Here is a 47516-nt window from a genome sequence, read left to right as displayed (position 1 = left end):
CTCCGCCACCAGTACCCGGCCCCCGCCGATCGCCATCACCTCCAGCCCGATCGCCAGCGGGGGCCGGGTACTGGTGGCGGAGCTCGCATAGACGATCCGCAGCGGCGCGATCCGCCAGTCGAACGCCTCCCACGCGCCCTGCCACCAGACGAACCACGCCGCGTCGCCCTGCGCCGACAGCCAGGCGAGGTCGCTTGCCGACGCATTGCGCACCGTCACCCGATTGCTGCTGGCGTCGCCCTTGTGGACGCGCAGGAAGTCGCCCTCGCGCACCGCGCTCGCCGGCAGGGTGATCGCGAAGGCGCCATCGCTCGCATCGGCGCGGATCGAGCTGCCGCAATCGTCGGTCGACGCCGTATAGGCGGCGGTCTTCTCGATCTTGGGCAGCCGCGCGGCGCCGTCATAGAGTTCGTCGAAATTGGCGTTCGCCTTGATCCAGGCGGCACGCTCGGTATCGCCGGTGCCGTCATTGGCGACGGCCCCGACATTGATGCTCTGCTTGGCCATGCTCAGCTCCTGTCGGTGCTGCGCAGCGTGGAATCCACGGTGCTGGTGGTGCGGTCGACCCGCGTCGAGAGCCCAGCCCCAGCCGGCGGCGGCGCACGCCGGCGCGCCGCCGCCGGGAGGGACAGCGAAAGCCCGTCCATCAGTAGAGCGCCAGCAGGTCGGCGGCGGTGGTGCCGGTCGCCCGCACATAGCGCGCGCGGAACGGCAGAATCGTGCCGTTCGCCACGTTCTTCCACACCGTGTCGACGCTGCCGTTGACCCCGCGCATCGTCACCGTGCCGCCGGTGCCGACATAAAGCGCCTTGGGGATGTCGGTCAGCGCCGTGGTGTCGCTCGGCACCACCGGGATCGCAGAGGTCGCCGGGGCCGCGACATGGTCGGCCCGGTTTGCGAAACTGTCTGCCATTGGTTCCTCCTCCGGCTCAGTTCGCGGCGAACTTGAGGAGCTTGATCGCCTCCGAATTGCTCACCATGCCGCCCAGCCGCTTGGTCGCGTAGAAATGGACGAAGGGCTTGTTCGAATAGGGATCGCGCAGCAGCTGGGTGTCGCCGCGCTCGGCGATCAGATAGCCCGCCTGGAAATTGCCGAAGGCGACCGAGAAGGCGTTGGCGGCGATGTCCGGCATGTCCTCGGCCTCGACCACCGGATACCCCAGCAGCGTCGCCGGCTGGCCCGCGGCGATGCCGGGCTGCCAGAGCATCTGGCCGTCGCTGGTCTTGAACTTGCGGATCCGCGCGAGCGTCGCCGAATTCATCACCCAGCTCGCCCCCTGGCGATAGGGCGCGCGCAGCGCCTGGACCAGGTCGATCAGCTTCTCTTCCGGGTTCGCCGCGAAGGCACCCGCCGCGCCGGTAGCCAGATATTGCAGCGTGCCGAAGGCGCGGGTCGCATCCGCCGCCGTCGAGGTCGGCACCGCGAGGAAGCCCTTGGGCTGGTTGGTGCCGCTGCCGCTGACGAACGCCGTGCCCTCGGCCTGGGCGAATTCGCGGGCGATCTCGCCGGCCAGCCAGCTTTCCACGTCGAACATCGCGTCGTCGAGCATCGCCTGACTCGCCGCCGGGTTGGCGTAGAGCTCGCCGAAGGGCGGCGCGACTTCGTTGAACACCGGCGTCGCGGTGACCGGGCGCGCCGCGGTCTCGGACGCCCAGCCGCTGTCGAAGCCGCCGCTCGCGACCAGCTTGCGATAGCCGCTCGACCCCACCTTCACGACATTGGCGATGCTGCGGATCGGCGAGATCGCCTGCAGCGTCACGTCGATCTGCGCGTCGATCTCGCGCGGCACGGCATAGCCGCCCTCGGCGCCGCTCGCACCCGACAGCGCCTTGGTCTCCACGCCGCCGCGCAGATAGCCGTCGAACGCCGCGCTCGACACCGGCCGGCCGCCCGCCAGCATCGGCCGCACCGGCGGCAGCGTCACCTGTTCGAAGCTCGATTCGATCGCATCCATGGTCTTCTCCCACCTCAGAAAATCGGAAAACTCAGCCGACCGCATGCACCCGCGCGAGCGGCTGCATCGGTTCGGCCACCAGGCTCACTTCGATCAGCCGAACCGCGGTCAGCTCGCGCACCCGGCCGCGCCGCGCGGCGCCCACGCGGTAGCCGAAGGACAGCCCCGCCACCGCGCCCTCGGCGACCAGCGCCGCGAGCCGCGGATCCTCGACCCGGCCGATCACCCGCAGCCCGCGCGCATCCTCGCCGATCGCCTCGATCGTGCCGACCGGCGCACCGCGATGCTGCCAGAGCAAGGGCACCGGCCCCACCGGCCCGAACGCCCCCCGCCGCACCACATCGCCGCCGCGATCCTCGCGATCGAACACCGCCGCATAGCCGGCGAAGCGCACGCTCATTTCAGCCAGCCGGGAAAGCCCAGCCGCAGCGCCAGCAGCACCAGCACCAGCGCCGCCATCGTCCGCCCCAGCCACTGCATCACCGCCTTGATCATCGACTTCTTGGCATCGCGCCACGCGCTCAGCAGCTCGCGCAGTTCGGCCATGTCCTTGGCCGCACCCGCATCCTCCAGCCCCAGCCGGGCCAGCGCGCGGTTCGCGCCCACGGTGCCTGCCTCTTCGGCAATGGCGCGGAGCGTGGTCAGCTCGGCGCCTTCCTCTTCGGCCTGCGCGATCAGCTGGCCGAGCATCGTTCCATCGGTCATGGCAACCCCACCATCTTGCGTTTCTCTTCGCTCGTCAGGAAATCGGCGCCCGCGACCTGCCGCCAGAGCAGCTCGCGCTCCTCGGCCAGCGCCGTCACCCGATCGAGATCGACCGCGAGCGCGGCGCCCGGAAACCAGGCGCCCAGCCCCTGCGCCAGCCCGCCGAGCAGATGCTCGGCCATCGGCAGGATCGCGAGCCGCCACAGCGCGCGATTGGCCTCGCGGTAATTGGCGTAGGCGGCATCGCCGGGCAGCCCGAGCAGCATCGGCGGCACCCCGAAGGCCAGCGCGATCTCGCGCGCCGCCGCCGCCTTCAGCCCGACGAAATCCATGTCGGCGGGGGTCAGGCTCATCGCCTGCCATTTGAGCCCGCCTTCGAGCAGCATCGGCCGCCCGGCATTGGCGGCGCCGGCGAACCCGGCCTCCATCTCGTCCTTGAGCCGGGCGAACTGGTCGGGCGCCAGCGCCGAGCCGTCGCCCGGATCATAGACCAGCGCCCCGCTCGGCCGCGCGGCATTGTCGAGCAGCGCCTTGTTCCACCGCGTCGCCGCATTGTGGATCGCGATCCCACCTGCCGCTGCATCCAGGCAGCCCAGGCCATAATGGTCGTCGGCGGGATGAAAGGCGCGGAGGTGGACGATCTGCGGCCGCCCGCCATCGTCCGCCGCCAGCCGGGTGACATGCTCGCCGACCCGATACCGATAGCCGACCGGCCAGCCCGCCGCATCGGGCTCCACCGTCACCCGCTCTGGGCGCAGCGCATAGAGCGCCTGGAGCTGCCCGGCCGCGTCGGTGAGCAGCTGGACATAGGCATTGCCGTGGAGCAGCAGCTGCGCCGCCAGCGTCTCGAGCAGCCGCTGCCCGCCCGAGGGGGCGGCGACCAGCGCCACCAGCGCCGGATCGGTGCCGGTCAGCGGTGCGCCGCCGACGCCCTCCGCCACCAGCCGCACCGCGCGCTGCGCCACCGGGTTCTGGCAATAGCCTTCGCGCAGCTGTACCTCGTAGCTGCGCGGCCAGTCGCCGAAGCTGCCCCAGCCGCCCCGCGCCAGCGCCGGCCGCTGCCCCTCGCGCGCGGCCTTGCGCCCGAACCACTTCATCGCGCCAGCTCCGCGACGCTGAGCTTGCCATCCTGGTCCAGGTCGCGTGCCCAATAGGCAGCGGTGAGGCTGGCGCGCATCCCGTCCCAGAACCCGCCGGTCAGCTTGTCGGGGGGAAATACCTTCGCGATCAGCGCCTGCACCTCGGCGGCATCGAGCATGCCGTCGCCGTCACGGTCGTTCACCGCGACGGTAACGCCGGCGCCCACCGCGATGCCGGTCTGCGCATTGAGCGCGCACGCGCCCGTCAGCAGGGCGAGCAGCCCTGCAGCCATGCAGTTTCGCATTGCGTTTCTCCTGTGTCTAAATCCTCCCCGGAGCGGGGAGGGGGACCATTCGCGCCAGCGAATGGTGGAGGGGCCGCCGCGGCACGCGGCGGTATCGGGCGGCTTGGGCACACCGCGCCTTACGGCGCGGCCCCTCCACCACGCGGCTGCGCCGCGCGGTCCCCCTCCCCGTACCGGGGAGGATCTGGGGCCTCACACCACCCGCACCGCCGCTTTGCCGCGCCGGCCGAGCATCAGCTCGGTCACCGCCCAGACCAGCGCATCGGCGCGGTCGGGCGAGCGCCCCGGCCCTTCATAGCCGCCGCACGCCTGCAGCCCGGCCAGTTCCGCCTCCAGTTCGGCGAACACGCTCGCGTGCCACACCAGCCCGCGCTCGTAGAGCAGCGCCACCGGCTCGGCGCGCACCACCTTGCCGCGGCTGGCATGGACCAGCCGGAGCGGCAGCGCGCTGTCCGCGGCCTTGAGCACGCTTCCCACCATCGCGCCGCCCTGGTTCTTCTCCGCCACCACGCACTCGGCCTCGAACCGCGCCGCGCAGTCCGCCACCGCCGCCGCCCAGCCTTCGGGGCCGAGCCCTGCGACGCTGGCATCGGCGAGCACATAGCCGTGCTTGTCCTCGCCCAGCCCGATCGCGACGATCCCGCAGGCATCGCCCTCGGTCCCGGCCGGCGGATCGACCCCGACCACCACCCGCACCAAGGGCACGTCGACCGCGCGGCGCTGGCGCTCGATCAGCGCACGCGGCCACAATGCGCCGGCGACATCGTCGATCATCTCGCCGTCCAGCTCCTGCCGCCCGAGCCGCGTGCCGGCATATTCGGCGAACATCGCCTCCACGAAGCTGCGCGGCAGATGGATATTGTCCCGCGTCCGCCCCCTTGTCTCGTGCAGCGCCGGGCGCGGGATCGCCATCACCCGCCGCATCAGCTTCACCGGCCGCGGCGTGGTCGTGACCACCACCCGCGGCTGCTCGCCGCGGCGCATCCCCAGCATCAGATTGTCCCAGGTCGCGTCGGCCGTGCTCGCCGACCATTTGGCCAGCTCGTCCGCCCAGGCGAAGTCATGCTCGGGGCCGCGCAGTTTCTCCGGCGCCTCGGCCGAATAGACCAGTGCGCGGGCGCCCGATCCGAACACCAGCTCGCCCGCAGTCGAACGCCAGTCGAGCGTTTCCCCCTCGAGCCCCAGCGCGAGCAGGCCGGCGGGGCCCTCCACCATCACCCGTCGCGCATCCTCGATCGTCGCGCCGACCAGCGCGATCCGGGCACCGGGCACGTCGCGCGCCATCTGGCTCACCCATTCGGCGCCCGCCCGCGTCTTGCCGAAGCCGCGCCCGGCGCGGATCAGCCACACCCGCCAGTCGCCGTCGGGCCAGAACTGGCCCTCATGCGCCCAGCGCTCCCACCATTCGTTGAACACGCGGATCTCGGCGTCGGACATGCGCTCCAGCATCCGATCGCGCTCCTTGCGCGGCAGCAGCGCCAGCCGCTCGAGCGGATCCCTCACCGGCCCTGCTCTGCCTTGAGCCGCTTCTCCAGCGCATCCAGCCGCCTGGCGAGTGCCGCCTGCGCCTCCTCGCGACTCATGCGGTGGATCTCGCCGCCCGGCCGCTTGCGCCGACCCTCCACGGTCGGGCGATGGGCGCGCAAAAGGGACAGCGCCAGGTCCGGATCGAGCGGATCCTCCGGCGCGTCGCCCCCGCCGAATTCGATCTCGTTCACGCCCGCGCCGGCGCGGCGCAACAGGCGTTCCTCCAGCCGGTCATAGCCCATCAGCAGCGCCTGGCGCCAAAGCTCGGCGAACTCCGGATCGCGCCTGCGAAGATAATATGCGCCCGACCGCGACATGCCCGCCTCCGCGCAGGCGATGTTGACGTTGCAGGTCACCGCCAGCGTATCGAGAAAGATCTGCCGCTTCTTGCTCGTCCAGCCGGACGCCTTCACGTGGTGCATCTGCCGCCGCCGCTGGTTGCCTGCCGAAATCGTCAGTCCCATCCGCGCTCTCCCGAACATGCAAACGGGCCGCAGCACCAAGGTGCCCGGCCCGCTCACCAGAGCCGCCCTCGGCGACTCGCAATTCTTCAGCGTTCCTGTTTTGTGCCACAGGAGCGTGACGATGTCAAGAGAATTTATCCTATTTGGTTCTTTGAAGTCCTATTGACTGCGGGACTATTGCCGCGATGAAACCATAGAAGAAGCTTTGAACTGCTTCATTTACATGAGGATATTCAAACGTTAACCATGTTGCCTGGCAGCCATGATCCGCTACGGTCGCGTTCTCGAACGTCAAAATAGGTGGGAACCATGATACGAACTGCGCTGATTGCTGCCGCGCTGCTGCTCGGCACGAGTGCCGAAGCGACGCCGTACAAGATTACGATGAACGCGTATTACGACACCCTCTACACGCCGGGGACGCCGAAAAGCGGCACCATGTCCTTCCAGGCGATTATCAACGATCCGCAGGTCGTCACCACCACCTCTGCCGGGGAAGGGGGTCTCGATATCGTCTCCTCCACAACGCGCTTCGCCGCGATGTTCGACACGAAAGTCGATGGGGTCACCGCTGCGAAGTCCTTCATGGACCTGACCTTGGGCTGGGCCACGATCCCCAACCTCGACTTCGGATATCCCAGCTTGGAGAAGGTCCTTCAGGTCGGCTTCAACACCCTGTCGCTGCCATCGACGGTGCAGATCGCCAAGCCCGCGATCACCGACCTCTGCAACACCGGGTATCAACCCTATGGCGCTTGCACGCTCGGGCCGATCACATCGACGACGCGGACGGACCTCGCGGGGGCGCTGTTCCTCGATACCTACGCGCCGCTGGATAGCAGCAAGAAGAACATCCTCGATTTCTCGCTCGGCAACGACGGAAGCTATCTCGGCTATAACGAAGCCGAGGTGAATTGGCAGGCGACGCCGCCGGCGGGCTATACGGGCGACGATCCCTGGCCCGAGCACAGGATCGTGTATCAGTTCACCCTGTCCAACTTCACCATCTCCCCGGTGCCCGAACCGGCGAGCTGGGCGATCCTGATCACCGGCTTCGGCATGGTCGGCGCGACGATGCGCCGCAAGAAGCGGGCGCTCGCGCACGCCTGAACGGGTCGGGCTGGGCGCCTCTCCGCGCTCAGCCCGCCAATCCGGCGACCATCGCCACCCACGCCGCGCGCTCCGCGCCGCGGTCGTGCAACGTCTCCACCGCGCTGAGGGTGCCGGCGGCGAAATCCACCTCCACCGCCCGTTCCGCTTCGAACGTCGCGTTGCCGCTCAGCATCACCCGCGTGTCCGGCTCGGCCTGGCCGCGGACCATGCCGCCGCGGTTGAACACTTCGATCGGGGTACCGAAGGGGACGCGGCCGGTGAGCGCGGCGCTCAGCACCGAAGCCGCCATCGCGCTGCCGCAGCTGTCGGTCAGCCCGACGCCGCGCTCGAAGGTGCGGACGAACAGGCGGGTCGGCCCGCGGACCTCGACGAAGGACACATTGGCGCGCGCGGGCAATAGCGGCGGGCGGCTTTCGCACCATTCCCCAAGTTCCACCAGTTCGGCCTCGTCGACCTGGTCGACAAAGGTCACCAGATGCGGGTTGGGCATCGCCACCGCGGTGAAGGCGCGGGGGTTGGGCAGGCCGTCGATCGGCGCGTCGCGCACCTGCTCGGGCGCCCCGACCAGCCCGACATCGGCGGCGCGGGTCGAGTTCGGCCCCACGAGCGTGCGGATCGTCGCGACGCCGGGGGCGATCTCGGGATCGCGCGAAACGCTGGCCGAGCTGGTCTTGAGCTTTACCTGCGCGGCGTCCAGCCCCAGCAGGTCGAAGCCCAGCCGCGCGGTGCAGCGCAGGCCGTTGAGGCAGGTCTCGGCCTCGGAGCCGTCCGAATTCCACATCCGCATGCCGAAGGCGTGGGCGTCGTCGCCCGGCACCAGCGCGAGCAGGCCGTCGCCGCCCACCGGCCCGGCGCGATCGGCGAGCAGGCGGGCGAGCGTCGCCCAGTCGGCTTCGGACAGCGTCAACGCGCGCGCGTCGATCAGCGGGAAGTCGTTGCCCGAACCGTGGCACTTGGTGAATTCGATACGCATGCCGCCCATTTAGGCGGCGGCGGTCGCCTTGGCTACTGCGCCGCCCATCGCCGCCACCTGCGCCTTGTCGCGCGCGAGGATCGCGGCAAAGCTCGGCCGGGCGTGGATCGCCTCGACATAGGCGGCGGTGCGCGGGTAGCGGGCAGCGTCGACGCACACGCCGATGCAGCCCAGCGTGGCGAGCGGGCTGGCGATGGCGATATCGGCCAGGGTCAGCCGGTCTTCGACCAGGAAGCCGCTGTCGGGGATGGTCTTCTCCAGATAGGCGAAGATCGGCGGCAGCTGCTCGTTCTCGGCCTGGTCGGCGGCTTCATGGTCGCAGGGCAGCTGCATCACCCGCGGCTTGACGAAGCGGTTCCCGAAGATCGCCGAACCCGCCGCCATCATGATCGTGTCGGCCAGTTCGTCGAACCAGATCGTCCGGGCGCGGGTTTCGGGCGCGAGCGGGATCAGGTTGGGCTCGGGGTATTTGGCCTCGAGATAGGTCACGATCGCGGACGAATCGGCGATGGTGAAGTCGCCGTCGCGGAAGCCCGGCATCTTGCCGAACGGGCTGATCGCGCGAAATTCGGGATCGGGGCTGCCGGGCCCTGCGAATTTCAGCTGCAGTTCCAAGCCCTTCTCCGCCCCGAACACCATGCATTTGCGGACATAGGGGGACAATGTCGAACCATAGACGATCATCGGCGTTCCTCTCCTTGATGGCGGGTAGCATAGCCGATTTTGCGCCGTGTTGCGTGGCCTGTGCGCGACATCGCCGCGCGAACGTGCGAAGCCGGGCGTGATGACCGCCTATGCCTTCCTGCTGCTCGCCGTCGCCGCCGCGACCGCCTTCGCCGTGCTGAAGCGCCGCATCGACCGGCTGGAGCGCGACCTGCAGGCACTGGAGGTGCGGATCGCGCGGCTCGACGGCCGCGCGCAGGCACCGGCGCCGCGGCCGGTGGCGAGCGTTCGAACCACGATCGAGTCCGAGGCAGCAAGGGCCCGCGCGGTGGAGGCCGAAACTTCCATGGTACGCGAGGACGCGCCGACAGCGGCACCACCCGCACCGCCAAGCCCCGCCTTCACCCTGCCCCGCCTCAGCTTCGAGACGCTGGTCGGCGGCCGCCTGCCGATCTGGATCGGCGGCATCGCGCTGGTGCTCGCCGGCTTTTTCCTGGTGCGCTACTCGATCGAGCAGGGCCTGCTCGGTCCCGCCGCGCGCACGTTCATTGCCGCGCTGTTCGGCCTCGCGCTGGTCGCGGCGAGCGAAGCGGTGCGTCGCCTGCCCGCCACCCGCGACGATGCCCGGCTGGGGCAGGTGTTCGCCGGCGCGGGGATCGCGAGCCTGTACGGCACGCTCTACATGGCCGCCGCGCTCTACCATCTGATCGCGCCGCTCACCGCCTTCGGCGCGGTCGTGCTGGTGACGCTGGGGGCGATGGGGCTGTCGCTGCGCCACGGCCCGCCCACCGCGATCATGGCGCTGGCGGGCGGCTTTCTCGCGCCGCTGGTCGCCGGGTTCGACGCGGCGGGGATCGCGCCGCTGCTCGTTTATCTCGGCCTGTTCGGCGCCGCATTGTTCGGGCTGGCGGTGCATCGCCGCTGGGGCTGGCTGGCGCTGGCCGCGAGCGTCGCGGGGCTGGCCTGGACCCAGTTCCTGATCGCGGTGCTCGACGGGCGCGGCAACCTCGCCGCGATCGGCCTCTACACCATGCTGCTCGCGGGCGGCGCGAGTGCCGCGCTGCCCGCCGCAGGGCTGCGCAACCGCTGGCTCCGCCTCGCGCCGCTGCTGGTCGGCCTGCTGCAGCTGGTGGCGATCGCGCCGGGACTCGACTTCGGGCCGCTCGCCTGGAGCTTCTACCTCGTCCTTGCCGCCGCCACGCTGATGCTTGCCTGGCGGGACGCCGTCTATCTGCCCGGCGCGCTCGCTGCGGTGGCGCTGCTGCTCGCGCTGGAGGGCCTGGGACTCACCGCCGTGAACCGCGGCGCCACGCCCGTCGGCGCGCTCGTCGCCGCGCTGCTGTTCACCGGTGCCGGCCAGGCGCTGGCGGGACGCGGACGGCAATGGATCGCGCTCGCGCTGCTCGGCGCGGGCGGACCGGTGCTGGTGGCGCACCTGCTGGCGCCGACGCTACTGCCCCCGCTCGGCTGGGGCCTGCTCGAACTCGGCGCCACGCTCGCCTGCGCGCGGCTCGCCTGGATGCTGCGCAGCGACGCCGACGATCCCGCGCTCACCGCCGCGACGCTGGCGAGCGCGCTGCTGCTGACCGTGGCGCTGGCCCAGCCGCTGCCGCATGGCTGGCTGTCGCTGCCGCTCGCGCTGGTACTGGGCGGGCTTGCCGTCTGGGGCCGGCAGGTGCGCGCATCCCCCCTGTTCGCGCTGCCGATATGGTGGCTGCTCGCCGCGCTGATCGCCGCGGCGCTCCCGCTGCTCGACATCGCCTCGGCGATCTTCGCCTCGCTCACCGGCGACCGCCTGCCCTACAGGGAACTGCCGCTCTTCGCCGATCTGCTGCGCGTCCTCGCGCTGCCGGTTGCCGCCGCGCTCGCCTTCCTCGTCGCGGATCCGCGAGCCTTCGGCCGCACCCGCCGCGCCGCCGCGATCCTGGCGGGCACGAGCGCGGTGCTGCTGCTCTACACGCTCGCCAAGCAGCCGCTGGCGATCGCCACGCCCGAGCGGTTCCTCGCCTGGGGCTTTGTCGAGCGTGCGCTGTTCACCCAGGCCGCGCTCGCCGCCGGATGGGCGCTGCTCCGCGCCGCGCGGCTGCCCAGGCTGGCCCGGGCGCTGCTGCTGCTCGGCCTCGCCCGGCTGACGTGGTTCGACCTGGTGCTGCTCAACCCCGCCTTCGTCGCGCAGCAAGCCGGCCCCCTCCTCGCCGCGCATCTCGCCCTTGCCGCCTTCTGGTGCTGGACGCTGCCGCGCCTGCGCGTCCCCGCTGCGCTGCTGAGCATTGCCGCCGCGCTCGCCGCGATCCGCTGGACGGCGCACGGCACGCTGCTCACCGGGCCGATCGGCAGCCTGGAAAATGGCGGCTATTCGGCGGCGCTGCTGCTGCTCGCGCTCGCCTGGCTGGGGCGCGGCATCGCGGCGGGGCGGCACGACCTGCGGCTCGCCGGCCTCGGCCTGCTCACCCTCACCACCTGCAAGGTGTTCCTGGTCGACGCCGCCGCGCTGGACGGGCTGCTGCGCATCCTTTCCTTCCTCGGGCTCGGCGTGGCGCTGATCGCGATCGGCTGGGCCTATAGCCGCTTCCTCGCCCGCCCCGCCGCCGCACCCGAGCCGCCTCCGGTCACCTGAGCCGGTAATGGTCCGCCACGCGGTCGAGCGCGAGGCACAGCACCAGCTTGCCCGCGCGGGCCGGCCAGCCCAGCCCCTTTTCGGCGGCGCCCAGCCCCTCGCCCGCGCAGACCACGCGCCAGAGGATGTCGGACAGCCCGCCGCCCACCGCCGCGATCGCCGCATCGAAGCGGCGCTTGGCGGCGATCTGCGCCAGCGTCGGGTCGAGCGGCTCGGGCGCCGCGCGCCGCCCGCCCTCGCGTGGCGCCGGATCCCAGCGCATCGTCACGCTCGGGCCCAGCGACGCCATTTCGTAATCGCCGCGCAGCCGCTCGCCTGCTTCATATTGCCGGGCATCGACATGGCCGCGCGCGCGCAGCCAGTCGAGCGGCGATTCGCCCAGGTTCACCGTCACGCTGCGGCCCTTGCCCGTCGACCGCTCCACCAGCTCGCGCATGCCCCGATCTCCCTTTGTTCCAACGCGTACCTCTTGCCATCGCGGCGCATCTGTAGGAAAGAGGAAAACCGATTTGGTTAGGAGCAGGCCATGATCACCGCGATACGCGAAGTCCGCCGGGCCAAGGGAATGACCCTCGACGACGTCGCCCGCCGCTGCCAGCCGCCCACCACCGCGCAGACGATCGGCCGCCTCGAAACCGGCACCCGCACCGTCTCCGTCGCCTGGCTCAACCGGATCGCCGCCGCGCTGGAGGTGGATGCCGCCGATCTGGTCCAGCTCCCCGATCGCCCGGACGTGCCCGTGGCCGCGATACTGGAGGCCGACGGCGCCCATGCCCCGCGCCGCCCCGCGACGCTGGTCCCGCCCCGACCCGAGGCCGGCACCGTCGCCGTCGCGGTGGAGGCGAGCATCGGCGACTATCGCACCGGCGACGCGATCTGGTGCGAGCGGCTCGCCCCCGCCGACTTCGGCCGCGCGCTCAACCGCGACGTGCTGGTGCCGCGCCCCGCCGGTCGCTTCCTGTTCGGCCGGCTGATCGGGCGCGACGGTACCCGGCTGCAGCTGCTCCCCCCCGGCGCGGGCGGCCGTCAGCAGGTGGTGACGGATCCCGCCTGGATCGCCGTCGCGGTGCGCCTGGTGCGCACGCTATAGGCATTGTTACGCCCTTGCTCGCTGCACCCGTTCGGCGCAACATGCTGCGCAACAGGAGGGAAGAAGACCATGAAGAAACTGGCTCTCATCGTATCCGCCGCGATCCTCGCCGCGGCCGGCCCCGCGCTGGCCGACGAGTGGGATTTCATGCTCACCAACGCCACCGGCAAGCTGATCACCAAGATCGAAGTCGCCCCCGCCGGCAGCGGCAGCTGGGTCGACAACAAGGTCGATGCCGAGCTCAACAAGGACGGCAAGGTCAAGCCGGGCGCCCGGACCACGGTGCATTTCGAGAAGGCGGCGAGCGCCTGCAAGTTCGACGTGCGCGCCACCTTCGAGGACAAGACCGACGCGGTCTGGCCGAACATCAACCTGTGCGACAACAGCTATGTCACCGTCGCCTTCACCGGCGACAAGCCGACGTTCAAGGCGAATTGAGCGCGCGCCGGGCGACCCGGGGCGGTCGCCCGGCCCCAAGCCCGCCCAGCCGGGCTGATAGCAAATCTTTGTTCTCCTACTTAGCGGGTAGGATATCGTGGCACTCCGAAAGGAGCCGCCCCGCATGGCCAATGCCGTCCCCGCCCGTATCCGCCCCACTTTCGCCCTTCAGGTATTGCTCGGCATGGCCGCGGGCCTGGCGCTGGGCTTCGCCGTTCGCGCGACCGGACAGGCGGGAATCGGCGAGGCGCTCCACACCACCGGGCAGATCTTCGTCCAGCTGCTCAAGGCGCTGGTGCCGCCCTTGGTGTTCACCGCGATCATCGCCTCGATCGCGGCGCTGCGCGACCTCGACAATGCCGCCCGGCTGGTCGCCCGCACGCTGTTCTGGTTCGCCGCCACCGCGCTGATCGCGGTGCTGATCGGCATCGCGCTGGGCCTGCTGCTCCAGCCCGGCCTCCATGCCGGCGTCGCGGCGAGCGCGGCCAAGGCGCCGTCAAGCACCGGCTCGTGGCTCGATTTCCTGAAGGGTGTCGTCCCCGCCAATTTCCTCGGGATCACCGCGTCAACGACGCTCAAGGAGGGCGGTGCGACCACCGGCCTGTCGTTCAACATCCTCCAGATCATCGTCGCGGCGATCGCGATCGGTGCGGCGGCGGTGCGCGTCGGCGAGGCGGGCAGCGCCTTCCTCCAGTTCAACGCCTCGGCGCTCGCCATCTTCCGCCGCCTGCTGCGCTGGGTGATCGCGCTGACGCCGATCGGCACCACCGCGCTGATCGGCGATGCGGTGGTCCGCTATGGCTGGGACGCGCTGTCGGCGCTCGGCGCCTTCGCGGCGGCGGTCTATATCGGCCTCGCGCTGGTGCTGCTCGTCGTCTACCCGGCGCTGCTGCTCGCCAACGGCCTCAATCCCTTGCGCTTCTTCGCCACCGCCTGGCCGGCGATCCAGCTCGGCTTCGTCTCGCGCTCCTCGGTCGGCACGCTGCCGGTGACCGAGGAGGTGGTCGAGCGGCTGGGCGTGCCCGCGGCCTATGCCGCCTTCGCGGTGCCGCTGGGCGCGACCACCAAGATGGACGGCTGCGCGGCGATCTACCCCGCCGTCTCGGCGATCTTCGTCGCGCAGTTCTTCGGCGTGCCGCTGCACCTGGCCGATTACGGCCTGATCGCCTTCGTGGCGGTGGTCGGCTCGGCCGCGACCGCGGGGCTCACCGGCGCGACGGTGATGCTCACCCTCACTTTGTCGACGCTGGGCCTGCCGCTTGAAGGCGCGGGGCTGCTGCTGGCGATCGACCCGATCCTCGACATGGGCCGCACCGCGGTGAACGTCGCCGGCCAGGCGCTGGTGCCGACGATCGTCGCGCGCCAGAGCGGGCTGCTCGCCCCCGACGCGCTCGGCGCCCCGGCACGCATGGCGACGGCCTGAGCCGATGGCCACCGCAATCCTCTCGGAGCACGCCTTTGCCGGCGAGATCGCCAATGCGGTCTCGGCACTCAACACCGTCCGCTCGGCCTGGCGCGAGCGCCGCGCCGAGCATCGCGGCCTCTCCCGCTTCCCCGTGCCGGCCGAACTCGCCCGCTTCGTCGAGCATGTCGCCGCCGCATTGTTCCCCACGCGCCTGGGCGGCTTTCGTGGCGGCATCGCGCGCGAGGATGATTTCGTCGCCGAGCAATTGGGCCGGGCCTTCGCGATCCTGCGCGAACAGCTCGCCGCCGAGTTCGACTATTGGCAGCGCCACAGCGCCACCCCGTTCGACAGCGACCAGCCCGACCTGCTCGTCCGCCTGTTCGCCGCGGCGCTGCCCGAGATCCGCACCCTGCTCGACGCCGATGTCGACGCGGCGTTCGTCGGCGATCCCGCCGCGCGCAGCGTCGACGAGATCCTGATCAGCTATCCCGGCGCGCAGGCGATCCTCCACTATCGCATTGCGCACCAGCTGCACGGGCTGGGCGCGGTGATCGTCGCGCGGATCCTCTCCGAACTCGCCAATGCCCGCACCGGCATCGACATCCACCCGGCGGCGACGATCGGGCCGAGCTTCTTCATCGATCACGGCACCGGCGTGGTGATCGGCGAGACGACGATCATCGGCCGCAACGTGCGGCTGTACCAGCATGTCACGCTCGGCGCGCGCAGCCCGCTGGGGCTGGCCCCGGCGGGCCCGCGCAGCCGCTATGCCCGCCACCCGATCCTCGAGGACGACGTGATCGTTTATGCCGGTGCGACGATCCTCGGCCGGGTGACGATCGGCCGCGGCAGCACCATCGGCGGCAATGTCTGGCTGCTCGACGACGTGCCCCCGCACAGTGTGCTGGTGCAGCCCGCCGCGGTGCCGCTGCACGGGGATGCGCAGAGCAACCTGACGGCGCGGCTGACCGAGCATCGCGACTAGCTCGCGGTCGCAGGAGCGATCGATTCGGCAGACGCGGCGAACGGCTCAGATTGGGGGTAGCTGCCGTCTGCTACGCTCTTCCAGTGCGAGCTTCCCTGTCGATCCACAGCTCAACGATTGTAAGCGCGATAGACGTCGCAAAGAAGCAGACCATAAAGCCGCTTTCTAGGACTAGGCTGATGTGAATGATTTTCCAATAAGATGCGGCAAATATTGCGCCGCAGACCAAACCCACCCCGCCGATAACTTGCCGAACTGCTGCCATCCTACCCTCCTCCTGGCGTTGTATAGCAGCGAGGATTAGCTGTCGCGCGCACGCCCGCAAGTGGGGCAGGAACCGCCATGGCGGAAAATGGTGGAAAGCGGACCTACAGCTTATCGCTTAGCTCAGAAACAAGCCGCCTGCTGCGAGAAGCATCAGTCCAACTACCGGTAGCGCCAGTATCAAAACCAGACCCCAGCCCATCGTCAAGCTTGCAACGCTCGCGACTGTTCGCCTGCTACCTGCCTGGCGGAACCAAATGAAGACACACAGAAGTGGGGGCAGAATTAGTAGAACGTAGAATATGGCGTCGACAGCCCCCCTGATCGGTGGAAAGCGGAACTGCTCCTCATCCTGAGCGGTCATCGCGGCGAGCAGTAGCACTGGCACGGCGTAAAAGATCCAGAGTGTAGCGAGAGCAGCAAAGAGGCGATTAGGCATTTTGAGATTTGCTTCGACAGGGGCAACTGCGCCTGAATGCGCCGCTGGCGGAGCGTCCGCAATGAGGATCGAGCGAAGAGAGAAAGAATGTCTTAAACTGGGCGGAAACCGCCAGCCCGCTTGTTGAAGCTACTATGGGATAATGGTGGGCGGTGACGGGCTCGAACCGCCGACCCTCTCGGTGTAAACGAGATGCTCTACCAACTGAGCTAACCGCCCGCGCGCGCCGGAGGCGTCCGCGTCGGACGCCGATGCCAAAGCCGCGCGCAAAGGGCAAGCCTCAAACGAGCGAAAGTCCCGCTCGCTTCACCGCCGCGATATAGCGCTCCATCCCCCGCCGCGCCGCATCGCTGAGCGCGATGTACGCGCGGCGGCGATCGTTGGGATCGGCCCTGCGGTCGAACAGCCCCGCCTCGTTGAGCGTGCCGATCCAGCGCAGCGCCGTCGTCGGCGGCACCGCCGCGGCGATGCAAAGGCTCGAGACCGAGATCTGGCGATGCTCGAGTTCGGCGGCGAACAGATCGAGCAGCATGTCCCAGGCGGGATCGGCGAACAGGTCGCCATCGAAGAACTCCGCCCGCATCCGCCGCGCGCGGATCACCCGGCGGATCTCCGCCGCGTCCGTCTCGACGGTGTCGGTGCCCATGCGGAACGCCATCGCGTCGTTTCGCACGCTCGCGCTGCGCTCGGGCAGTTCGCTGCGGGTGAGGCGCGAGAGCGAGTCGGCGATGCGCGCCACTTCCTCGTGGAAGCGCCGCATGCGCATCGTCTCCTGGTCGCGCATGCCGTCGTGCAGCCGCGCCACCGGTTCGCGGCGGGCGGCGAGCACCGCGCCGAGCCGATCGGCGTCGCTCGGCGCGCAGTGCAGCACCGCAGCGGCGGGCAGGAGGGCCAGCGCCACGTCGATCTGGTCGGGCGCCACCGTCGCGATCAGCGGCACCCCGCGCGCCTCCGCCATCGCACCCAGCCGGATCAGCAGCGGCTCGAGCAGATCCGGGGGCACGCCCTCGACCTCGAGCAGCAGCAGCTGGACGCCGTCGAGCAGCGTCTCGGTATGCAGTGCGCTCGCGGCGTCCAGCGGCTGTCTGGCCCGCAGCCCGGCCGCCGCGACGATCCGCTCCGCCGTTGCCGCGCCCCCCGGCGTGCCGGCGACGATCTGCGCAACATCGACCGCGATGTCATAGGAAATGCTTTCGAGCCCCCCGGCCCCAATTGCCTCGTACATGTCCGCCCCCATGGTTCGACATCTGTTCCAACAGATGCCGTATCGCTCCGAAATGGCGGAGTCTGTTCTACTCCAAATCGGAGCGATTTGGCAGAGCGCACATGGGGTATCTCCGAAGTGGAGCAGAGAATTCGGAACTATCCGCGCGAGCGGCGCAAATCCTCGATCTGCCCGTCCTGCAATCCGAGCATGGTCCGCGCCGCGTTGGCGAGAGTCGCGGTCATCAGCACGAAGCCTAGCGCGACCAGCGCGAGCATGCCGGAAACCAGCAGCAGCTGCGAGATGGCCGGCAGGTTCTTGGCGGCGAGCACGATCATCAGCAACGTTTCCATCAGTGCTTGCGCATTGGCGCCGGTCTGCACCAGCGTGCTCAGGATCGGCAGGAAGAAGAGGGCGAGCAGCGCCAGCCCCACCGATGCGACGAGCAGCGCCAGCGCCGCGAAGGCACCGAAGATCGACCAGAAATGGCCGCGCGATTGCGCCCAGGCCTCGTCGACGGTGATCGCCTCGTAGAGATAGGTGAGCGGCAGCGCGATCGAGAGGCGAACCTGCACGAAGAGCAGCGCGGCCAGCTCTACCAGCAGCAGCAGCGCACCCAACCAGCCGGTCGCGGCCCCAGGCGCCAGCCAGGCGAGCAGCCCCAGCAGGAAGCCGTTGGCGAGCGTCAGCAGGAAGGTCGCGACCATGCTGGCGATGGTCAGCAGCACCAGCAGTGCGAACACGCGCAGCTCGTTGGCGCCCAGCCGCAGATAGCAGGCGCCGCGCTTGTAGGGGTGCAGCGTCGCGCGGGTCGCCGCGGTGATCAGCACCGCGACGAGGGCGAGCGCCAGCCCCTGGCTGAGCAGCGCCGCACCGATCGCGCCCGCGATGTTGGCCGGATCGGCCGGCGCGATCAGGATCCGCAGCAGCCCGATCGCGAAGATGCCGACCAGGTAGAGGATCGCCCAGACCAGCACCGCCAGCGGATGCTGCCGCAACAGGCGAAACGCGCCGCCCAATATCGATCCGACCACGCCAATCCCCGATCAATCCAGCGACTTGACGATTTCCTCGACCATTTTCTTGGCGTCGGCGAGCAGCATCATCGTATTATCTCGATAAAACAACTCGTTGTCGACGCCCGCATAGCCGACGCCGCCCATGCTGCGCTTGATGAACAGCACCGTCTTGGCCTTTTCCACGTCGAGCACGGGCATGCCGTAGATCGGCGAGGACTTGTCGGTCTTGGCGGCGGGGTTGGTCACGTCGTTGGCGCCGATGACGAAGGCGACGTCGGTCTGGGCGAACTCGGAGTTGATGTCCTCCAGCTCGAACACCTCGTCATAGGGGACATTGGCTTCGGCGAGCAGCACGTTCATGTGCCCAGGCATGCGGCCGGCGACCGGGTGGATCGCGTATTTCACCCGCACGCCGTGCGCCTTGAGCTTGTCGGCCATCTCGCGCAGCACGTGCTGGGCCTGCGCCACCGCCATGCCGTAGCCGGGGACGATGATCACCTGCTCGGCCTGGCTCATCAGGAAGGCCGCGTCCTCGGCCGAGCCGCGCTTCCACGGCCGGTCGATCGCCGCCGCGCCGCCTGCCCCCCCGCCCGCATCGCCGCCGAAGCCGCCCGCGATCACGCTGAGGAAGCTGCGGTTCATCGCGCGGCACATGATGTAGCTGAGGATCGCGCCCGAGCTGCCGACCAGCGCGCCGGTGATGATCATCGCGGAATTGTGCAGCGTGAAGCCCATCGCCGCCGCCGCCCAGCCCGAATAGCTGTTGAGCATCGACACCACCACCGGCATGTCCGCGCCGCCGATCGGAATGATCAGCAGGAAGCCGATCGCGAAGCTCAGCGCGGTGACGGTCCAGAAAATCCAGGGGCTCTGGTCCTGCGTGAAATAGGCGATCAGGCCGAGGATCGCGGCGAGCACGCCCAGGTTGATCGCATGGCGCCCGGGCAGCAGGATCGGCTTGCCGCCCATATTGCCGTTGAGCTTGAGGAACGCGATCACAGATCCCGAGAAGGTGATCGCGCCGATCGCGACGCCCAGCCCCATCTCGATGCGGCTCTGGAGGAAGATCACGCCGTCGCTGGCAATGCCGAACGCGCCGGGATTGAGGAAGGCCGCGCCGGCGACCAGCACCGCCGCCAGCCCGACCAGCGAGTGAAAGGCGGCGACGAGCTGCGGCATCGCGGTCATCGCGATCCGCCGCGCCGTGACGATACCGATCGCGGCGCCGATGCCGATCGCCGCCAGCAGCTCGACCAGCGTCAGCGTGTCGAGCACCGGCGTGCCGTAATTCTCGCAGATGGCGCCTGTCGGGCAGGGCGGCGCGATGCGCGGGACATGGGTGACCAATGTGGTCACCACCGCGATGGTCATGCCGATCATGCCGGCACGGTTGCCGCGCTGGCTGGTGGCGGGGCTCGACAGCCCGCGGAGTGCCAGGATGAAGCAGACCCCGGCGACGAGATAGGCGAGTGCCGCCCAGGGATTTTGCGCGATGCTCTCCATGCTCAGCGAACCTTCTTCTTGTACATGGCGAGCATCCGCGCGGTCACCGCGAACCCTCCGAAGATGTTGATGCTGGCCAGCACCACCGCGAGCAGCCCAAGCCATTTCGAGGTCTCGCCCGCCCCCCCCAGGCTACCAGCCGCGGCGGCGATCAGCGCGCCGACGATGATCACCGAGGAAATGGCGTTGGTCACCGCCATCAGCGGCGTGTGCAGCGCCGGCGTGACCGACCAGACGACATAATAGCCGACGAAACAGGCGAGCACGAAAACCGAGAGGATCGAGATGAAGTCCATGATCTACTCCTGATCCGCGCGCGGTCGCGCGGAAAGATCCTCCCCGGAACGGGGAGGGGGACCAGCCGCAGGCTGGTGGAGGGGTGTCCCCGCTGCAATCGAAGGGCTACACCCCGCGCGGCGACACCCCTCCGTCGCGCCATTGCGCGCCACCTCCCCTTTCAGGGGAGGATTGGTCACGACAGCAGCCTCTCGTGCACCACCTTGCCGCCCTGCGTCACCCGCACGGCGGTGCCGATCTCCTCGTCGAGCACGGGCTTGCCCGCTTCCTTGTCCCAGAAGGCCGAGAGGAAGTTGAACAGGTTGCGTGCGAACAAGGCCGAGCTGTCCGCCGCGAGCCGGCTGGGCACGTTGCGATGGCCGACGATCTTCACGCCGTGGCGCTCCACGATCTCGCCGACCACCGAGCCCTCGACATTGCCGCCCTGCTCCACCGCGAGGTCGACGATCACGCTGCCCGGCCGCATCGTCGCGACCTGCGCGTCGCTGATCAGCCGGGGGGCGGCGCGGCCGGGGATCAGCGCCGTCGTGATCACGATGTCCTGCTTGGCGATATGCGCCGAGACCAGCTCGGCCTGCGCGGCCTTGTAGGCGTCGCTCATCTCGGTGGCATAGCCACCCGAGCCTTCGCCCTCGATCCCGGCGACATTCTCGACGAAGATCGGCTTGGCGCCGAGCGACAGGATCTGCTCCTTGGTCGCCGAACGGACGTCGGTGGCCGAGACCTGTGCGCCGAGCCGGCGCGCGGTGGCGATCGCCTGGAGACCGGCGACGCCGACGCCCATCACGAACACCTTGGCGGCACTCACCGTGCCGGCCGCGGTCATCATCATCGGGAAGGCGCGGTCGTACTCGGCGGCGGCGTCGAGCACCGCCTTGTAGCCGGCGAGGTTCGACTGCGAGGAGAGAATGTCCATCGATTGCGCGCGGGTGATGCGCGGCATGAACTCCATCGCCAGCGCCTCGAGGCCCAGCGCCGCATAGCGGTCGATTCGGGCGCGCTCGCCGAAGGGATTGAGCCCGGCGACGAGCCAAGCGCCGGGCTTGAGGCCGGCGAGGCTGTCGGGGTCCGGGCCCTGTACCGCGAGCACGATATCGGCATCGGCGAGCACGTCCGCGCGCGTGCCGGTGGTCGCCCCGGCCTCGCGGAAGGCGGCATCGGCATAGGAGGCGGCAAGTCCCGCCTCGGACTCGACCGCGACCGAAGCCTTCAAATTAATGAATTTCTTGACGGTTTCGGGCGTAGCCGCGACACGTCGTTCGGCAATTGCCGCTTCCTTGAGTACTGCGATCTTCACGTCAGCGGGCGATCAGGAAGACGACGAACGCAGCGATGAGGAAAACCGCCACCGTGCCCCACTTCATCAAAGCCGTGAAACCATTGAAGGTTTCGACATGCGATTGGATCTCGCCGGCGCTTTCACCTGTTTCAGCCATTGATGCGCTCCTCTCCTAGGTGCTCGATGTCTTATACCGCTGCTCCGGCGTGCCTCAACCCCGCCCCACAAAGAACTGTTTCGGCCCTGCTTAAGCCGAACTTTACGCATCTGGTCTAACCGATGCGGCTCGAAACGGGACATTTGGGACTGGAGTCGGCATGACGCGCAACGGGCAACGTCTTCTGTTGCTGATCGATTCGGAACCGGCGCAGCGGCGCTTGGTGGCCGCGATCGCCTCGCGCCGTGGCTGGCGGACGATCTTCGCCGACGATGCGGAGAGCGCGCTGGCGACGCTGGGGACGCCCGACGGCCTCGCGGTCGACGCGATCCTGCTCGACCATCCCGCTTCCGATGCCGATGCCGCGATCCTGATCGCCGAGCTGCGCGCCCGCCGCCCGCACATGCCGATCCTGGTGCTCGCCGCCAACGGCTCGGTCGCCGCCGCGGTCGGTGCGATGCGCGCCGGGGCCAGCGACTTCCTGGTCAAGCCGATCGCCTCCGAACGGCTGCTCGCCGCGCTGGAGAGCGCGATGGGCGGCAGCAGCGCCGGCGAGCTCCGTCCGCTCACCGAGAAGCTCACCGCCAATCTGGGGTTCGCCGAGATCGTCGGCTCGGCCCCGCAGTTCCGCGCCGCGCTGGCGGTCGCCGCCAAAGCAGCGCGCGCGCGCGTGCCGGTGCTGATCGAAGGCGAGAGCGGCGTCGGCAAGCATGTCGTGGCGGAGGCGATCCACGGTGCCTCGCCGCGCGCGCGCAAGGAACTCATCTGCGTCAATTGCGGCTCGATCCCAGCCAACCAGGTCGAATCGGAGCTGTTCGGCCATGAGGAGGGCGCCTTTACCGGCGCCTTCGAGCGCAAGGTCGGCCGTCTCCAGGATGCCGACGGCAGCACCATCTTCCTCGACGAAGTCAGCGAGATGCCGCTCGAGGCGCAGGTCAAGTTGCTGCGCATGCTGCAGACCGGCGAGATCCAGCCGCTCGGCGCGCGCCACCCGCGCGAGGTCGATGTTCGGGTGGTCGCCGCCAGCAACGTGCCGCTGCTCGCCGAGGTGGAAGCGGGAAGGTTTCGCGAGGACCTCTATTACCGCCTCAATGTCGTCCAGGTGACGATCCCTCCCTTGCGCGAACGCGCCGGCGACATCCCCGCGCTGGTCCGCCACCTGCTCGCGCGCATCGCCGAACAGCCGGGCCTGCGCCCCCTCGGCATCAGCGAGGACGCGCTGCAGTTGCTCACCGCCTATGACTGGCCGGGCAATGTCCGCCAGCTGCAGAACGCGCTGTTCCGCGCCGCGGTGCTCTGCGACGAGGAAGGGCTGACCCGGGACGACTTCCCGCAGATCGCCCAGATCGCGCTGGGCAAGCCGATGACGTCGGGTCCGGTCGCCAACCAGTCGGGCATGGGCGGCATCACGCTGTTCCGCCCGGACGGCAATCTGCGCCCGCTCGACGAAATCGAGGCCGATGTGATCCGGCTTGCGATCGGCCATTATCGCGGCCGAATGACCGAGGTCGCCCGCCGCCTCGGCATCGGCCGCTCGACGCTCTACCGGAAGCTCGGCGAGCTGGGAATTGATCAGACCGCCGCGTGAGGATCGGTGAGCGCGGCGTCCTGCATGCCGCGCCACACCCGCAGCGCCTGGACGCTTTCGAACACGTCGTGGACGCGCAGCAGCTGCATGCCGAGCCCGGCGCCCTTGAGCGCCAGCGCCAGCGAGCCCCCCAGCCGCCGTTCGGCCGGCGCCTCGCTGGCGAGCGCGCCGACGATCCGCTTGCGGCTGGCCCCCAGCAGGATCGGGCAGCCGAGGCCGTGGAACAGCGCCAGGCCGTTCATCAGCGCGAGATTGTCGGCGAGCGTCTTGCCGAAGCCGATGCCGGGATCCACGACGATGCGCGACCGATCGACACCCGCGGCAACCGCTGCCTCCACGCGAGCCTCCAGCCAGTCATAGACGTCGACCAGCACGTCGGCGTAGGCGCCCTTCCCCTTGGCGCCATGCTTCGGATCGGCGGCATGCATCAGCACCACCGGGCAGCCGGCACGCGCAACCACCTCCAGTGCGCGATCGTCGTAGAGCAGCGCCGAGACATCGTTGACGATATGGGCGCCCGCCGCGAGCGCCGCCTCCATCACCGCGGCCTTGCGCGTGTCGATCGAGATCGCCGCGCCGCTCGCCGCCAGCCGCTCGATCACCGGCACGACACGGGCGATCTCGTCGCCTTCCCACACCGTCTCCGCGCCGGGGCGGGTGGACTCGCCGCCCACGTCGAGGATCGCGGCGCCGGCAATGCTCATGTCGACGCCCGACTGCGCGGCTGCGGCGGGATCGCCGAGATGCTTGCCGCCGTCGGAAAAGCTGTCCGGCGTCATGTTGAGGATCGCCATCACCTGCGGCTGGTCGAAGCGCAGCGTGCGCGGGCCGAGGACCAGCGGCGGACGGGGCGCGGTGATGCGCGCGGCAATGGGGGCAAGGCGGGGATCGGCCTCGGCCTCGGCGATGGAGAGGGTGCGCTGAAGGATCCGCCGACCATTTTCCACCGCGATCAGTTCATAGGCGAAGAACCACAGCAGCCCGCCGGCCAGCCGCGCGACCTCGCCGTCGCGGCCGATCGGCGTGTCGACGAACTGGATTGGGCGGAGGTAGAGGCGCGCGGCGGAGGGAATATCGGGCATCTTGCCGTGCTACCGGCACGCGTACGACGAGGGAAGCCATCATGCCCCTCTCCCCAACGGGAGAGGGAGGGAGAGGAAACGCTGGTTACGGCTGGGTCGCGAGCAGATAGGTCTGGCGCAGCGCGTCGATCGGCTTGAGGCCGCCCTGGTCCTCGTAATGCCAGAAGGTCCAGCCGTTGCAGCTCGGCGCGCCCTGCAGCGTCGCGCCCAGCTTGTGGATCGACCCCGCCTGCCCGTCGCAGCTGAGCGAGCCGTCCGCGCCCACCGTCGCCCGCCAGCGCGCCTTGTGGTCGCTGAGCACGGTGCCTGGCGCCAGATAGCCATTCTCGACCAGCTGGCCGAACGCCACGCGCGGCGCGGCCTTGGGGGCCTGCATCGTCTGCAGCGCGCTTTCGTCGAGCGGCAGGGCGGCGGCGATGCGCTCCAGCGCCGCTTCCACGTACACCCCCTCGCGATCGATGCCGATCCAGCGCCGGCCGAGGCGCTTGGCCACCGCGCCGGTGGTGCCGGTGCCGAAGAACGGATCGAGCACCACGTCGCCCGGCTTGGTGCAGGACAGCAGCACGCGGTACAGCAGCGCCTCGGGCTTCTGCGTCGGGTGAACCTTGGTGCCGTTCTTCTTCAGCCGCTCCTGCCCGCTGCAGATCGGGAATTCCCAGTCGCTGCGCATCTGCAGTTCGTCGTTGAGCGTCTTCATCGAGCGATAGTTGAAGGTGTAGCGCGACTTCTCGCCCTTCGACGCCCAGATGAGGGTTTCGTGCGCGTTGGTGAACCGGGTGCCCTTGAAGTTCGGCATCGGGTTGGCCTTGCGCCAGATGATGTCGTTGAGGATCCAGAAGCCCAGGTCCTGGATCGCCGAGCCCACCTTGAAGATGTTGTGGTAGCTGCCGATCACCCAGATCGTGCCATCGTCCTTCAGGATCCGGCGCGCCTGCGCCAGCCATTCGCGGGTGAACTTGTCATAGGCCGCGAGGCTGTCGAACTTGTCCCACTCGTCGGTCACCGCGTCGACATGGCTGCCGTCGGGACGGTTGAGGTCGCCGCCCAGCTGCAGGTTGTACGGCGGATCGGCGAAGATCATGTCGATCGACTTGTCGGGCAACCCGCGCATCGCCTCGATGCAATCCTGGCGCAGGATCGTGTCCAGCGGCAGCACGGCCGGCGCCTGCTTCGCGACGCGCACACCCGCCCGTTTGACCTTCTCCAGCACGCCCATGAATCATTGCCCCTTCGCTCAAAAGGCACCCCTATTCGGGGCCGAGCGACTCCTCCGTCAAGAGGGGGGATCGCCGGGCGGTGACCCGAAGCAGATGCTTGGCGCGGCGGAACATTTCGGCACCCGCCATATCTTGAGTCAAGAAGTTATCCACAGGCCCAAGCGCTGGTGGGTGTGGCCCAAAAGACTCAGTTCCTGGCCAGTGAAAATTTTCCCGGCCTGTGGATAAGCTGGAACGTTCCGCAAACGATTCAACCGATCGCAATGGCCTCGCCGCCGCCGGCGACGCTCGCCGCAAGCCGGGCGCGGGCCTGGGTGAACAGGCCCATTTCGTACAGCGCCTGGGCCTCGCGACCGAACCATTCGGCCTCGCCGCCGAATCGGATGCGGGCGGCAACGCATAGCGCCACCCGGACCTCCCAGGAGGTTCCTGTGGCGAGGATCGCGGTCCGGACCGCCTTGCGGCTCGCCCGCGCGCCCAGCATGTCCGAAGGCAGCCGCACCGCCAGCGCGCGCTCGCGCCACGGCGCGATCTCGCCGAGATCGGCATAGTCGCTGGCCAGCACGGGGTCGCGCAGCGTCTCGAGAAAGGCGATATGCAGCGGATGGGTGGGATCGGTCAGCGCGGCATCGTCATCGAAGCGAAAGCGGATCGCGCCGAGCCCGCGCGATTCGGCGTAGCGCACCATCGCCGCCATCTCGTGGAAGCTGGCCGGGCCGATGATCGCCTCGCGGAGCAGCTCGGCCAGCACCGGGTCGTAGCGCGTCGCCGGCTGAAACCCGCCGGTCGTCCCCCGTATCAAGCTGCCCATATACGCCATGCCCGCTTTCCTCCCGCTGCTATCCCAACATCATAGGACGGCGACGGGGCCTTTGGGCGTACTAGGCAAAATTTGCCGGGTGATCGATATAAGTGGAGCGCACTCCTCCGGCCGTCATCCCGGCGAAAGCCGGGATCCATTGGGGCCTACGGCGCGGCTCTTGCTGCAACGAAGAGGCGAATGGATTCCGGCTTTCGCCGGAATGACGGGGGGTAAGGAAACGACGGTCCGGGAGATTACTCCGCCGCGATCGGCCCGAAATCGAGATGCGCCTGCGCAACCGGCGCGAAGCTGCGGCGGTGGTGCGGGGTCGGCCCCAGCGCGCGCAGCGCCTCGTGGTGCGCCCTGCCGCCATAGCCCTTGTTCGACGCCCAGCCATAGCCGGGAAACTGCGCGTCGAGCTCGACCATCATGCAGTCGCGGCGATGCTTGGCGACGATCGAGGCCGCGGCGATCGACAGGCAGAGCGCGTCGCCGCTGACCACCGCCTCGCTGCGATGATGCCATTTGGGGCAGCGATTGCCGTCGACCAGCACGAAGGCCGGGGGGAAGCCGAGAGACTCCACCGCGCGCGTCATCGCCAGCATCGTGGCCCAGAGGATGTTGAGCCGGTCGATCTCCTCGACGCTGGCAATGCCGACGCCCACCTTCGCGCAGGCAAGCAGTTCCTCGCATAGCCGCGCGCGCTTGGCCGCGGTCAGCGCCTTGGAATCGTTGATGCCTTCGGGGATGCAATCCGGGTCCAGCACGACGGCGGCGGCAACCACCGGCCCGGCCAGCGGACCGCGCCCGGCCTCGTCCACCCCGGCGACCGGGCCGGCATGGAGCTGGAAATAACGGGTTTCGTAGCTAAGGTCAGGCATCGTCTTCAATGCGCCATGGCGGAAAGCGGCGCATCTCGCCAGCCTGATAGAGACGAACGGCATTGCCGGCAGGATCGCGCAGCCGTGCCTCGCGCCAGCCCCATTTCTCGTCCTGGGGCTCCTGCTCGAAGCGAAAGCCCTGCTGCTGGAGATAGGCAACGGTCACGTCGAGATCGCCGCATTCGAAATAGACGACCGGCGCGGTATACGCCTCGTCGGTGGCGATCGAGAAGGTCGCGCCGCCCTCGGTCTCGAACCGGGCGTAGCGCGGGGAGGCGCGCACCACCTGGCGCAGCCCGAGCAGCCGGTAGAAGCGCTCGCTGGCGGCCAGATCCCTGGCCGGCACCGTCACCTGGTTCAGCATCGGCTCGAAGAAGCTCATGTTGAGGTCGAGCCGCACCGCCTGCTGCGCCATGGGCCCATGCCCGCGCCCCAGCCCCTCGGCCTCGCGCATCGCAATCCGCACGAAGCGGCGTGCCCGGCTGACCGCCTCGGGCAGGTCCCATTCGCAGGCGAGCCCGCAGGCGATGGCGGAGGCCAAGGTGCAGCCGGTGCCATGCGTGTTCTCGGTATCGATCTTGGGGTCGCGCCACTCGATCTGCGGCGGATCTTCCGGATCGACGGAGTAGAGCGTGTCGACCACCTCGGGCCCTTCGCCGTGCCCCCCCTTCACCAGCACCGCGCAGCCATGCGCCGCGACGATCTCCTGCGGATCGCGGCCCAGCGCCTCCAGTTCGGGCAGGTTCGGCGTCACCACCGTCGCGCGGTCCATCAGCCGTTCGAACGCGGCGACGGTCGCCTCGTCCGCCAGCCGGGCGCCGCTGGTCGCAACCATCACCGGATCGAACACCACCGGCACGCCGGGCAGCTCGTCCAGTCGCTCCGCCACTGCGAGCGCCGTGCGCGCCGAGCCGATCATGCCGATCTTCACCGCGTCGACACCGATGTCGCGCACCACCGAGTCGATCTGCGCGATCACCATGTCGGTCGGCACCGGATGCACTGCCTGCACGCCCACCGTGTTCTGCGCCGTGATCGCGGTGATCGCGGTCATGGCATGGCCGCCGAGCATGGTGACGGTCTTGATGTCGGCCTGGATCCCGGCGCCGCCGCCGGAATCCGAGCCTGCAATGATCAGCACGCGTGCGCCCATGGCCTTATCCCTTGTGCTTGCGCTCGGTGGATGCCGGATGTCGCCGCAGCGCGTCGCCGACGCGGGCGGGGCGATCGAGCAGTTCGCCGCCGCAATTGGGGCAGCGCTCGTCCATGTCATCGGCGCATTCGGCGCAGAAGGTGCATTCGAACGAGCAGATGAACGCGCCGCCGGCATCGGCGGGGAGGTCGACGCCGCAGCGTTCGCAATCGGGCCGCATTTCCAGCATCGGCCAACCTTCTAGTCACCTTGCCGCGGGAGGCAAGCGCCGCTCAGCGCGGCGGGTTGAAGGCGACGATCAGCACCGCGACCAGCAGCGCCCCCAGCCCGCACAGGAATGCCTTGTCGGCGATGTCCTCCGTCCGCGTTGCCTCGGGCGAGCGGATCGCGAGATAGGAGAGCAGGCAGCTGCTGGCGAAGCAGAGGCACGCGCCCATGGCCACCTCGTCGGCCATCGTTTGATCGGCAACCTTGGTCAGCTTGAGGCCGGTGATGATCAGCAGCGCGATACCGAGCAAATTCGACGCGGCGCCCAATATGTGCGGCGAGCGATCCATGAAGCTACCCTTCGGCGACGCCTGGCCGATCACCCTGCCGCGACGCGCACCGCATCGCATACGCGGTCGACCACCGCTTCCACCTGCGCCTTGTCGTCGCCTTCGGCCATGACGCGGATCACCGGCTCGGTACCCGAGGCGCGGATCACCAGGCGGCCGCGGCCCTTCAGCTCGGCCTCGGCGGCGGCGATCACGTCCTGCACGCGCGCGTCGTCCAGCGGCTTGCCCCCGGCGAAGCGGACGTTCTTGAGCAGCTGGGGCAGCGGCTCGAAACGGTGGAGCACCTCGCTCGCCGGCGCGCCTGCGCGGACGATCTCGGCGAGTACCTGCAGCGCCGCGACCAGCCCGTCGCCGGTGGTCGCATAATCGGAGAGGATGATGTGCCCGCTCTGCTCGCCGCCGACATTGTAGCCGGAACCGCGCATCTTCTCGAGCACATAGCGGTCGCCCACCTTGGTGCGCACCAGCCCCAGGCCCTGCGCGGCGAGGTGCCGCTCCAGCCCCAGGTTCGACATGACGGTGGCGACCAGCCCGCCCCCGGCGAGCTTGCCCTGCCGCGCCCAGCCGGTGGCGATCAGCGCCATCAGCTGGTCGCCGTCGATCACCGTGCCGGTCTCGTCGACCACGATCAGCCGGTCGGCATCGCCGTCGAGCGCGATGCCCAGCGCCGCGCCCGAACCCACTACCGTCTCGCTCAGCACCTGCGGCGCGGTGGAGCCGACGCCGTCGTTGATGTTCTTGCCGTTGGGGCTGACGCCGATCGAGACGACCTCGGCGCCCAGCTCCCACAGCGCCGAGGGTGCGACCTGATAGGCCGCGCCATTGGCGCAATCGACCACGACCTTGAGACCGTCCAGCGTCAGGTCCGACGGGAAGGTCGACTTGGCGAAGTGGATATAGCGGCCGCGCGCGTCCTCGACGCGGCGGGCCCGGCCGATGTCGGCGGAGGCGGCCAGCGGCACGTCGCCGTCGATCAGCGCCTCGATCGCCTCCTCATCGGCGTCGGAAAGCTTGAACCCGTCCGGGCCGAACAGCTTGATGCCGTTGTCGGCATAGGGATTGTGGCTGGCGGAGATCATCACGCCCAGATCGGCGCGCATCGAATGGGTGAGCATCGCGACGGCCGGGGTCGGCATCGGGCCGACCAGCACCACGTCCATGCCGACGCTGGTGAAGCCGGCAACCATCGCATTTTCGAGCATATAGCCGGAAAGTCGGGTGTCCTTGCCGATCACCACGCGGTGGCGGTGGTCGCCCCGGCGGAAGTGGGCGCCGGCGGCCATGCCCACCTTCATCGCCATCGTCGCCGTCATCGGTGCGAGGTTGGTGGCGCCGCGAATGCCGTCCGTGCCGAAATATTTTCTTGCCATGCGTCTCGTTCTCGCGCCCTTGTGGCGTTGTGTGCAGGCTGTGATAGCGGCGAAAATCTCAAAGGGCGAGCATGTCGCAACCTACCCGTATTCTTCTTTCCCTGCTGGCCGGGCTCGCGGTCGGCGCCGCATTGGCGGCCTTTTCCCCGCAATGGGGCCTGACGATCGCCGGCTGGGCGCAGCCGGTCGGCCAGGCATGGCTCAACGGCCTGCAGATGACGATCGTGCCGCTGGTCGTCGCGCTGCTGATCACCGGCGTCACCGCCACCGCCGAGGCCGCCGCCGCCGGCCGCCTCGCCGGCCGGGCGATCGCGCTCTATGTCGTGCTGCTGTTCTGCTCGGCGCTGCTGGCCGCGGTGCTGACCCCGCTGTTTCTCAAGATCGCGCCGCTACCGCAGGAATCCGCCGCCAGCCTGCGCGCCGCGCTGACCGGTGCCGAGAAGATCGGCCCGGTGCCGCCGCTGGGCGAGTTCCTCGCCGCGATCATTCCCGCCAACATCGTCAAGGCGGCAGCCGAGAACGCCTTCCTGTCGCTGATCATCTTCTCGCTAGTCTTCGCCTTCGCGATCACCCGGGTCGCGGCGGAATCGCGCGCGCTGCTCACCAACTTCTTCGTCGCGGTGCGCGACGTGATGCTGGTGGTGATCGACTGGGTGCTGTGGATCGGCCCCGTCGGCGTGTTCGCGCTAGCGCTGGTGGTCGGCGCCAAGGCGGGCACCGGCGCGTTCGGCGCGCTGTTCCACTACATCCTGATCGTCTCGGCGGTCGGGCTGGTGGTGACGCTGTTCGCTTACCCCGCCGCCGTGCTCGGTGGCCGCATCGGGCTGGGCCGCATGTTCCGCGCGGCACTTCCCAGCCAGGCGGTGGCGCTCAGCACCCAATCCTCACTCGCCACGCTGCCGGTGATGATCGAGGGCGCGGAAGAGGTCGGCGTGCCGGTCGCGGTCTCGGGCGTCACCATGCCGCTGGCGGTGGCGATCTTCCGCTCGACCGGCCCGGCGATGAACTTCGCCGTCGCCATCTACGTCGCCGAATGGTTCGGCGTGCCGCTGCACCCGGCGACTCTGCTGGTGGGCGCCGTCGTCGCCACCTTGACCTCGCTGGGCTCGGTGTCGCTGCCGGGCACGGTGAGCTATGTCAGCGCGATCTCGCCCGTCGCGGCTACGATCGGTGCGCCGATCACGCCGCTCGGCCTGCTGGTCGCGGTGGAGACGCTGCCGGACATCATGCGCACCGTCGGCAACGTCACCTGGGATCTCGCCACGACGATCTGGCTGTCGCGCAAGGCAGGCGCACAGCCGGGCTCGGGCGACGCGATCCTGCGCCACGAGGCCTGAGGGAAGCGCCTCCCCCTGGGGAGGCGCGCGCCCCTTACTTCAGCAGCACCAGTTCCTCGGCCATGGTCGGGTGCAGCGCGACGGTGGCGTCGAACGCATCCTTGGTCAGCCCGGCCTTCACCGCCACCGCGGCCGCCTGGAGGATTTCCGGCGCATCCGGCCCGATCATGTGGAGGCCCACCACCCGGCCGGTCACGCCGTCGCAGATCATCTTGTACAGCGCGCGCTCGTGCCGCCCGGCGAGCACGTTCTTCATCGCGCGGAAGTCCGAGGTATAGACCTTCACCGAGCCGAGCTTGTTGCGCGCCTCGCCCTCGGTCATGCCCACCGAGGCGATCGGCGGGTGGCTGAACACCGCGCTCGGAATGCAGTGATAATCGACCTGGTGCGGCTTGCCGCCGAACAGCGTGTCGGCAAAAGCCTGGCCCTCGCGGATCGCCACCGGGGTCAGCTGCACGCGATCGGTCACGTCGCCGACCGCATAGATGCTCTCGACCGTGCTACGATTATCGGCATCCACCTTGATCGCACCGCGCTCGTTCAGCTCGACGCCGACGGTCTCGAGGCCCAACCCCTTCGTGTTGGGCACGCGCCCGGTGGCGAACAGCACGCAATCGACTTCGATCGGATCATGCCCGCTCATCGAGACCAGCAGACTCTCATCGGCCTGCTTCTCGATCTTCTCGAACTCGGCGAAGAAGCGGAACTCGATGCCCTTTGTCATCGAGATCTGGAGCAGCCGGTCGCGGACCTGCGCATCATAGCCGCGCAGGATCACGTCGGTGCGGTTGACCAGCGTTACCTTTGAGCCGAACTCGTTGAAGATGCCGGCGAACTCGTTGGCGATATAGCCGCCGCCAGCGATCAGCACGCGCTTGGGGAGCGTCTCCAGATGGAATACCTCGTTCGAGGTGATGCCATGCTCGCTGCCGGGGAAACTCGGCACGTGCGGATGCGCGCCGGTGGCGATCAGGATCGTCTTGGCGCTGACCACCTTGCCGCTAGCCAGCGTCACCTCGTTGGGGCCGGTGATGGTGGCGCGCTCGTGGAAGATGGTGACGCCGTTATTCTCCAGCCCCTGGGTGTAGAGGCCGTTGAGCCGGTCGACATCGGCGAGGACGTTGTCGCGCAGCGTCGGCCAGTCGAAGCGGCAATCGGGGACGTCCCAGCCGAAGCGGCGCGCGTCCTTCAGATCCTCGGCGAAATGCGCGCCGAAGATGAGCAGCTTCTTGGGCACGCAGCCGCGGATCACGCAGGTGCCGCCGACGCGATATTCCTCCGCCACCGCGACCTTGGCGCCGTACGCCGCCGACATGCGCGAAGCGCGCGTGCCGCCGGAGCCCGCGCCGATCACGAACAGGTCGAAGTCATAGTCGGACATGGTTCACTCCGGAGGTGTGCCGGCGCGAGGGGCCGGAAGAAGGGGTCGAGAAGGAAGATAGGGTGCGGCGCCCGAAAACAAGAGTGCGACCGCTCTCGCCATCGCTCCCCTCCCGCTTGCGGGAGGGGTCGGAGGAGGGGATGGGCAGGTGCGGACTGCGCCGTAACGGCATGAGCCGCCACGTTGGCCCCTCCCCCAGCCTCTCCCGCAAGCGGGAAAGGAACGGAGCTCACCGCTTGCGGACGAACTCCGCGCGGAGGACGAGGCCCTTGATGCCGTCGAACTTGCAGTCGATTTCCTGCGCGTCCCCGGTCAGGCGGATCGACTTGATCAAGGTGCCGCGCTTGAGCGTCTGGCCGGCGCCCTTGACGGTCAGGTCCTTGATCAGCGTCACTTGGTCGCCATCCTGCAGCAGGTTGCCGACCGAGTCCCGCACCTCCACCGTATCGGCGGCCGCAGCCTTGGCCGCGGCCTCGGCGGCGGGGATCCACTCCCCGCTCGGCTCGTCGTACACATATTCTTCTTCGCCGCTCATGCGCCGAACGCCCGCTGGATCAGGTCGTTGGTCGAGGGGTCGAAGTCCAGCCCGCCCTTGTCCGCCGCCTTGGCCATTTCCTTGCCCAGCTCGACGCCGAACTGGTCGAAGGGATTGATGCCGAGCAGCACCGCGTTCACGAACACCCGGTGCTCGTAGAAGGCGATCAGCGCACCCAGCGTGCGCGGGTCGACGGCGTCGAGCAGCAGCGTCGACGACGGACGATCGCCCGGATAGCTGCGTGCGGGATCCTCATGCCCCTTGCCGGCCATCAGCGCCGCGCCCTGCGCGAACATGTTGAGCAGCAGCTGGCGGTGATGCTCCGGCGCCAGCGCGTCGCCGGCCTCGATCACGCCGACGAACTCGAGCGGCACGAGGTGCGTACCCTGGTGGAGCAGCTGGAACACCGCATGCTGCGCATCGGTGCCGACGCCGCCCCAGGTGATCGCCGAGGTCGGGTAGGTCACGACCTCGCCCCGCGCCGTGACGCGCTTGCCGTTCGATTCCATCTCCAACTGCTGGAGATAGCTCGGCAGCAGCTTCAGCCGCTCGTCATAGGCGAAGGTCGCGCGGGTCTCGCAGCCGCGCGCCTGGGTGTAATAGAGGTCCGCGAACGCCGCGAGCGCGGGCGCGTTCTGCGAAAGATCGGTCAGGCGGAAGTGGCGGTCCATCTCGGCCGCACCTTCGAGCAGTTCCGCGAACGCCTCCCAGCCCAGCGCCAGCGCCGCCGGGAAGCCGATCGACGACCACAGCGAATAGCGGCCACCGACGCTCTCGAAGAAGGGCAGCACGCGCGTCTCGTCGACGCCCCATTCCACCGCCTTGTCGGGGGAAGCGGTCAGCGCCACCACCTGGCCATAGGGATCCTCGACGCCGCCCTCGGCCATCCAGGCAAGCGCGCTCTGCGCGTTGAGCATCGTCTCGGTGGTGGTGAAGGTCTTGCTGGCGATCACCAGCAGCGTCGCCTGCGGATCGAACGCGTCCATCGCGTCTTCGAGCGCCACGCCGTCGACATTGGAGACGATCGCCACGTCGTAGCGGTCCATGTCGCGACCCAGCGCGTCGACCAGCAGGTCCGGACCCAGCGCGGAGCCGCCGATACCGATGTGGAGGATATGACGAATCGGCCCCAGCGCCTCGGCCTCGATCGCATCGATCAGCGCGCGCATCCGCTCGTGCTGCGAACGCGCGCGGGCGACGCTCTCGGGCGCGCCCTCATAGCGCTCGGCGGTATGCTCGGCGGCGCGGCCTTCGGTTACGTTGACAACCTCGCCGGCGAACAGCGCGTCGCGCTTGGCGGCGAAGTCCATCTGCTGCGCCAGCGCGGCGAAGGCCGACACGGCCTCCGCCGTCAGGTGCGTCTTGGACCAGTCGAAATGGATGCCGGCGACATCGACGCTCAGCCGCGACAGCCGCTCGGCGTCGGCAGCGAACAGGTCGGTGAGCTTGGTCTGGGGAAGGGCTTGGATCGGCGTCCAGTCGGGCAAGGCCATGTTCATCTCCTTGGTGGCAGCGCTCCCCTATCGTCCCGCACCGGCCCATTCCAGCCTCATTCCGCCGCTTGACCTCCCCGCCGCGCCCTAGCAGAGCAGTGCCCATGGAAACGCCCGCCTCCACCGAACCCGTCGCCTCGCGCCCCGAAAACGTGCAAGCGCCTGGCCCAAAGCCGGAAAAGCCGAAGTCGGAGTGGCGGGACCTCGCCACCTTCCTGCTCAAGCTGGCGCTGATCGTGTTCGTGGTGCGCAGCTTCATCTTCTCGCCGTTCAGCATTCCGAGCGAGTCGATGCTGCCGCGGTTGCTGATCGGCGACTATCTGTTCATCACCAAGTGGAACTATGGCTACTCCAAGCACTCGCTGCCGTGGAGCCTGCCGCTGATCCCGGGCCGCATCCTGCCGCGCGATCCTGCCCGCGGCGACGTGGTGGTGTTCAAGGCACCGAACCATAATGGCGAGGACTGGATCAAGCGCGTCATCGGCCTGCCCGGCGACACGATCGAGATGGTCAACGGCCAGGTGATCCTCAACGGCAAGCCGGTGCCCAAGCAGCGCATCGCCGATTTCGTGCTGCCGATCACGCCGAACTTCACCCATTGCCCGACGCAGTTCCAGACCGCGGACGCCAAGGGCGCACCGATCTGCCGCATCCCGCAGTTCCGCGAGACGCTGCCCAACGGCAAGCAGTATAACGTGCTCGATCAGGACAATCTGCCGCAGGACAACACGCAGGTGTTCACCGTCCCCGCCGGCCATGTGTTCCTGATGGGCGACAACCGCGACAACTCCACTGACAGCCGCTTCCAGCAGCCGCCCTATGGCTCGGGCATCGGTTTCGTGCCGATCGAGAATATCGAGGGCAAGGCGGTGGTGAACTTCTGGTCGACTGACGGCGGTGCCAACTGGTTCCTCCCCTGGACCTGGTTCACCGCGGCGCGGTGGAGCCGGATCGGAGAAGGCTTCTGAGCGTGCCCGATCTGGGCGGCTGGGTCGAAAAGACGTTCGGCCGCCCCGCCAAAGACCTGCCGGCCTTCCAGCGCGCGCTGACCCATGGCAGCCAGGCCGCCGGCAACTACCAGCGGCTCGAATTCCTCGGCGACCGGGTGCTGGGGCTGATCGTCGCCGAATGGCTGTTCGAGCGGTTCCCGGAGGAGCCAGAAGGCGCGCTCTCGCGTCGGCTCAACTCGCTGGTGACCGGCCCGGTCTGCGCCGATGTCGCGCGCGAGCTGGGCGTGGTGCCGCATCTCCGCCTCGGCAAGCAGGCGCGCGACGACGGCGCCGCCGACAGCGACAATGTGCTGGGCGACGTGATGGAGGCGCTGATCGGCGCCTGGTATCGCGAGGCCGGGCTCGACGCCGCGCGCGCCTTTGTCCGCAAGGCCTGGGGCAACCGGATCGACGAACACGCCAAGGCGCCCAAGCATCCCAAGTCGGCGCTCCAGGAATGGGCTGCCGCGCGCAACCGCCGTCCGCCCGAATATGAAATCCTCGACCGCTCCGGCCCCAACCACGCGCCGCGCTTCACGGTAAAGGTGTCGATCGGCAAGCTCGCCGAAGCGAGCGCCGAGGGCAGCAACAAGCAGGAAGCCGAAACCGCGGCGGCAGCGGCGCTGCTGGCCAAGCTGGGCGGCTGAACAAAGCGCCCCCTCAATCTTCGTCATCCCGGCGAAAGCCGGGATCCAGTAGCTTCTACGCCATGGCTCGAGCCGAGCCGGTGAGGGCAATGGATCCCGACTTTCGTCGGGATGACGGGTTCGGGAGGAGCGGCACCCGTTGACTCCGCCGCCCCTGCCCCGCCAAGCCCGCTGCCATGTTCCGCGCCTTCCTTCTCGCCGCCCTGTTCCTCCTCGGCAGCTGCGGCACCGCGCCGCGCGAGGCCAAGCCTGCGCTCTGGGCGGTACGCGACGGCGACACCACCGTCTATCTGTTCGGCTCCGTCCACCTGCTCCCGCCCGACCTGCGCTGGCTCGAGGGGCCCGTGCGCACCGCCTTCGACGCCAGCGACACGCTCGTCCTCGAACTGGTGATGCCGCCGCAAGCCGAAACCCAGGCGCTGCTCGACAAGCTGGGCCGCACCCCGGGCGACCCCACCGTCGCCGCCCTGCCCGCGCCCGAGCATGCCAAGCTGGAAGGTGCGCTCCGCCAGGCCGGGCTATCGCCGCAATCGCTCGACCGCGACGAGCCGTGGCTGGCCGCGCTCACCCTGTCGCTGCTGCCGCTCCAGACGCTCGGCTATGACGATGCGCGCGGTGTCGAGCAGGTGCTGCAGGCCGCCGCGACGAAGGCGGGCAAGCAGGTAATCGGGCTGGAAACCGCCGAGGAACAATTTGGCTATTTCGACCATCTCTCCGACGCCGCGCAGACCCGCCTGCTCGGCGACACGCTCGACGGACTGCCCGAGACCGGCGCCAATATCGACGCCGCGGTCGCCGCCTGGAGCAAGGGGGATGCCGACGCGCTGGCCCGCCTGCTCAACGCCGACCTCGCGCCCAATCCGGAGATGCGCGACACGCTGCTGCTCCGCCGCAACCAGCGCTGGGCGGCCTGGGTCCAGGGCCGCCTGCAGCGCGCGGGCACGGTGTTCGTCGCGGTGGGCGCAGGCCATCTCGCCGGTAGCGACAGCGTGCTGGCGATGCTCACCAAGTCCGGGCTGAAGGTCGAGCGGCTCCAATAGGAAGCCGCCCGGCCCGCCGCTCAGTCCTGCGGCGCGTCGATGACCACGATACGGGTGAGCGAGGTCAGAAAGTCGATCCCGTCCCAGATCGCGTTGAAGTTCAGCGCGTGGCCGAAAGGCACGATGCGGTCGATCCCCTGCGGCTGGGCGTTCAGCAGGAAGGCCTGCCAGTCGCCCTTGGGCACGCCGAAGCTGGCCACCGTCTGCCAGTTGCGCCGCGCACTGGCGCCGAGTTCCTCCAGCGCCGCGACATGGAATTCGCGGAAGAAGCCGCCGCCGGTGCCGTTGGGTTCGCCGAGCAGCGCGATCGGGCACCGCACGACGCTGATGAAATTGGTCTCCAGCGGCACCACGCTGGCATGGACGCTCACCGCATTGTCCTGCTCGGCGAGCAGCTTGGCGACCGCGCCGGCATCTTCCCAGCCCAGATTCGCCTCGCGCGCGCCGGCTTCGACATGGTGCCAGAAATCGGTGCTCGCCGCCGCGATGTCGTATGCCGAGCCGCGCCACACCAGTGCGCGGGGGGACGAACAGGCCATCTGGCCAAACCACAGCGAGTCGTTGACGAAATCGCGGGCAACCGGCGTCTTGTTTTCGTTGGCCAGCCAGGCCTTGGCGTCGACCACCGCGAGTGAATATTTGTTCGGGAAGGTAAGCTCGGTGCCGCCGGGCGAGAGCGGGCTCTTGCGGATCAGCTCCACCGTGCCGTCGCCGCCCCACACGACGCGAACGTCGCAGTGGCGCGAAAAGGCGTCGGTGATCGACTGGTCATGCTCGTAGCGGACGATGCCGATGATCCCGCGCAGCCGCGCGCTCGACGCCTCGACCACCTGCTTGAGGATGTCGTTGAGCAGGTCCGACTGCTGCGCCGCGCGCGAGGACATGCGCACCAGGTTCACATTGCCGGCGAGCATCGACAGCAGCAGCGAATAGACGAAGATCGTGTCGACGTTGGACGGCGCGATATGGAACGCCAGCCCGCGGGCCAGCCGCAGCGCGTCCGGGTACTGCGCGTCGAACCGGTCCTTCATCCGCTTGATGTTGGCGCCGCGCGCCCAGAAGCCCAGCGCGACCAGTTCCGGATGGCGGCGGGCCTGCGGGCTGGCCATCAGCGCCTTGCCCAGCCGCTCGATGAACTCGATCACCGCCGGATCGAACGGGGCGAGCGGGCGCTGCGCCAGCAAAGCGTCGATGTTCGCGCCCTCGGGGACGACGAACCGCACCTTGTCGAGACTGTTCATAGCTTGGCACTCACTCGCATGGTTCGATCGGTTCACTGGTTGCTGGCGAAGGTGTCGCTGCAGCCGCGCACTTCGGCCTTGGGCAGGCGACCATGGACCGCGAAATACTTGCCCTTGCGGCCGCAGGCGCAATCGTCCTCGCCGAGCAGCGTACCCTGGTCCTCGGTCAGCAGCGAGTGGCCGGGATAGCTGCGCGGCAGCACCGAGACGACCTGGATCACCCCGGTCTCGCCGATATCGCACGCGCTCCAGTCGACCGGGCGGCGGATCACCACGTCGGCGAAGACCGGGGCATGGAGGTGCCCCGCCTCGCACTCGACGAAGATCGAGCCGGTCTGCTCGACCATGCCGTAGAAATTATGGACGCGGCCGAAGCCGGCGAGATCGCTCGCGCGCTGCTTGAAATGCTCGTTGGAGACCTTCTCGGCCTCCAGCTTCTTCCAGCCGCCCGAATGGATCAGGATCGCATTGTCGAACGGCAGCTTGCGGCCCGACTGCTCGAGCTGCTGGATGAAATAGCGCCACACCATGAAGGTGAAGCCGAAGGCGAAGATCGGCTGGCCGGCATTGGCGGCGGCGAAGGTCTCCAGCGCCTCCCAGTCCAGCTCCATCGTCTCGTCCTTCAGCGCGAAGACGTGCTGGCGGCCGAAGGTCATCATGCCGAGGATGCCGGCGCCGCGCGCGCTGAAGGTGCGGCGGTCCTTCACCACGCTGGGGTGATCGATGATCAGCATCGGCAGCCGCTTCGGGCCGATGAACGAGGTCATGATCCTGGTCAGCGCGCGGGTCTGCAGCCGGGCGGTATCGGCATCGAGGAAGATGCGCGAGGGGCGCTGGCCGGTGGTGCCCGAGGAGGTCATCGTCTTGAACACCTGGTCCTGCGGCACCGAGGACAGATCGTGCAGCTTGAACATGCTGACCGGGATCAGCGGCGCGTCGGCCCCGCCCGGCAGGTCGCCCGGGCCATAGGCGTCGAGGATCGCGCGATAGCCTTCGCATTCGGTCCCGTGGAATGCCGTCAGCTCGCGCAGCTCGGCCTGGAGCAGCGCGTGCTTCTCCGCCTTGGGGAGGTCGTAGACGGGAACCTCGAAAAAGGACTCAATCATCGCTTCAACTCCTTTTTCCGCACCGACAACGCTATCGGCCCCGGCATCGCGCCGATATCTGGCGTCGGCCAGGGCTGTTCAAGTCACGCAGGCTTCGAGGCCTGCTCCCATGCTGCTTGCAGCGCCGCCGCCGTCACCTTGCCGGAAGCGGTGCGCTCGACGGGGCCGCCGCTGCGCACCTCGATGCCGCGCGGGGGCAACGAGAAGGCATCGACGATCGTCTTGCGCACCTCGGCAGGATCGAGGCCGCCATGGATCAGCACCTGCAGCTTGTCGTCGGCGCCGAAGCAGAACACCTCGGCCTCGGGCGTGGCGATGCGGCGCTCGACCTCGTCGAGGTTCACGCGCAGGCCGAACACCTTGAGGATCCGCGAGCTGCGCCCGACGATCCGCAACAGGCCGTCCTCGCCCAGCTGCGCCAGATCGCCGGTGGACAGCACGCCGCCCAGCTCGTCGCCCTTGGCGAGATCGGCGCGCGCCAGCGCGTAACCCATCATCACCGCGGGGCTGTGGATCCGCATCTCGCCGGTCTCGCCCGGCGCGGCCGACGACCCGTCGTCCTTGACCAGCTCGATCGTGACGCCCGGAATGGCGACGCCGATCGCGTCCGGATGCGCCGCGGCATGTTCGGGCGGCAGATAGGCGACGCGTGGGCCGGCCTCGGTCTGGCCGTACATCACGAAGAACTTGCGATCGGTCCGCGCCGCCCAGTCACCAAAGAAGGACACGATGCGCGGATCGAGCCGCCCGCCCGCCTGGGTGAGCGTCTTGAGGCTCGGCAGGCTCAGCTTCTCCTCGCCGAAGCGGCGGAGCGTCGTATAGTGGAACGGCACCCCCGCGATCGAGGTCGCCGCGTGCTGGCGCAGATCATCCCAATAGCCCGGCTCCATCACCGTCTTGCGGGTGACGCAGATGCACGCGCCGACGGCGAGGTGCGAATGGATCACCGACAGGCCGTAGGAATAGCTCATCGGCAGGTGGAGCAGCGGCCGTTCTTCGGCGGTCAGCGCCAGATACTGGGCGATGCTCTCGGCATTGGCCGTGATGCCGGCGAGGCGCTGGCGCACCAGCTTGGGCGAGCCGGTGCTGCCCGAGGTGGTGAGCAGCAGCGCCAGATCGGCATGGAGCTCGGCCGGCGGTGCATCGGTAACGGTCACGCTGCCCGCCACCGGATCGACGATCGCGTTGGGCTGGTAGACCGCGTAGAGCTGCGCCGACAGCAGCTCGGAAAGATCGGCTTCCAGGAGCAGCGGCACATGACCCGCGTGGAGCAGCGCCACATAGGCCGCGATCGATTCGGCCGAGACGCTGCACCGAAGCACGACCAGCGACCGCGTCGCGGGCAGCCCCGCGATCAGCCGCTGCCCGAGCGCCAGCGTCTCGGCATAGCTGAGCACGCGATCGCCGTCGGCGACGCAGGGATTGCCGGCGAATGCCTGGAAGACCCGATCGAACATGCGCCTAGACCATCATCCCGCCGTCGACGCCGATCACCTGGCCGGTGATGTAACGGGCGGCATCGCTGGCGAGGAAGACGCTGAGCCCGGCAACGTCCTCGGGGGTGCCGAGGCGACCCATGCCGATCGACGCGACGGTCTCCTGCCGCTTCTCCTCCGACAGCCCCTCGATCAGCGCCGTGTCGATCGCGCCCGGCGCGATGGCGTTGACGCGGATCTGGCGAGCGGCGAATTCCTTGGCGAGGCTCTTGGTCACGCCGATCACGCCCGCCTTGCTGGCGGCATAGACCGCCTGGCCGGCAAAGCCCTGCGCGCCCATGATCGAGGTCAGGTTGATGATCGAACCGCCGCCGTTCCGCGCCATCAGCCGCGCCGCATATTGCGAGGCGACCAGCACCGAGCGCAGGTTCACCTGGTAGGTTTCGTCCATCATCTCGACCGAGGCCATCTCGATCATCGAGGCCTTCAGGATGCCGGCATTGTTGACCAGCACGTCGAGGCGACGATCGGCCTTCTGGATGGTCCCGAAGGCCTGCTTGATCGCCGCCGGATCGGCAACGTCGAAATAGAGCGCGCGCGCCTCGCCCGCGCCGAGCGCGTTGAGCGTCACGAGAGTCGCATCGAGCGCCCCCTCGGTCCGCGCCGCGAGCCAGACGGTGGCGCCGGCCTCGACCAGCCCCTTGGCGATCGCCGCGCCGATGCCGCGCGACGCCCCGGTGACCAGGGCGACGCGGCCGGCGAGCAGGTCAGGCCTCGACATCATACTTCTTGAGGATCTCGCGAATCGTGCCGACGCTCGACATCGCGACGATGTCGTCGGTGTCCAGCATCACGTCATAGGCGGCTTCCAGCTCGGCGATCAGCGCCATGTGCGCCACCGAATCCCATTCGGGGATCGAGTTGTACTTCAGGTCGTCCGTGATCGCGGAGCGATCGAGCATCAGTGCGCGCGCGACGATTTCGTGCAGGTCTTCGGCCATGTGTAGATCCTTGATGGGGAGAGAAAGAACTTATGCCGCGTCGGCGGGCGTGGATGCTGCCGGGGGCGCTGCTGCCGCGGCAGCCGCTGCGTCGGCGCTCGCGCGCGACAGGATGAGGCCCCACTGTCCGGTGACGATACCCTTTTCCATCACCCGCGCGGGGTTGCCGCCGGCGAGGCAGCCATCGGGAATGTCGCGCATCACCACGCTGCCGGCGGAGATGATGCAGCCGTCGCCGATCTTCACGCCCGGGAAGATGATAGAATGCGCGCCGATCTGGCAGCGCTCGCCGATGATCGTCTTCAGGTGCATCCGGCGCACATAGTCGTGCGTCAGGATCGCGGCGCCGAAGCTGACCGCCGTGTCCTTGCCGATCCAGACGCCGTCGGGATGCGCCTTGTCCAGCTTCGACGACAGCGAGATCGCACAGCCCTCTGCGATGTGCATGCCCCAGAATTTGTTGAGATACAGCCGATAGATCTCAACCGCATAGCGCCTGAGCTTCCGCCGGATGAGAGCCGCAGCCCCGAATTTCGCCATCTTAATCCCCCGAGCGCAATTTCAACCAATCGAACCTTCGACTCCGTCGATCGATTGGCTCAGACTACTACAAAACCGTTCACGCCGCCCCCACGCCACAACGCACATGCACAAGGACCGCGGGAGACCAGGCCTTATCGCCTTTTAGTCAGCGATCTTCCACTGCCGCAAGCGTCCATGTTCACCAATTATTATCTAATTGCGCCATCTACCCGCGGAATGTGACCGTTCGTCGTCACTATCCGCGGCGCTGCCGGACGGCCGGCGAGCGACGGGGTATAACACCCGAAACCCGGTTCGGCTCCCAGGAAATGTTGCGCCGCAGCATGCGCACTTCCCGAAGCGGGACCGACTTGCGATTTCGCCGCGCTTCGCCTATAGGCGCGCGCTTGCCGTGGCAGGGTCATCCCTGGAGGCCTGCCGCTGCATGCACGTTGAAACATTTAGCGCATTGGAAATCGACACATGAGCGACACGCTTACGCTGTCGGCCGAAACGCGCGACCGGGCTGGCAAGGGAGCCTCCCGGGCGCTGCGTCGTGAAGGCCGCGTCCCCGCCGTGATCTATGGCAACAAGCAGGATCCGCAGAGCATCCACGTCAACGAGCGTGAGCTGCAGAAGCTGCTGAACACCGGCCACTTCTTCAACTCGGTGATCATGGTCAATGGCGAGCGCACGCTGGCCAAGGACGTCGCCTTCGACGTCGTCACCGACCGCCCGCTCCATGTCGACTTCCTGCGCATCTCCGAGCACGCGACCGTCCATGTCGAAGTGCCGATCGTGTTCGTCGACGAAGAGCTGGCCCCCGGCCTGAAGCGCGGCGGCGTGCTCAACATCGTCCGCCACGAGCTGGAGCTGGTGGTCGACGCAGCCGAGATCCCCGACCAGGTCGAGATCTCGGTCAAGGGCCTCGAAGTCGGCGATTCGCTGCACATCTCGGCCGTGACCCTGCCCAAGGGCGCGACCCCCGCGATCACCGATCGCGACTTCACCATCGCCACCGTCGTCGCGCCGTCGGCGCTGAAGTCGGCAGACGGCGAAGCGGAAGCCGAGTCGGCCGAGGGCTGATCGGCCTTCCCTTCACGGGTTCAAAAGATCGCCTCCGCACCCTAGGTGCGGGGGCGATTTTCTTTTTCGGGAGTGTGGGTGATGCAGCTATGGGTGGGTCTCGGCAATCCGGGGCCGCAATATGCGATGCACCGCCACAATGTCGGGTTCATGGCGCTGGACGCGCTGGCCGAGGTGCACGGCTTCTCCGCGCCGAAGAAGCAGTTCCAGGGCTGGACCCAGGAAGGCCGCATCGGCACCGAGAAGATCGTGCTGCTCAAGCCCGGCACCTTCATGAACGAAAGCGGCCGCGCCGTGCGATCGGCGATGGATTTCTACAAGCTCGCGCCCGAGGACGTCACCGTCTTTCACGACGAACTCGACCTGCTACCGATGAAGGTGAAGGTAAAGCGCGGCGGCGGCACCGCCGGGCACAACGGCCTGCGCTCGACCGACGCGCATCTCGGGCCGGACTTCCGCCGGGTGCGGCTCGGCATCGGCCATCCCGGGCACAAGGACCGGGTGACCGGCTATGTGCTCGGCAACTATGCCAAGGCCGAGATAGAGCCCTTGTCCGACATGCTCGGCGCGATCGCCGCCGAGGCATCCTGGCTGGCGGCAGGGGACGATGTGCGCTTCATGAACGAGGTCGCGCGGCGGATGCAGGACTGAGCGCCGGCCAAGTTTCTCTACACTTCCAGAAGGTTACCACTTGATACCGGCAGCGGTCGTGGCATCCTCCCGTCGAACTCGATGAGAGGATGCCCGATGCGCCTGGTCCTGACCGCCCTGCTCGCTCTCGTGCCGCTTGCCGCCCCCGCCGCAGCCCAGACCGCCGCCACCCAGACGCAGCAGCCGGTCTATGAATTGCGCATCTATTATCCGGCGCCGGGCAAGGCCGAAGCGCTCAACGCGCGTTTTCGCAACCACACGCTCAAGCTGTTCGCCAGGCACGGCATGCGCAACGTCGCCTATTGGAACGAGCTGCCTCGGCCGGATGCGCCCGAGGGCCGCGTGGTCTACATCCTCGCCTACCCCAGCCGCGAAGCGCGCGAGGCGGACTGGAAGGCGTTCGGCGCCGATCCCGAATGGCAAAAGGTCGTCGCCGAGTCCGAAGCAAGTGGCAAGATCGTCACCAAGGTCGAGAGCATCTTCATGACGATGGCGGATTATTCGCCGGCGCTCGCGCCGTCCGGCAGATAAACGAAAGGGGCCCGGTCTCCCGAGCCCCTTCCGTTCATCTTGGTGTAGGCGCTTACTGCTTCACGCCGACCACTTCGCCGACGATGCGGGTGTCCGCGCCGTTGATCGTGCCCGAGGCGCCGAAGACGATGCCGAGGTTCACGCCCTTCGAGCCGTAGAAGGCGCCGGCAATCGTGCCGGTCGCAGCACCGCCGCTCACCAGGCTGCCGCTGAACTGGTTCTGCCCGATCGGGATCGCGCCCTGGGCGTTCAGCGTCACATAGGTGGTCTCGGCGCCGCCGCTCGGCAGCGTCGTCAGGTTCATCGTGGTGGTGACGAGGCCGGTGGCGAAGTTGACCGCTACGGTCGCCGTGCCGCCGACGCGGACGAGCGTCGTCGCGCCATTGGCGACGCTCACCGAGCGACCGACGATCCGCGCGGTATAGTTGGCGGTGCCGGTGGTGAGCATGTCGTAGCTCAGCGTCGGATAGCCCCAGATCGCATAGGTCAGGCGCTTCTGGCCGGTGGTCGAATCGCCGCGCCACCAATTGGCATAGCTCAGCACGGTCAGCGTCTTGAGCAGGCTGTCGCTGGTGGTCACGGTCGCCGCGCCGATGTTGTTCAGCACTTCGAGCTGGCTGAAATTGCCCGCCGCAGCGCCGGTCGCGGTGCTGACGCTGCGATAGACGAACTCAGTGACCGTCGGCGCCGCCGGGGTGGTGACGTTGGTGCCGACGAAGCGCGATTCCTCGGTCGCCTCGTCCATCACGAAGGTACCGTTGGTGAGGTCGGTGGTCGCGGCCAGCTTGACGCGGCTGGTGAAGGTCTCGGTCGCCGTCACGCCCAGCGTCACCGCACCCGCAGCGGGATCGCCGGTATAGTTGGTCGTCGCGTTCAGCGTGCTGAACTCGGCGGCGGCAGCCAGCGGGAAGGCGGTGTAGGTCGCGGTCGGCGTCGGGGTGGGCGTCGCCGAGCCCGATGCGGTGGGGGTCGGGGTCGGCGTCGGGGAGGAGTTTCCACCGCCGCTGCAGCTTGCCAGCGCGGCCGCAGCCGCGGCGCTGCCCAGAATGACATAACGGCGAATCATACGAAAACTCCTCGAGAACCTGCCGCACGCAGCAAAAGACTTGGCCCCCTGTACCCCAGATGAACGCCCCTGCGTCAAGGCCGCGCGCGTCACACTGGAAAAACCCGCCGCCTGCGCGTATCGGGCACACCATATCGCCGGCGCGCCCGCCGGCCCCTTCACGACAGGATCGAAGTACATGGGTTTCCGTTGCGGCATCGTCGGCCTGCCCAATGTGGGCAAGTCCACGCTTTTCAATGCGCTGACCGAGACGGCCGCGGCGCAGGCGGCCAATTATCCGTTCTGCACGATCGAGCCGAACGTCGGCAACGTCGCGGTGCCCGATCCGCGGCTGAACAAGCTGGCGGAGATCGCCGGCTCGCAGAAGATCATCGAGACGCAGCTCGGCTTCGTCGACATTGCGGGCCTGGTGCGCGGCGCGAGCAAGGGCGAAGGCCTGGGCAACCAGTTCCTCGGCAACATCCGCGAGGTGGACGCGGTCGTCCACGTGCTGCGCTGCTTCGAGAATGACGACATCCAACATGTCGACAACCGCGTCGATCCGATTGCGGACGCCGAGACGGTCGAGACCGAGCTGATGCTCTCCGACCTCGAAAGCCTGGAAAAGCGCGTGCCCAACCTCGCCAAGAAGGCGGCGCAGGGCGACAAGGAAGCCAAGGCCGCCGCGAGCGTGCTCGGCCAGGCACTCGACCTGCTGCGCGACGGCAAGCCCGCGCGCCTCACCCAGCCGAAGGACGAGGACGAGGCCCGCCACCTGCGTCTCGCCCAGCTGCTCACCGCCAAGCCGGTGCTGTACGTGTGCAACGTCAACGAGGAAGACGCGGCCAACGGCAACGATCTCTCCGCCAAGGTCTTTGCCAAGGCCGCGGCCGAGGGTGCGCAGGCAGTGGTCGTCTCGGCGGCGATCGAGGCCGAGATCGCGACCATGCCGATCGAGGAGCGCGGCGAGTTCTTGCGGGAGCTGGGGCTGGAGGAGACCGGCCTCGCCCGCGTGATCCGCGCCGGCTACACGCTGCTCGACCTGCTCACCTTCTTCACCGTCGGCCCGAAGGAAGCGCGCGCCTGGACCGTTCACCGCGGCGCCACCGCGCCCAATGCGGCGGGCGAGATCCACAGCGATTTCGAGAAGGGCTTCATCCGCGCCGAGACGATTGCCTATGACGATTTCGTCGCGCTGGGCGGCGAAGCCAAGGCGCGCGAGGCCGGCAAGCTGCGCGCGGAAGGCAAGGCCTATGTCGTCAATGATGGCGACGTGATGCACTTCCTGCACAGCTGATCCGGTCTCAACCCCCTCCTCCTTGGAGGAGGGGTTGGGGGTCTGTC

50 protein-coding genes, 1 tRNA gene and 1 pseudogene are annotated in these 47516 nt (G+C 68.6%); 15 read left to right on the top strand and 37 right to left on the bottom strand.

Going from position 1 to position 47516, the window contains the following annotated elements; genetic code table 11:
• From CA234_RS18655 to CA234_RS18615, 9 genes and pseudogenes are all read right to left on the bottom strand, one after another.
• A pseudogene (locus tag CA234_RS18655) lies at window positions 1-507 on the bottom strand (hypothetical protein); the annotation flags it as partial.
• A 139-nt stretch (window positions 508-646) separates the two neighbouring features.
• A complete protein-coding gene (locus CA234_RS18650; RefSeq protein ID WP_126002460.1) occupies window positions 647-913 on the bottom strand; it encodes a hypothetical protein in 267 nt (88 codons plus the stop codon).
• Window positions 914-929: 16 nt separating this feature from the next.
• A complete protein-coding gene (locus CA234_RS18645; RefSeq protein ID WP_241213578.1) occupies window positions 930-1901 on the bottom strand; it encodes a phage major capsid protein in 972 nt (323 codons plus the stop codon).
• Between the two features lie 85 nt (window positions 1902-1986).
• On the bottom strand, window positions 1987-2355 hold the full coding sequence (locus CA234_RS18640; RefSeq protein ID WP_125975574.1) for an HK97 family phage prohead protease: 369 nt from the start codon (window positions 2353-2355) through the stop codon (window positions 1987-1989).
• On the bottom strand, window positions 2352-2660 hold the full coding sequence (locus CA234_RS18635; RefSeq protein ID WP_125975572.1) for a DUF6127 family protein: 309 nt from the start codon (window positions 2658-2660) through the stop codon (window positions 2352-2354). The genes CA234_RS18640 and CA234_RS18635 overlap by 4 nt, the downstream gene beginning before the upstream one ends.
• On the bottom strand, window positions 2657-3757 hold the full coding sequence (locus CA234_RS18630; protein WP_126002458.1) for a phage portal protein: 1101 nt from the start codon (window positions 3755-3757) through the stop codon (window positions 2657-2659). The genes CA234_RS18635 and CA234_RS18630 overlap by 4 nt, the downstream gene beginning before the upstream one ends.
• Entirely contained in the window at window positions 3754-4044 is a 291-nt protein-coding gene (locus CA234_RS18625) for a hypothetical protein (protein ID WP_241213577.1), read from the bottom strand. The genes CA234_RS18630 and CA234_RS18625 overlap by 4 nt, the downstream gene beginning before the upstream one ends.
• A gap of 192 nt (window positions 4045-4236) precedes the next feature.
• A complete protein-coding gene (locus CA234_RS18620) occupies window positions 4237-5493 on the bottom strand; it encodes a terminase family protein (RefSeq protein ID WP_126002462.1) in 1257 nt (418 codons plus the stop codon).
• A gap of 50 nt (window positions 5494-5543) precedes the next feature.
• Window positions 5544-6035: a hypothetical protein gene (locus CA234_RS18615; RefSeq protein WP_126002457.1), complete on the bottom strand. Its 492-nt coding sequence runs from the start codon at window positions 6033-6035 to the stop codon at window positions 5544-5546.
• A gap of 309 nt (window positions 6036-6344) precedes the next feature.
• Between CA234_RS18615 and CA234_RS18610 the strand changes: the two genes are divergently transcribed.
• Entirely contained in the window at window positions 6345-7145 is an 801-nt protein-coding gene (locus tag CA234_RS18610; RefSeq protein ID WP_241213576.1) for a PEPxxWA-CTERM sorting domain-containing protein, read from the top strand.
• Between the two features lie 28 nt (window positions 7146-7173).
• Here the strand turns inward: CA234_RS18610 and dapF are convergent, their stop codons facing one another.
• Both dapF and CA234_RS18600 read right to left on the bottom strand, forming a co-directional pair.
• Complete coding sequence (gene dapF, locus CA234_RS18605; protein ID WP_206431241.1) at window positions 7174-8121, bottom strand: diaminopimelate epimerase; 948 nt, start codon at window positions 8119-8121, stop codon at window positions 7174-7176.
• 9 nt (window positions 8122-8130) lie between these two features.
• Window positions 8131-8805: a glutathione S-transferase family protein gene (locus tag CA234_RS18600; RefSeq protein ID WP_126002455.1), complete on the bottom strand. Its 675-nt coding sequence runs from the start codon at window positions 8803-8805 to the stop codon at window positions 8131-8133.
• Between the two features lie 100 nt (window positions 8806-8905).
• Here CA234_RS18600 and CA234_RS18595 point away from each other — a divergent pair, with 100 nt between their 5' ends.
• Window positions 8906-11401 (top strand): DUF2339 domain-containing protein, encoded by a 2496-nt coding sequence (locus CA234_RS18595; protein ID WP_126002454.1) that lies wholly within the window; start codon window positions 8906-8908, stop codon window positions 11399-11401.
• Here the strand turns inward: CA234_RS18595 and CA234_RS18590 are convergent.
• A complete protein-coding gene (locus CA234_RS18590) occupies window positions 11394-11837 on the bottom strand; it encodes a DUF6456 domain-containing protein (RefSeq protein WP_126002453.1) in 444 nt (147 codons plus the stop codon). The two genes, CA234_RS18595 and CA234_RS18590, sit on opposite strands and share 8 nt — an antisense overlap.
• A 90-nt stretch (window positions 11838-11927) precedes the next feature.
• On the opposite strand from CA234_RS18590, the gene CA234_RS18585 reads away from it, so the two are divergent.
• From CA234_RS18585 to epsC, 4 genes are all read left to right on the top strand, one after another.
• A complete protein-coding gene (locus tag CA234_RS18585) occupies window positions 11928-12491 on the top strand; it encodes a helix-turn-helix transcriptional regulator (protein ID WP_126002452.1) in 564 nt (187 codons plus the stop codon).
• Window positions 12492-12560: 69 nt separating this feature from the next.
• Entirely contained in the window at window positions 12561-12929 is a 369-nt protein-coding gene (locus CA234_RS18580; RefSeq protein ID WP_126002451.1) for a hypothetical protein, read from the top strand.
• Window positions 12930-13053: 124 nt separating this feature from the next.
• Window positions 13054-14352, top strand: coding sequence for a dicarboxylate/amino acid:cation symporter (locus CA234_RS18575; RefSeq protein ID WP_126002450.1), 1299 nt, complete (start codon window positions 13054-13056; stop codon window positions 14350-14352).
• 4 nt (window positions 14353-14356) lie between these two features.
• Complete coding sequence (gene epsC, locus CA234_RS18570; protein ID WP_126002449.1) at window positions 14357-15319, top strand: serine O-acetyltransferase EpsC; 963 nt, start codon at window positions 14357-14359, stop codon at window positions 15317-15319.
• Between the two features lie 846 nt (window positions 15320-16165).
• On the opposite strand, the gene CA234_RS18565 is transcribed toward epsC, so the two are convergent.
• From CA234_RS18565 to CA234_RS18535, 7 genes are all read right to left on the bottom strand, one after another.
• Window positions 16166-16241: transfer RNA gene (locus CA234_RS18565), tRNA-Val, on the bottom strand.
• Window positions 16242-16302: 61 nt separating this feature from the next.
• Window positions 16303-17247: a hypothetical protein gene (locus CA234_RS18560; RefSeq protein WP_126002448.1), complete on the bottom strand. Its 945-nt coding sequence runs from the start codon at window positions 17245-17247 to the stop codon at window positions 16303-16305.
• A 137-nt stretch (window positions 17248-17384) separates the two neighbouring features.
• A complete protein-coding gene (locus tag CA234_RS18555; RefSeq protein WP_126002447.1) occupies window positions 17385-18224 on the bottom strand; it encodes a hypothetical protein in 840 nt (279 codons plus the stop codon).
• 48 nt (window positions 18225-18272) lie between these two features.
• Window positions 18273-19748 carry an NAD(P)(+) transhydrogenase (Re/Si-specific) subunit beta gene (locus CA234_RS18550; protein WP_126002446.1) on the bottom strand — a complete coding sequence of 492 codons (1476 nt, stop codon included), beginning with the start codon at window positions 19746-19748 and terminating at the stop codon, window positions 18273-18275.
• A 2-nt stretch (window positions 19749-19750) separates the two neighbouring features.
• The gene (locus tag CA234_RS18545; RefSeq protein ID WP_093297885.1) at window positions 19751-20044 is read right to left on the bottom strand and encodes a proton-translocating transhydrogenase family protein; all 294 of its coding nucleotides are present in this window, start codon (window positions 20042-20044) and stop codon (window positions 19751-19753) included.
• Window positions 20045-20220: 176 nt separating this feature from the next.
• Window positions 20221-21342, bottom strand: coding sequence for an NAD(P) transhydrogenase subunit alpha (locus CA234_RS18540; RefSeq protein ID WP_125975533.1), 1122 nt, complete (start codon window positions 21340-21342; stop codon window positions 20221-20223).
• A 1-nt stretch (window position 21343) separates the two neighbouring features.
• The gene (locus CA234_RS18535; protein WP_125975531.1) at window positions 21344-21481 is read right to left on the bottom strand and encodes an aa3-type cytochrome c oxidase subunit IV; all 138 of its coding nucleotides are present in this window, start codon (window positions 21479-21481) and stop codon (window positions 21344-21346) included.
• 160 nt (window positions 21482-21641) lie between these two features.
• On the opposite strand from CA234_RS18535, the gene CA234_RS18530 reads away from it, so the two are divergent.
• Window positions 21642-23069 carry a sigma-54 dependent transcriptional regulator gene (locus CA234_RS18530; protein WP_125975529.1) on the top strand — a complete coding sequence of 476 codons (1428 nt, stop codon included), beginning with the start codon at window positions 21642-21644 and terminating at the stop codon, window positions 23067-23069.
• On the opposite strand, the gene folP is transcribed toward CA234_RS18530, so the two are convergent.
• From folP to glmM, 8 genes are all read right to left on the bottom strand, one after another.
• Window positions 23054-24151 (bottom strand): dihydropteroate synthase, encoded by a 1098-nt coding sequence (folP, locus tag CA234_RS18525; RefSeq protein WP_126002445.1) that lies wholly within the window; start codon window positions 24149-24151, stop codon window positions 23054-23056. The genes CA234_RS18530 and folP overlap by 16 nt on opposite strands.
• An 85-nt stretch (window positions 24152-24236) precedes the next feature.
• Window positions 24237-25367, bottom strand: coding sequence for a site-specific DNA-methyltransferase (locus CA234_RS18520; protein WP_125975525.1), 1131 nt, complete (start codon window positions 25365-25367; stop codon window positions 24237-24239).
• A gap of 251 nt (window positions 25368-25618) precedes the next feature.
• Entirely contained in the window at window positions 25619-26188 is a 570-nt protein-coding gene (locus CA234_RS18515) for a hypothetical protein (protein WP_125975523.1), read from the bottom strand.
• Between the two features lie 236 nt (window positions 26189-26424).
• Entirely contained in the window at window positions 26425-27051 is a 627-nt protein-coding gene (locus CA234_RS18510) for a ribonuclease HII (RefSeq protein WP_126002444.1), read from the bottom strand.
• The gene (gene thiD, locus CA234_RS18505; protein WP_125975519.1) at window positions 27044-28204 is read right to left on the bottom strand and encodes a bifunctional hydroxymethylpyrimidine kinase/phosphomethylpyrimidine kinase; all 1161 of its coding nucleotides are present in this window, start codon (window positions 28202-28204) and stop codon (window positions 27044-27046) included. The genes CA234_RS18510 and thiD overlap by 8 nt, the downstream gene beginning before the upstream one ends.
• Window positions 28205-28208: 4 nt before the next feature.
• A complete protein-coding gene (locus CA234_RS18500; RefSeq protein WP_125975517.1) occupies window positions 28209-28433 on the bottom strand; it encodes a DUF1272 domain-containing protein in 225 nt (74 codons plus the stop codon).
• 43 nt (window positions 28434-28476) lie between these two features.
• Window positions 28477-28761, bottom strand: a complete 285-nt coding sequence (locus CA234_RS18495) for a hypothetical protein (protein ID WP_125975515.1) — start codon at window positions 28759-28761, stop codon at window positions 28477-28479.
• 29 nt (window positions 28762-28790) lie between these two features.
• Window positions 28791-30131 (bottom strand): phosphoglucosamine mutase, encoded by a 1341-nt coding sequence (gene glmM, locus CA234_RS18490; protein WP_126002443.1) that lies wholly within the window; start codon window positions 30129-30131, stop codon window positions 28791-28793.
• Between the two features lie 71 nt (window positions 30132-30202).
• Between glmM and CA234_RS18485 the strand changes: the two genes are divergently transcribed.
• Window positions 30203-31468, top strand: a complete 1266-nt coding sequence (locus CA234_RS18485; RefSeq protein ID WP_126002442.1) for a cation:dicarboxylase symporter family transporter — start codon at window positions 30203-30205, stop codon at window positions 31466-31468.
• Between the two features lie 34 nt (window positions 31469-31502).
• Here CA234_RS18485 and gorA read toward each other — a convergent pair whose 3' ends face one another.
• From gorA to pgi, 3 genes are all read right to left on the bottom strand, one after another.
• Window positions 31503-32849 (bottom strand): glutathione-disulfide reductase, encoded by a 1347-nt coding sequence (gorA, locus tag CA234_RS18480; protein ID WP_126002441.1) that lies wholly within the window; start codon window positions 32847-32849, stop codon window positions 31503-31505.
• Between the two features lie 229 nt (window positions 32850-33078).
• On the bottom strand, window positions 33079-33384 hold the full coding sequence (locus tag CA234_RS18475; RefSeq protein WP_125975507.1) for an alkylphosphonate utilization protein: 306 nt from the start codon (window positions 33382-33384) through the stop codon (window positions 33079-33081).
• The gene (pgi, locus tag CA234_RS18470; RefSeq protein WP_126002440.1) at window positions 33381-34877 is read right to left on the bottom strand and encodes a glucose-6-phosphate isomerase; all 1497 of its coding nucleotides are present in this window, start codon (window positions 34875-34877) and stop codon (window positions 33381-33383) included. The genes CA234_RS18475 and pgi overlap by 4 nt, the downstream gene beginning before the upstream one ends.
• Before the next feature lie 104 nt (window positions 34878-34981).
• Between pgi and lepB the strand changes: the two genes are divergently transcribed.
• From lepB to CA234_RS18455, 3 genes are all read left to right on the top strand, one after another.
• Window positions 34982-35845: a signal peptidase I gene (gene lepB / locus CA234_RS18465; RefSeq protein ID WP_206431239.1), complete on the top strand. Its 864-nt coding sequence runs from the start codon at window positions 34982-34984 to the stop codon at window positions 35843-35845.
• Window positions 35846-35856: 11 nt separating this feature from the next.
• Entirely contained in the window at window positions 35857-36513 is a 657-nt protein-coding gene (gene rnc / locus CA234_RS18460) for a ribonuclease III (RefSeq protein WP_209092090.1), read from the top strand.
• A 176-nt stretch (window positions 36514-36689) separates the two neighbouring features.
• The gene (locus tag CA234_RS18455; RefSeq protein WP_126002438.1) at window positions 36690-37553 is read left to right on the top strand and encodes a TraB/GumN family protein; all 864 of its coding nucleotides are present in this window, start codon (window positions 36690-36692) and stop codon (window positions 37551-37553) included.
• Between the two features lie 20 nt (window positions 37554-37573).
• Here CA234_RS18455 and CA234_RS18450 read toward each other — a convergent pair whose 3' ends face one another.
• The 6 genes from CA234_RS18450 to CA234_RS25280 form a co-directional block, all read right to left on the bottom strand.
• A complete protein-coding gene (locus tag CA234_RS18450; protein ID WP_126002437.1) occupies window positions 37574-38794 on the bottom strand; it encodes an acyl-CoA reductase in 1221 nt (406 codons plus the stop codon).
• Between the two features lie 32 nt (window positions 38795-38826).
• Window positions 38827-39900 (bottom strand): acyl-protein synthetase, encoded by a 1074-nt coding sequence (locus CA234_RS18445; protein ID WP_125972868.1) that lies wholly within the window; start codon window positions 39898-39900, stop codon window positions 38827-38829.
• Window positions 39901-39983: 83 nt separating this feature from the next.
• Complete coding sequence (locus CA234_RS18440) at window positions 39984-41357, bottom strand: AMP-binding protein (RefSeq protein WP_125972870.1); 1374 nt, start codon at window positions 41355-41357, stop codon at window positions 39984-39986.
• A gap of 4 nt (window positions 41358-41361) precedes the next feature.
• Window positions 41362-42120: an SDR family NAD(P)-dependent oxidoreductase gene (locus CA234_RS18435; RefSeq protein WP_206431238.1), complete on the bottom strand. Its 759-nt coding sequence runs from the start codon at window positions 42118-42120 to the stop codon at window positions 41362-41364.
• Window positions 42104-42337, bottom strand: a complete 234-nt coding sequence (locus tag CA234_RS18430) for an acyl carrier protein (protein ID WP_093294009.1) — start codon at window positions 42335-42337, stop codon at window positions 42104-42106. The genes CA234_RS18435 and CA234_RS18430 overlap by 17 nt, the downstream gene beginning before the upstream one ends.
• A gap of 30 nt (window positions 42338-42367) precedes the next feature.
• On the bottom strand, window positions 42368-42877 hold the full coding sequence (locus CA234_RS25280; protein ID WP_125972874.1) for an acyltransferase: 510 nt from the start codon (window positions 42875-42877) through the stop codon (window positions 42368-42370).
• A gap of 465 nt (window positions 42878-43342) precedes the next feature.
• On the opposite strand from CA234_RS25280, the gene CA234_RS18420 reads away from it, so the two are divergent.
• The 3 genes from CA234_RS18420 to CA234_RS18410 all read left to right on the top strand — a co-directional run bounded on the left by CA234_RS18420 (window position 43343) and on the right by CA234_RS18410 (window position 45127).
• Window positions 43343-43945: a 50S ribosomal protein L25/general stress protein Ctc gene (locus CA234_RS18420; RefSeq protein ID WP_125972876.1), complete on the top strand. Its 603-nt coding sequence runs from the start codon at window positions 43343-43345 to the stop codon at window positions 43943-43945.
• A gap of 81 nt (window positions 43946-44026) precedes the next feature.
• The gene (gene pth, locus CA234_RS18415) at window positions 44027-44596 is read left to right on the top strand and encodes an aminoacyl-tRNA hydrolase (RefSeq protein ID WP_125972878.1); all 570 of its coding nucleotides are present in this window, start codon (window positions 44027-44029) and stop codon (window positions 44594-44596) included.
• A gap of 96 nt (window positions 44597-44692) precedes the next feature.
• The gene (locus CA234_RS18410) at window positions 44693-45127 is read left to right on the top strand and encodes an NIPSNAP family protein (RefSeq protein WP_126002436.1); all 435 of its coding nucleotides are present in this window, start codon (window positions 44693-44695) and stop codon (window positions 45125-45127) included.
• 52 nt (window positions 45128-45179) lie between these two features.
• On the opposite strand, the gene CA234_RS18405 is transcribed toward CA234_RS18410, so the two are convergent.
• On the bottom strand, window positions 45180-46193 hold the full coding sequence (locus CA234_RS18405; RefSeq protein ID WP_125972882.1) for a transferrin-binding protein-like solute binding protein: 1014 nt from the start codon (window positions 46191-46193) through the stop codon (window positions 45180-45182).
• Between the two features lie 178 nt (window positions 46194-46371).
• On the opposite strand from CA234_RS18405, the gene ychF reads away from it, so the two are divergent.
• On the top strand, window positions 46372-47469 hold the full coding sequence (gene ychF, locus CA234_RS18400) for a redox-regulated ATPase YchF (protein ID WP_125972884.1): 1098 nt from the start codon (window positions 46372-46374) through the stop codon (window positions 47467-47469).
• The last annotated feature ends 47 nt before the right edge of the window (window positions 47470-47516 follow it).

Source organism: Sphingomonas sp. ABOLE (assembly GCF_003950455.1).
Lineage (GTDB): Bacteria > Pseudomonadota > Alphaproteobacteria > Sphingomonadales > Sphingomonadaceae > Sphingomonas > Sphingomonas trueperi.
This window is presented reverse-complemented; position numbering and strand designations above follow the sequence as displayed.

Coding starts and splice junctions, on each gene's coding strand:
- CA234_RS18545 (WP_093297885.1), bottom strand. CDS start 20,044: ATGGACTTCATCTCGATCCTCTCGGTTTTCGTGCTCGCCTGTTTCGTC.
- CA234_RS18440 (WP_125972870.1), bottom strand. CDS start 41,357: ATGTTCGATCGGGTCTTCCAGGCATTCGCCGGCAATCCCTGCGTCGCC.
- CA234_RS18625 (WP_241213577.1), bottom strand. CDS start 4,044: ATGCGAAACTGCATGGCTGCAGGGCTGCTCGCCCTGCTGACGGGCGCG.
- CA234_RS18410 (WP_126002436.1), top strand. CDS start 44,693: ATGCGCCTGGTCCTGACCGCCCTGCTCGCTCTCGTGCCGCTTGCCGCC.
- thiD (WP_125975519.1), bottom strand. CDS start 28,204: ATGGGCGCACGCGTGCTGATCATTGCAGGCTCGGATTCCGGCGGCGGC.
- CA234_RS18630 (WP_126002458.1), bottom strand. CDS start 3,757: ATGAAGTGGTTCGGGCGCAAGGCCGCGCGCGAGGGGCAGCGGCCGGCG.
- CA234_RS18595 (WP_126002454.1), top strand. CDS start 8,906: ATGACCGCCTATGCCTTCCTGCTGCTCGCCGTCGCCGCCGCGACCGCC.
- ychF (WP_125972884.1), top strand. CDS start 46,372: ATGGGTTTCCGTTGCGGCATCGTCGGCCTGCCCAATGTGGGCAAGTCC.
- dapF (WP_206431241.1), bottom strand. CDS start 8,121: ATGCGTATCGAATTCACCAAGTGCCACGGTTCGGGCAACGACTTCCCG.
- CA234_RS18420 (WP_125972876.1), top strand. CDS start 43,343: ATGAGCGACACGCTTACGCTGTCGGCCGAAACGCGCGACCGGGCTGGC.
- CA234_RS18585 (WP_126002452.1), top strand. CDS start 11,928: ATGATCACCGCGATACGCGAAGTCCGCCGGGCCAAGGGAATGACCCTC.
- CA234_RS18550 (WP_126002446.1), bottom strand. CDS start 19,748: ATGGAGAGCATCGCGCAAAATCCCTGGGCGGCACTCGCCTATCTCGTC.
- CA234_RS18450 (WP_126002437.1), bottom strand. CDS start 38,794: ATGAACAGTCTCGACAAGGTGCGGTTCGTCGTCCCCGAGGGCGCGAAC.
- CA234_RS18405 (WP_125972882.1), bottom strand. CDS start 46,193: ATGATTCGCCGTTATGTCATTCTGGGCAGCGCCGCGGCTGCGGCCGCG.
- gorA (WP_126002441.1), bottom strand. CDS start 32,849: ATGTCCGACTATGACTTCGACCTGTTCGTGATCGGCGCGGGCTCCGGC.
- CA234_RS18615 (WP_126002457.1), bottom strand. CDS start 6,035: ATGGGACTGACGATTTCGGCAGGCAACCAGCGGCGGCGGCAGATGCAC.
- CA234_RS18495 (WP_125975515.1), bottom strand. CDS start 28,761: ATGGATCGCTCGCCGCACATATTGGGCGCCGCGTCGAATTTGCTCGGT.
- CA234_RS18475 (WP_125975507.1), bottom strand. CDS start 33,384: ATGAGCGGCGAAGAAGAATATGTGTACGACGAGCCGAGCGGGGAGTGG.
- lepB (WP_206431239.1), top strand. CDS start 34,982: ATGGAAACGCCCGCCTCCACCGAACCCGTCGCCTCGCGCCCCGAAAAC.
- CA234_RS18455 (WP_126002438.1), top strand. CDS start 36,690: ATGTTCCGCGCCTTCCTTCTCGCCGCCCTGTTCCTCCTCGGCAGCTGC.
- CA234_RS18530 (WP_125975529.1), top strand. CDS start 21,642: ATGACGCGCAACGGGCAACGTCTTCTGTTGCTGATCGATTCGGAACCG.
- CA234_RS18510 (WP_126002444.1), bottom strand. CDS start 27,051: ATGCCTGACCTTAGCTACGAAACCCGTTATTTCCAGCTCCATGCCGGC.
- CA234_RS18515 (WP_125975523.1), bottom strand. CDS start 26,188: ATGGCGTATATGGGCAGCTTGATACGGGGGACGACCGGCGGGTTTCAG.
- CA234_RS18520 (WP_125975525.1), bottom strand. CDS start 25,367: ATGGGCGTGCTGGAGAAGGTCAAACGGGCGGGTGTGCGCGTCGCGAAG.
- folP (WP_126002445.1), bottom strand. CDS start 24,151: ATGCCCGATATTCCCTCCGCCGCGCGCCTCTACCTCCGCCCAATCCAG.
- glmM (WP_126002443.1), bottom strand. CDS start 30,131: ATGGCAAGAAAATATTTCGGCACGGACGGCATTCGCGGCGCCACCAAC.
- CA234_RS18435 (WP_206431238.1), bottom strand. CDS start 42,120: ATGATGTCGAGGCCTGACCTGCTCGCCGGCCGCGTCGCCCTGGTCACC.
- CA234_RS18575 (WP_126002450.1), top strand. CDS start 13,054: ATGGCCAATGCCGTCCCCGCCCGTATCCGCCCCACTTTCGCCCTTCAG.
- epsC (WP_126002449.1), top strand. CDS start 14,357: ATGGCCACCGCAATCCTCTCGGAGCACGCCTTTGCCGGCGAGATCGCC.
- CA234_RS18650 (WP_126002460.1), bottom strand. CDS start 913: ATGGCAGACAGTTTCGCAAACCGGGCCGACCATGTCGCGGCCCCGGCG.
- CA234_RS18590 (WP_126002453.1), bottom strand. CDS start 11,837: ATGCGCGAGCTGGTGGAGCGGTCGACGGGCAAGGGCCGCAGCGTGACG.
- CA234_RS18600 (WP_126002455.1), bottom strand. CDS start 8,805: ATGATCGTCTATGGTTCGACATTGTCCCCCTATGTCCGCAAATGCATG.
- CA234_RS18445 (WP_125972868.1), bottom strand. CDS start 39,900: ATGATTGAGTCCTTTTTCGAGGTTCCCGTCTACGACCTCCCCAAGGCG.
- CA234_RS18645 (WP_241213578.1), bottom strand. CDS start 1,901: ATGCTGGCGGGCGGCCGGCCGGTGTCGAGCGCGGCGTTCGACGGCTAT.
- CA234_RS18620 (WP_126002462.1), bottom strand. CDS start 5,493: ATGCTGGAGCGCATGTCCGACGCCGAGATCCGCGTGTTCAACGAATGG.
- CA234_RS18610 (WP_241213576.1), top strand. CDS start 6,345: ATGATACGAACTGCGCTGATTGCTGCCGCGCTGCTGCTCGGCACGAGT.
- CA234_RS18560 (WP_126002448.1), bottom strand. CDS start 17,247: ATGTACGAGGCAATTGGGGCCGGGGGGCTCGAAAGCATTTCCTATGAC.
- CA234_RS25280 (WP_125972874.1), bottom strand. CDS start 42,877: ATGGCGAAATTCGGGGCTGCGGCTCTCATCCGGCGGAAGCTCAGGCGC.
- CA234_RS18500 (WP_125975517.1), bottom strand. CDS start 28,433: ATGCTGGAAATGCGGCCCGATTGCGAACGCTGCGGCGTCGACCTCCCC.
- CA234_RS18485 (WP_126002442.1), top strand. CDS start 30,203: ATGTCGCAACCTACCCGTATTCTTCTTTCCCTGCTGGCCGGGCTCGCG.
- CA234_RS18635 (WP_125975572.1), bottom strand. CDS start 2,660: ATGACCGATGGAACGATGCTCGGCCAGCTGATCGCGCAGGCCGAAGAG.
- pgi (WP_126002440.1), bottom strand. CDS start 34,877: ATGGCCTTGCCCGACTGGACGCCGATCCAAGCCCTTCCCCAGACCAAG.
- CA234_RS18430 (WP_093294009.1), bottom strand. CDS start 42,337: ATGGCCGAAGACCTGCACGAAATCGTCGCGCGCGCACTGATGCTCGAT.
- CA234_RS18580 (WP_126002451.1), top strand. CDS start 12,561: ATGAAGAAACTGGCTCTCATCGTATCCGCCGCGATCCTCGCCGCGGCC.
- CA234_RS18640 (WP_125975574.1), bottom strand. CDS start 2,355: ATGAGCGTGCGCTTCGCCGGCTATGCGGCGGTGTTCGATCGCGAGGAT.
- pth (WP_125972878.1), top strand. CDS start 44,027: ATGCAGCTATGGGTGGGTCTCGGCAATCCGGGGCCGCAATATGCGATG.
- CA234_RS18535 (WP_125975531.1), bottom strand. CDS start 21,481: ATGGCTGAAACAGGTGAAAGCGCCGGCGAGATCCAATCGCATGTCGAA.